The following is a 56777-nucleotide window of genomic DNA, read 5'->3' as shown; positions in this document are numbered from 1 at the left end:
CCTCAGGCGAGGAAACCATCCAACAATCCAGCGATTAACCCACCAACCTCAGCGGGGCAGTCAACTTAGTGACCCTCAGGCCCCTCGTCAACACCCCACACCAGCGGCGTGAGGGGGCTTCTATGGCCCTTCGCATACGTGGTCAACCCCCCTTCCGCCAGGAAAGGTACCATTCCGCGAAGCGCGGCACGCCGCGCTCGATCGACGTATGCGGCTCATAGCCGCAGACCGCCCGAATGGCTTCGATATCCGCGAAAGTCTCCAGCACATCGGTGGCCGGCCGTGGGGTATCCACGACCACGGCCCGGCGCCCCAGCGCTTCTTCCAGCACGGCCACGAAGCGCCGCACCTCCTCGCTGCGATGGTTGCCGATGTTCAGAAGGCGCGGTGTGGAACCGGCCGCCGGATGGTCCAGGCACCCCACCACGCCCGCCACGATGTCATCGACGAAGGTGAAATCGCGCTTCAGCCGCCCCCCATCATACAGCGTGATCGGCCGCCCCTGCAGGATCGCCTCCGCGAACATCCACGGCGCCATGTCCGGCCGCCCCCAGGGCCCATAGACCGTGAAGAACCGCAGTCCCGTCTGCGGCAGGCCGAACAGATGGGCATAGGATTCGCTGATCAACTCGCCCGACCGCTTGGTCGCCGCATAAAGCGACACCGGATGGTCCACCCGGTCCGTCTCGGCGAAGGGCAGGTCGCGATTCCCCCCATAGACCGAGGAAGAGGACGCGTAGACCAGATGCTCCAGCCGCTTCAGGCGCCGGGCCAGTTCCAGTACGACCAGATGCCCCATCACATTAGCCTGAACATAGGCATAGGGGTCCACCAGCGAATGCCGCACCCCCGGCTGGGCAGCGAGGTGGATGATGCGCGTCACATCGACCTGGCTCTCGGCCAGCCCCAGCATGGCATCCCTATCGGCGACGTTGGCGCTCACGAACCGAAAGCCCGGCCGCGATTCGAGCCGCGCGAGCCGTGCCCGTTTCAGCCCGACATCGTAATAGGGATTGAGGTCGTCAACGCCGACCACCTGGTCTCCGCGAGACAGCAGCGCCTCGGCAACATGCATCCCGATGAAGCCGGCCGCGCCGGTCAGCAGTACGGTCATGCGCGCACCAGCCGGTCCTCAAGCAATTCCAGCACCGCATGCCCCAGCGCGATATGGGCCTCCTGAATCCGAGCCGTCACATCGCTCGGGACGATCAGCGGATGATCGCACAACGCCCTCGCCGGCCCACCATCGCCCCCCAGCAGGCCAACCGTCACGATTCCCATGCCGCGCGCCGTCTCCAGCGCCCGCCGCACATTGGGCGACCGGCCGCTGGTCGTGATGCCGAACAGCACGTCCCCCGCTCGGCCCAACCCCGACAAAGGTCGGGCGAAGACCTCATCGAACCCATAGTCGTTGCCGCCTGCGGTCAAGGCCGTCGGGTCCAGCGTCAGCGCGATCGCCGGCCAGGATGGCCGCTCAACCCTGGATCGCAGCCGCACCAACCATTCCGTCGCCAGATGCTGCGCATCCGCCGCGCTACCGCCATTGCCGCAGAAGAACAGCTTGCCCCCGCCCCGCATCGATGCCTCGCAGGCATCGACCACGCCGATCACCGCCGTCGTCATCTCCCCGGCCAAGCGATGGCGCAGGGCAGCGCCTTCTTCCATCAGCGAGACGAAGCGGGCGGCTTCCTCCATGTCAACTATCCGCCGTGATGTGGTTCGCGCGGATCACACGGCCCCACTTCTCGATCTCGGCGGCCAGGAAGCGCCCACAAACCTCACGAGAGGATGCCTGAACGTCGCATCCCTGCTCCTCGATCTTGGCCTTCACATCCGGGTCGGTCACCGCGCGCGCCAGCGCCGCCTGCATCTTGGCCAGGATCGGCTCCGGCGTGCCGGCGCGGCCGAGGAAGGCCCACCAGGTCGGTGCCTCGAAATCCCCGTAGCCCTGCTGGGCGAAGGATCGTACGCCGGGCACGTGCCGCGTCTCCCCAGGCGTCGTCACGCCGAGCGGCCGCAGGATGCCGTTGCGGATGTGCTGGCTGATGATCACGACATTCGACATGAACAACGGCACGTTGCCCGCCACCACGTCCTGAACCGCGGGTCCGCCGCCGCGATAGGGCACATGGGTCAACTGGATGCCGGCCTGGCTGGTCAGCAGCGTCGTCGACACATGCGCAAGGCCGCCGGCGCCCGAGGTGGCATAGCCGATCGAATCCGGCGCGCGCTTCGCCGCATCGACCACATCCTGGAAGGTCCGGTACGGCGTGTCCTTGTGCGTCACCAGCGCAAGCGGCCCGGTCGCCACCAGGCTGACCGGCGCGAAGGCCTCCATGGCGCGATAGGGCAGGCGCATCACGGTCTGGTTGGTCGCCTCATTGTCGTAGGCGAGCATCCACGTGTAGCCGTCGGGCTGGGCGCGCGACATCTCGATGCCGCCGATCGAACCCGAGGCGCCGCCGCGGTTTTCGATGACGACCGGCTTGCCGAGCCCCTCCGACAATTTGGCCTGGAACAGCCGGGCAATGGTGTCGACCGACCCGCCCGGTGGAAAGGGAACGATGATCCGGACCGGCCGTTCCGGCCAGGCGCCCTGCGCGCTCGCGACTCGCGGGGCTGTCAGCCCTGCCGCCGCCAGAGCGATCACTGCGCGACGATCCATATGACAGCCTCCCGGAACCATTCTTGCCCCGATCAGGGCCTCATACGGCAGATGACATGCCGGCCTGCCGCACTCAAGCCTGGGTGACCGCGGCTTCGGCGAAGCCCGCGCGGATCGCCTCGGCAAGCGTATCCACCACCGGACCACCGATATCGCCGGTCACCAGCACGATCGAAAAATCCGGCAAGGGCGGCATACCCTCCTCGGGGCCAAGGAAGCGCAACCCTGGCGGCAGCGGCCCCGGCAGGCCGATGGTCACCGCGAGCCCGGCCAGCGTCGGCGCCAGCGTCCCCATCTGCGATGTGCTGGTATAGGCAACGCGCCAGGGGATGCCGGCCTCATCCAGCGCACGCACGGCGGCGCTGTGCCAAACGCAGCCAGGTTGCGCCGTCGCGAGCGGCATCGGCGCGCGCCGATGCGTGGCGTGCCCGGCCGAACCGATCCAGCGCAGCCCGGCCCGCCACAGCGGCTGGCCCATCATCCCCGGCCGCTCATTGCCGCCCGACAGCAGGGTCAGGTCGATCTCGTCCCGCACCAGGCGGTCGACCAACTCGTTCGACGGCGCGCAGGTGACCTCCACCTCGACGGCCGGATGGACCTGCGCGAAGCGCGCGAGGATCCCCGGCAGCCAGCGCAGCGCGTAGTCGTCGGGGGTGCCGAGCCGGACCGTCCCGGCCACCGCCGGGGTGCGAAAGGTGGTGACGATCTCGTCATGCATGGCGAGCAGCCGCCGCGCGCGTTCCAGCAGCCAGATGCCGTGCGGCGTCGTCTCGACCCCACGTGGCCCACGCAGCAGCAAGGGCTGCCCGAGCGTCTCCTCCAACCGGCGGATCTGCATGGACACGGCCGATTGGGTGCGCCCGACGGCGCTCGCCGCCCGGGTGAAGGATCCGCCCTCGGCGATCAGCACGAAGGAGCGGAGCAGGTCGGGATCGATGCCCGGGGGAATGGCCAGCATGGTGGTGCCCTCCGGGGGTATCCATCAGTGATCTTGATGTTAATCGTCAAGCGATTTCATTTTCCTGATGCGTTCCCCGACGCCATCTTCCTGGTCAGGCGCATTCAGGAGGATGGCCACATGACGACCCGCAGCCTTCCCATTTCCCTCACCGACCGGGCAACCGCCCCGCGCAGCACCGCCTGGATCGACTGGCTGCGCCGCGTCGTCCATGCCGTCGAAAGCCGCCATCATCTGGCCGAGATGGACCGCCGCATGCTGTCCGATATCGGCCTCAGCCGGTCCGAGGCCTTGGAAGAAGCCCGCCGCGCACCGTGGAATCTGACGCCGCCGCGGCGCTGACCGCAGCCTGCGGTAACGCAAGACCCGGGCGGCGGGGGTGGTGCAGGATGGCTCGGCTCTGTCCGGATGCCGCTCATGCCACCCCCGATCCGCTCCGACTACTGGGCCGCCTCACCCGATGACCTGCTCGCCAGCCTTGCCACATCCCGCGACGGGCTGACGACGACGGCCGCGCAGCAACGCCTCGACCTGCATGGCCGCAACAGCACGGCTCCGCCCGCCGGGAGGCGACTTGTCCGCCACATCCTGGCACGGCTCACCGAACCGCTCGTCGCCATCCTGCTGATGGCCGCCGTCATCTCCGGGGTGACCGGGGATTGGGCGAGCTGCGCCATCATCCTCGGCATCGTCACGGCCTCCGTCGCGCTGGACGTGACCCAGGCGCAGCGTGCCGAGGCGACGGCCGAGGCGCTGCGGCAATCCGTCGCCCTGCGCGCACGCGCGCTGCGGGACGGCCAGCCCGCCGAGATCCTCGCGGAGGAGGTGGTCCCCGGCGACATCATCGACCTCGAGGCCGGCGACCTGGTGCCGGCCGATGGCATCGTGCTCGATGCCCATGCCGCGCAGGTGAATGAGGCATTGCTGACCGGCGAGCCCTATCCGGTCGAGAAACGCCCCGGCCCGGACGCGGTGGAGAATCCCGCCGACGCGGCCTCGGCGATCTTCGGCGGCACGGCGATGGTGTCGGGCAGCGCGCGGATGCTGGTGGTGGCGACGGGGGCGCAGGCGCGCCTCGGCGGCATCGCGGCGTCCTTGCGCGCCGAGCCGCCGCCCTCCGCCTTCCAGCGCGGCCTGCATGATTTCGGCGTGCTGATCCTGCGGCTGACCGGGTTCCTGGTGCTGTTCGTGCTGCTGACGCATCTCGTCTCGGGCAAGCCGGCGCTCGAATCCTTCCTGTTCGCCGTCGCCCTCGCCGTGGGGCTGACGCCGGAGTTGCTGCCCATGGTGATGACCGTCACCCTGTCGCGCGGCGCGATGCGCATGGCGACGCGGCGGGTGGTGGTGAAGCGGCTCGCCGCCATTCATGACCTCGGTTCGATGGATGTGCTGTGCACCGACAAGACCGGCACGCTGACCGAGGGACGCATCACCCTGGTCGGCCATCCTGACCTGGACGGGGCGGATGATGCGCAGGTGCGGGACCTGGCGTCGATCAGCGCCGGGCTCGGGACCGGCCTGCCGAGTGCACTGGATGCGGCCATCCTCCTCGCCGGGGCGCCGCCAGCGGAGTGGCGGCATGTCGGCGACGTGCCCTTCACCTTCGATCGCCGGCGCAGTTCCGTGCTCGCCGGCCAGGATGGGCGGCGCCTGCTGGTGGTGAAGGGCGCGGCGGAGGAGGTGCTGGCGCGCTGCACCGCCGCCGGCACGCCGGGGGGTGCCGTGGTGCCGCTCGATGCCGGGCTGCGCGCGCGCGCCACGGCGCTCGAGGAAGCCAAGGCCGCCGACGGGCTGCGCTGCATCGCCATCGCCTGGCGCGACATGCCGGCCGATTCCGAAGCCGCGACGATCGAGGATGAGCGCGACCTCACCTTCGCCGGCTTCTGCATTTTCGTGGACCCGCCCAAGAAGGGCGCGGCGGAGGCGATCGCGCGTCTCGGGCGGCTCGGCGTGCGGGTGAAGATCGTCTCGGGTGACGGGCCGGCGGTGGTGCGGCACCTGGTGGCGAGCCTTGGCCTCAAGACGCGTGGGATGCTGACCGGGACGGAGATCACGCATCTGTCGGATACGGCGCTGGCGGCGCGGGCGCAGCACACGGACCTGTTCGCCCGCGTCTCGCCGGACCAGAAGACGCGCATCATCCGGGCGCTCAAGGCGCGCGGGCATCGCGTCGGCTTCCTCGGCGACGGCATCAACGACGCGCCGGCGATCCATGCCGCCGATGCCGGACTGTCGGTGGATGGTGCGACGGATGTGGCGCGCGCGGCCGCCGACATGATCCTGCTCGATCACGATCTCGGCGTGCTGGCGGATGGCGTGGAGGAAGGCCGCCGGACGCATGCGAACATCATGAAGTATGTGCGCATGGGGACGTCGTCGAATTTCGGCAACATGCTGTCGATGGCCGCCGCCTCGCTGGTGATCCCGTTCCTGCCACTGACGCCGATCCAGGTACTGCTGAACAACCTGCTCTACGATCTCAGCGAGACCGGCATCCCCTTCGATTCCGTCGATGCCTCGGACATGGCACGACCGCATGGCTGGGACATGCATGAGGTGCTGCGCTTCACCATGGTGCTGGGGCCGCTGTCATCGCTGTTCGACATCGCGACCTTCGCGGTGCTGCTCTGGGGCTTCGGCGCCGGGCCAGACGAGTTCCGCACCGCCTGGTTCGTCGAATCCATGGCGACGCAGATCCTGGTGATCTTCCTGATCCGCAGCGCTGCGCCAGCCTGGCGGTCGCGGCCGCATCCGGCACTGATGGCGACCTCGCTCGGTGCACTGGCGGTGGCGCTGCTGCTGGCGCTGACGCCGATCGGTTCGGCCTTTGGCTTCGCACCGCTGCCGCCATCGTTGATGGCAACGATGGCGGGGCTGGTGCTGCTTTACCTGGTTTCGGCCGAGGCGCTGAAGCGCTTCGCCATGGCGCCCGCCCGCCGGCGGCGCCATGGGATCAGGGCATCGTGACGGGCTGGCGTTCCAGTTCGGCAACACGCGACCGCAGGGCGGCAAGTTCCGTTCGCATGGCGGCGAGCTGCTCGCCGACGGGATCGTCCTCGGGGTCGGTCAGCCCGTAGCCCACCATCGGGTCGCCGCAGGGCGAGCCCGCCGGCGGCCGCGCCGGAATGCCCACCACGGTGCAACGCGCAGGGACATCCTTCGTCACCACGGCATTGGCGCCGACCCGGGCACCATCGCCGACCAGGATTGGGCCGAGCACCTGCGCCCCCGCCCCGATCGCGACGTTGTTGCCGATGGTCGGGTGCCGCTTGCCCGGGCTGCCCGACAGCCCACCCAGCGTGACGCCGTGATAGATCAGCACGTCGTCGCCGATCTCGGCCGTCTCCCCGATCACCACGCCCATGCCGTGGTCGATGAACAGCCGCCGGCCGATCTGCGCGCCGGGATGGATCTCGATGCCGGTCAGGAAGCGGCCGATATGGGAGACGAAGCGCGCGAGGCCGTGCAGCCGCATCCGCCACAGCGCATGCGCCATGCGGTGCCAGACCACGGCATGCAGCCCGGCATAGCAGAGGATCGCCTCCGGCCAGGAAGGCCGGGCCGGGTCGCGGCTGCGGATGGCGCGGGCGAGTTCGATCACTTCCATGGATGCCCCCAGGGAGGAATGCGTCAGGCGAGCCAGGGCGGCACGGGCAGGCCCTTGCCGCGCAGGAATTCCGGATTGAACAGCTTGGACTGGTAGCGCGCGCCGCCATCGCAGAGCAGCGTCACGATGCGGTGACCCGGCCCCATCGCCTTCGCCACCTTGATCGCCGCGGCCACGTTGATGCCGGCGGAACCGCCGACCGACAGCCCTTCATGGATCTGCAGGTCGAAGACCTGTTCCAGGGCCTCGTCATCCGTCACCTGCACGGCGTCATCGATCAGCGCGCGGTCGGGTTCGAGGTTGCCCGGCACGCGGGCGGCCTGGCCGATGCCCTCGGTGATGGAATTGCCCTCGGCCTTTAGCGTACCGGTCTTCACCCAGGAATACAGGGCGCTGCCCATCGGGTCGGCGAGGACGATGCGCACGCCCTGTTTGCGCGCCTTCAGCGCCCGCGCGACGCCGGCGAGCGACCCGCCGGTGCCGCAGGAACAGGTGAAGGCATCCACGCGCCCATCGGTCTGGGTCCAGATCTCGGGGCCGGTCGTCGCCTCATGCGCCGCGCGGTTGGCGGTGTTGTCGAACTGGTTGGCATGGACGGCACCCATCTCCTCCGCCAGCCGGCGGCTGTAGTGGACGTAGTTGCCGGGATCCGAATAGGGCTTGGCCGGGATTAGGCGAAGGTCGGCGCCGATCATGCGCAGAAAGTCGATCTTCTCCTTGCTCTGGGTTTCCGGCACCACGATCACGGCGCGATAGCCGCGCGCATTTGCCACCAGGGTGATGCCGATGCCGGTATTGCCCGCCGTGCCTTCCACGATGGTGCCAGGCTGGCCGGGCGTCAGCAGGCCGCGCTTTTCGGCATCGAGGATGATGCCCAGCCCGGCGCGATCCTTCACCGAGCCGCCCGGATTCATGAACTCGGCCTTGCCGAGGATCTCGCAGCCGGTCGCCTCGCTGGCCCGGCGCAGGCGGATCAGCGGCGTATTGCCGACCGCGCCCTCGAAGCCGTCCACGATGCCGGGGGCGGGGGGCGGGACTGCATCCATGGCGCGACGTTCCTTGCATTCTATGACGTGATGGTCGGGTGCCGAAGCCGGTCGGGCAAGGGGCAGGAAACCGTTTCTCCTGAATGACTTGTTGGCAGAAATCCTTGGCCCGCACGATGCTTTCGGGACCAAACTCTCCACAGTCCTTGACCTTTGGGCGCGCGACACGAGAACATAGAGCGAACATCAGCGGCCCCTTCCCCGGCCATGTCAGCCCCCCCGACCCTCGCCCCGTTCGACCGTCCCGCCCTGATCTCCGCGCTGCGCGCCCGCATCGCGCGGATGGAACGCGCCGGCGCGGCCGGAGCCCTGGCGGCGCGCGGGGAGGATATCGTCGCCCTCGCCCCGGCGATCGATGCCGCGCTGCCCTGGGGCGGCCTGCCGCGCGCCGCACTGCATGAGATCCTGGCCGCCGAGCCCGGTGCCGCCGCCGGTTTCGCCGCCATGCTGCTGGCCCGCGCCGGGGGCACCGTGCTGTGGATCGCCCCGGAACCCGATGCCTGGCCGCCGGGGCTCGCCCGGTTCGGCCTGTCCCCCGCCCAACTCGTACTGGTGCGCGCGCCGCGCGGGCAGGATGCGCTTTGGGCCATGGAGGAAACGCTGCGCTGCCCGGCCGTCGGCGCCGCGCTGTTGGTTGCGGGTGAACTCGACCTGACCGCCGCGCGGCGGTTGCAACTCGCCGCCGAGGCCGGGGGCGTGCTGGGCCTGCTGCTGCGTTCGGACGAGGACGGCGCCGCCCCGACCGCTGCCCTGACCCGCTGGCGGATCGGCGCCGCGCCCACCGACAGTCGGAGCTCTCATGACATCGGCGACCCGACCTGGAGCCTGGATCTGCTGCGCTGCCGGGGTGGGCGGGGCGGCGCCTGGCGTGCCGCCTGGCATGGCGACCAGTTGGTGACCGAGGACACGGCAGCGCGGGGCGCCCCGACGCGGAGGCGGGCATGAGGCAGCGCTTTTGCCGCTCACCCCGCCTGGCGCTGCCTTCTCTCCTGGATCCGGAATCCGCAGGGTCGGGGAAGGCCGTGGCTGCCACGACACTCGGCCAGGGGGCGGCACCTCCCGGCCGCCGTTTCCTCGCCCTCATCCTCCCGCGCTTTCGTGTCGAGCGCCTACGCGGCCGCGGTCCGGCAGCCATCTGGGGCCAGCGCGGATCACGACGACTGATCCTTGCCGTCAGCGCCGAGGCCGAGGCTGCCGGATTGCAGCCGGATCAGGCTCTGGCAGATGCCCAGGCAATCCTGCCCGACCTGATCCCGACGCAGGAAGATCCGGCCGGCGATGCGGCAGCACTGGGGAGGCTCGCGCTCTGGGCCCTGCGCTTCACACCGCTGGTCGGGCATGCGGACGATGACGCACTGCTGTTGGACATCACCGGCGCGGCACATCTGTTCGGCGGCGAGGCCGCCTTGAGGCAGGCCGTACTGGATCAGTTGGAACGGCTGGGCTTTTCAGCCATCGGCGCCACGGCCGGCAGTGCCGGCGCAGCGTTGGCGCTGGTCCGTGCCGGCTGGAGTGGCCTGGTGCCGTCCGGCAAGGAAGCGCAGACGGTCGCGCAATTGTCCCTGGCTGCACTGGATCTGGAAGCGCCGCTGATCAGCGCCTTGCAGAGCGTCGGATTGCGGGATGTCGGCAGCGTCGCGGCGCAGCCTCGGCCAGCGCTGGTGCGGCGGTATGGCGCCGGGCTGGCGCTGGCGCTCGATCAGGCATTGGGGCGCGTTGCGCGTCCGATCACGCCCATCCGCCCTCCACCAGCGATGGCCGTAGCGCAGGATTTCGCGGATCCAGTGGTAACGCGGGAAGGGATCGAGGCGGCTCTCGATGAACTGCTGGCGGATCTTTGCCGGGCGCTGCGGGAAGCCGGTCGCGGAGCGCGGCGGATGCAGCTGCGGGCGCATCGCATGGATGGCGATGTGCAGGAGATAGCGATTGGCACTGGCCTGGCCTCGCGGGACCCGAAGCATCTCGCCCGACTGTTCCATGGGAAGCTCGAGCGCCTGCAACCGGATTGCGGCTTCGACCGGATCACGCTGGAGGCACCGACGACGGACCCGCTGTCGGGAGAGCAAGGCGGGCTGGGCACGACAGGGCGCGTGGAACGGCGCGCGGAGTTGGCGCAACTGCTCGACCGGCTGTCGCAACGCCTGTCGGTCTGGCGCTTGGCACCACGAGCCAGCCAGTGGCCGGAAAGAGCCATGGCGCGCGTAAACGCGTTCGAGACGATTGAGGTACCGCAAGGCTGGACGCCACGACCACGGCCGGTGCGGCTGCTGCGGCGGCCGCCTATCTTGCAGGTGATGGCGCAGGTGCCGGATGGCCCGCCTTTCCGCCTTCGGCTCGGCCGCACCTGGCATCGCGTGCTGCGCGCCGAGGAGGCCGAGCCGATCGAACCGGAGTGGTGGCGAGACCGGCCGGATCGCCTGCCGCGCGATTATTACCCGGTGGAGTTGGACTCGGGTGCGCGGCTCTGGGTCTGCCGTGCCGGGCCGATGGGACCTGAAGCGCGCTGGGTGCTGCACGGGTATCTGCCATGACCATCTTCGCGGAACTGGGTGCGCTGACGAATTTCACCTTTCTGGAAGGAGCCTCGCATCCAAACGAACTGGTCGCGACCGCGAAGGCGCTCGGACATGCGGCGATCGGTGTGGCGGACCGCAATTCCTTCGCCGGGGTGGTACGGGCGCATGTCGCAGCCAAGGAGCACGAATTACGCTTCGTGCCTGGCGTGCGGCTCTGCCTGACGGATGGCTGCGAATACCTGGCCTGGCCGACCGACCGCAGTGCCTGGGGTCGGCTGACGCGACTACTCTCCGAAGGGCGCATGGCTGCCCCAAAGGGCGAATGCCGCATCGACCGCGAGGCGCTGATCGCGCACGCGCAAGGCAGCGTCATGGCGAGGATCGCACCGCAGGACATAGGCATGGATTTCGCCGCCCGGCTGCGGGCCGATGCGGCGGCATTGCAACCGCATCTCGCCCTGCCGCTGTTCTGCGCAGTGCCACGCCAGTATCGCGGCGATGATCGCAAGCGACGAGACAGGCTGGCGCCGCTCGGCATTCCGCTGTTGGCAGCCGGCGGCGTGCGCTTCCATGCGGCGTCACGGCGGCGGCTCGCCGACGTGCTGACGGCAATCCGCCTGCGGACCACGGTCGATGCGATCGGCTTCGCAGCAGAGCCGAATGCCGAAGCACGCCTGAAGCCTCCGGCGGAAATGCTGCGGCTGTTCCAGGGACATGAGGAGGCGGTGACGAGCACGCAACGCGTGATCGATGCCTGCCATTTCAAGCTCGATCAACTCCGCTACGAGTATCCGAAGGAAGTACTCGACGCCGGCCGCACGGCGCAGGAAACCCTGGAAGCGCGCATCGAGGAAGCACTGGCCAGACGTTGGCCGGAAGGTCCTTCGAAGAAGCTGCGCGGCCTGCTCGACGAAGAACTCGCGCTGATCGCAACACTCGAATACGCGTCCTACTTCCTGACGGTGCACGAGATCATCCGCTTTGCGGAGAAAGAGGAGATTCTTTTCCAAGGCCGCGGATCGGCCGCGAATTCGGCGGTCTGCTACGTGCTGGGCATCACTTCGGCGGATGTGGATGCCCATGATCTGCTCTTTGCCCGCTTCCTCTCGACCGCGCGCAACGAGCCGCCCGACATCGATGTGGATTTCGAGCACGAACGCCGCGAGGAAGTGATCCAGCACATCTATGAACGCTATGGTCGCAAGCGTGCCGCGCTCTGCGCCTCCCTCGCCCGCTACCGGCCACGCAGCGCGATCCGGGAGGTCGGCAGGGCGCTTGGCCTGACCGAGGATATCACCGCCGGGCTCGCCAAATCCGTCTGGGCGCCGCACGGGGATCGCGGCATGGCGGACGTCGCAGCCGAGCAAGGGCTTGACCCTACGGGCGATCCGCGGCTCGCCATGGCGCTGGAACTCGCGCAGGAGATCCAGGACTTCCCGCGCCACCTCTCCACCCATGTCGGCGGCTTCGTCATCACCGAGGGTCCGCTTGTCGAACTCGCCGTCGTGTCCAATGCAGCGATGGAAGACCGCACCACCCTCGAATGGGACAAGGATGACGTCGAAGCGCTCGGCATCCTGAAGGTGGATGTGCTCGGCCTTGGCATGCTGACTTGTCTAAGGCGTGGCTTCGACCTGATCGAGCAGCATCACGGCAAGCGCATCGCGCTGCGTGACCTGAAGCCGACCGATCCGCGCGTCTACGACATGCTGTGCAAGGCCGATGCGATCGGTGTCTTCCAGGTGGAAAGCCGGGCGCAGATGAACATGCTGCCGCGTCTGAAACCTCGGAAGTTCTATGATCTGGTGGTCGAGGTGGCGATCGTTCGGCCAGGGCCGATCCAGGGCGACATGGTGCATCCCTATCTGCGGCGGCGGGATGGGCTGGAGCCCGTGGAAATCCCATCACCGGCACCGGAGCATGGCGCCCATGATGAGCTCCACAGCGTGCTCAAAGCCACCTTCGGCGTGCCGCTGTTCCAGGAACAGGCGATGCGTATCGCCATCGTCGCGGCCGGCTTCGCGCCCGACGAAGCCGATGCGCTGCGACGATCCATGGCGACCTTCCGCAATGAAGGAAAAGTGGCGGCGTTCCAGGACAAGTTCATCGCCGGCATGCAGCGCCGCGGATATCCGCGAGATTTCGCCGAGCGCTGCTTCCAGCAGATCGAAGGCTTCGGCAGCTACGGCTTCCCCGAAAGCCACGCCATGTCCTTCGCCCTGCTCGTCTACGCCAGCGCCTGGGTGAAATGCTACCACCCCGCGATCTTCACCTGCGCCCTGCTGAACAGCCAACCCATGGGCTTCTATGCCCCGGCGCAACTCGTGCGGGACGCCCGGAACCATGGCGTGCAGGTCAGGCCAGTCGACGCCAACCACAGCGACTGGGACTGCACGTTGGAAGCCGCGCCGGACAGCGCGGAAGGGCTGGCGCTGCGGCTCGGCCTGCGCATGGTCGCGGGGCTGTCGCGGGATGCAGCGACAGACATCGCCGAGGATCGCGCGGCGGCCGGCCCCTTCGCCTCGATCGCTGATCTGGCGCGCCGCGTATCGCTTGACCGCGCCGCACTCGAAGCCTTGGCCCAGGCCGACGCTTTCCGCGGTCTCGGCCGCGATCGCCGCGGCGCGTTGTGGGATGCGGCGGCACTGTCGACCCCTGCCCCGCCGCTCGCCGCGCATGAGGGCATCGAGGCCGCACCGCGCCTGCCCCGCGCGACCGCCGGCGAGCAGACGGTGCTCGACTACGCCGGAACGGGGCTGACGCTGCGCGCGCATCCGATGAAGCTGCTGCGGCCACAACTGGATGCGATGGGCCTCGCGGATACGCGCGCGCTGGCCAAGGCGACGCAAGGGCGAAGGCTACGCCTGCCCGGCCTGGTGCTGGTGCGCCAGCGCCCCGGCAGCGCCAAGGGCGTCGTGTTCTTCACCATCGAGGACGAGCACGGCATCGCCAACCTGATCCTGTATCCCGACATCGCGGAACGTTTCCGCGCCACGGTCGTCGCCGCAAAGCTGATCCTCGCGGAGGGAACGGTGGAGCGGCTCGATATCCCCGAGGCCCCGATCATCCACCTGCTGGTCCGCAGCGTCAGCGACCGGACGGACCTCCTGACAACCTTGCATCACCTGGACGATGGGCGCTGGGAAAGTGCCATGGCGCGGGCGGACGAGGTGCGGCACCCGGATTACCGCCGCGACACACCGCCGAAGGTCCGGCTGCCACCAAGCCGGGACTTTCACTGAGCAGGGCGTTATTGCGAATCATTCTCATTTGCTGTAATCCTGCCGAACGCAGCGAGAGGATTCTGCATGGCGATCAGCGGACTCCCGGACTGGCCCTGGGCCGGCACGGTGGCGGACGACCTGCCGTCACAGGAAAAGCTGTTGCTGGACGCGATCCGCGCCTGGCATGGCGCGGCGCGTGCCGGCCGTCCTCCACTGCCGGCCGCCGCAATGATCCTTGCGACCGAGGACGCCGGAGCGGCGGCGCCGCCTCTCGATGCGCTGCTGCGTGCAGCACCTATCGCGGCAGGCTGCGCCTTCTGCCAACAGGTCGCACCGCAGGAAGCGGCACTGCTGCTCGCCTGTGCCCTGGCACAGCGTGGTGCACGCAGCGAGGCGCTCGCCGCCCTGCTCCGGCTGCTGCCGCTGCAGGCCGCCTATGCGGCCATGCCGGCGGCGATCCATCTCGGCTGCGCCTTCCGACGCGCCGGTCTGCTGCTGCGCCACCCGATCAGGGAGGCGATGCGTCCTCGTCCGGCGGCGCGAGGGTGACGATCTCCGTCCCTTCCTCGACGCTGTCGCCCGCCGCGCAGCCGATATGGGCGACGATGCCGTCGGCTGGTGCGGCGATGCGCAGTTCGGTCTTCATCGCCTCGAGAATCGCGACGACCTGACCGCGCGCGACGCGGTCGCCGGCCTGCACCAGCACCTGCACGACGCGACCCGGTATCGGCGCCGAGAGCCGGCCCTCCGCGGCTGCCTCGCCACCTCGGGGGGCGTAGGGGTCGATCAGGTGGAGGCGGAACGCCTCGCCGCCGAAGGTCAGGTCGACAACATCGTCATCGAGCGTGAAAGGCACCGGATGCCACACGCCATCGACACAGGCGCGCGCCCCGAGCGACAGGTCGGCCTCGATGCTGATCGGTGGGCCGTCATCGATGATCGCCGCCGCATTGCCACGGTGATCACGCATCAGGATGCGCCGCTGGTGCACCGCGTCGCGCAGCAGCAGGACGTCCTCAGCCGCGCCGAACAGGCGGAAGCCGCGGCACTGGCTCCAAGGCGATGCGCCCGCCAGGTCCAGCCGCAAACGCGCGAGGTAGACCGCGGCAAAACCGGCGAGCACCGCGGCCGGCGCCTCCCGCGGTGGCGGCATGAGCTCCGCCGCATGCCGCGCTATGAATCCCGTATCCAGTTCCGCAGCCCGCATCGCCGGATGCGCGACCAGCCGGCGCAGGAAGGCGAGATTGGTCGTCAGCCCCCCAACTTGGGTATCCGCCAGCGCAACGGACAATCCTTCAAGCGCGGCTGCGCGATCACCGCCGGTCGCGATCACCTTGGCGATCATCGGGTCGTAATGCGGCGTGATCGCATCACCGGCACGCACGCCGGTGTCGATCCGGATCTGCGTCGTCTGCGATGGGCCGAAGAAGCGCTTCAACGTGCCGATAGAGGGGCGGAACTCCTGGTCCGGATCCTCGGCATAGAGCCGCACCTCGACCGCATGGCCGCTGGCCTCGGGCGGCCAATGCTCCGGCAAGGGTTCGCCTGCGGCGACACGCAACTGCCATTCCACCAGGTCCAAGCCGGTAATCATCTCGGTGACGGGATGTTCGACCTGCAGGCGCGTGTTCATCTCCATGAAGAAGGCGTCATCGCCCTCGACGATGAACTCGACGGTGCCGGCATTGACGTAGCCGACGGCGCGCGCGGCCGCGACCGCCGCATCGTGCAGCCGACCGCGCAGCGCATCCGACAAGGCCGGCGCCGGGGCTTCCTCCAGCACCTTCTGATGGCGGCGCTGCACGGAGCAGTCGCGCGTGTGCAGATGCACCGTCCGGCCCCGGGCATCGGCGAAGACCTGCACCTCCACATGGCGCGGCTTCTGCAGATAGCGTTCGAGCAGCACACGGTCATCGCCGAAGGCAGCCGTGGCTTCGCGACGTGCGCCCGCCAATTCGCCCGGGAAATCCGCGGCCGTGAAAACAGGACGCATGCCCTTGCCGCCGCCGCCCGCACTCGCCTTGATCAGCACGGGAAAGCCGATGCGCGCGGCTTCGGCGGCCAGATGGTCCGCGGACTGGTCCTCACCATGGTATCCGGGCACGACCGGCACGCCGGCCGCGACCATCAGCGCCTTCGATTCCGCCTTGCTGCCCATGGCGCGGATCGCGGCGCCGGGCGGGCCGACGAAGGCGATGCCCGCTGCCGCGCAGGCCTCGGCGAAGTCGGCATTTTCCGACAGGAAGCCGTAGCCGGGATGGATCGCCTCTGCACCCGACGCATGCGCGACCGCGATGATGCGGTCGGCACGCAGATAGGAGTCGCGCGCCGCCGCGGGGCCGATAGGATGCGCCTCATCAGCGAGCGCGACATGCAAGGCATGTGCATCCGCCTCGCTGAAGACGGCGATGCAGCGAATGCCCATGCGCTGCGCGGTGCGGATGATGCGGCAGGCAATCTCGCCGCGATTGGCGATGAGCAGGCTGCGGAACATCACATGCGGAACACGCCGAAGCGTGTCTCCTCGATCGGTGCGTTCAGCGACGCGGCCATGGCGAGACCCAGCACGTCACGCGTATCGGCCGGGTCGATGATGCCGTCATCCCATAGTCGCGCCGTGGCGTAGTACGGATCACCTTCGCGTTCGTACTTGTCGCGGATAGGGGATTTGAAGGCGTCCTCCGCCTCGTTGCTCCAGCTTTCGCCGCGCGCCTCGATATTGTCGCGGCGCAGGGTGGCAAGCACGCTCGCCGCCTGTTCCCCGCCCATCACCGAGATGCGCGAATTGGGCCAGGTGAACAGGAAGCGCGGCGAATACGCGCGTCCGCACATACCGTAATTGCCGGCGCCGAAGGACCCGCCGGTGATCACGGTGAACTTCGGCACATTGGCGCAGGCGACGGCAGTGACGAGCTTCGCGCCATCCTTGGCAATGCCGCCGGCTTCGTATTTCCGCCCGACCATGAAGCCGGCGATGTTCTGCAGGAACAGCAGCGGAATGCCGCGCTGGCAGCAGAGCTCGACGAAATGCGCGCCTTTCTGCGCGGATTCCGAAAACAGGATGCCGTTATTCGCGAGGATCCCGACCGGCATGCCCCAGATGCGCGCGAAGCCGCAGACCAGGGTGGTGCCGTAGCGGTGCTTGAACTCGTCGAGTTCGGACCCGTCGACGATGCGGGCGATGATCTCACGCGCGTCGACTGGCGTGCGCAGGTCACGCGGGACAATGCCATGCAGTTCCGACGGATCGTAGCGGGGCGGCGCCGGTGTCCGGATATCGAGTGCCGTGCGCGATGCGGCGCCGAGATTGCCTACGATGCGCCGCACCATGCCGAGCGCATGCATGTCATCCGCAGCGAAATGGTCCGCCACACCCGAAAGGCGTGTATGCACATCCGCGCCGCCGAGATCCTCGGCGCTGACGATCTCCCCCGTCGCCGCCTTCACCAATGGCGGGCCGGCGAGGAAGATCGTGCCCTGCTCGCGGACGATCACCGCCTCGTCACACATCGCGGGGACATAGGCACCGCCCGCGGTGCAGGACCCCATGACCGAGGCGATCTGCGGAATCCCCGCCGCCGACAGCCGCGCCTGGTTGAAGAAGATGCGGCCGAAATGGTCGCGATCGGGGAAGATCTCGTCCTGGTTCGGCAGGTTCGCGCCGCCGGAATCGACCAGGTAGATGCAGGGCAGCCGGTTCTGCGCCGCGATCTCCTGCGCGCGCAGATGCTTCTTGACCGTGATGGGGTAGTAGGTGCCGCCCTTCACCGTCGCGTCATTGGCGACGATGACGCATTCGCGCCCGGAGACGCGGCCGATGCCGGTGATCATCCCCGCCCCCGGCACTTCGCCGCCATACATGCCGTGTGCGGCGAGCGGCGAGAGTTCGAGGAAGGGTGCGCCACGATCGAGCAGACGCTCCACGCGTTCGCGCGGCAGCAGCTTGCCACGGGCGATATGCTTTTCGCGCGATGCCGTTGGGCCACCCGCGGCTGCTTCGGCCGCGCGCGCCCCGAGCGTATCCAGCAGGGCGCGCATCGTCGCCGCATTCGCGCGAAAGGCCTCCGCGCGGGTGTCGATTGCGGAAGTCAGGACGTGGCTCACGCCGTCTCCTTGAACAGTTCGCGGCCGATCAGCATGCGGCGGATCTCGCTGGTGCCGGCGCCGATCTCATACAGCTTGGCATCGCGCAGCAGCCGGCCCGTCGCATTGTCGTTGATGTAGCCATTGCCGCCGAGGATCTGGATGGCGTCGAGCGACGCCTTGGTCGCGGCTTCCGCCGCGAACAGGATCGCCCCCGCGGCATCCTTGCGCGACGTCCTGCCCTGGTCGCAGGCGCGCGCCACGGCGTAGACATAGGCGCGACAGGCACTGAGTTGCGTGTACATGTCGGCGAGCTTCGCCTGGATCAGCTGGAACTCGCCGATCGCCTGGCCGAACTGCTTGCGTTCATGGACATAGGGCACGACCAGGTCGAGGCAGGCCTGCATGATGCCGAGCGGCCCCGCTGCCAGCACCGATCGTTCATAGTCGAGCCCCGACATCAGTACGCGCACGCCACCGCCGACCTGGCCGAGCACATTCTCCGCGGGCACCTCGCAGTCCTCGAAGACCAGTTCGCTGGTCGGCGACCCGCGCATGCCGAGCTTGTCGAGCTTCTGCGCCGGGCGGAATCCCTTGAAGCCACGCTCGACGATGAAGGCGGTGATACCTTTCGGGCCAGCGGCGGGATCGGTCTTGGCGTAGACGACCATCGTCTCCGCGTAATGCGCATTGGTAATCCACATCTTGGTGCCGTTCAGCACGTAGCGGTCGCCGCGCTTGTCGGCACGAAGTTTCATGCTGACCACGTCGCTGCCCGCACCAGGTTCGCTCATGGCGAGCGCGCCGAGATGCTCGCCCGAGATCAGCTTGGGCAGATAGCGCAGCTTCTGTTCCTCGGTCCCGTTCCGGCGGATCTGGTTCACGCAGAGATTGGAGTGCGCCCCGTAGGACAGGCCAACCGAGGCGGAGGCGCGGCTGACTTCCTCCATCGCCACGCAATGGGCGACATAGCCCATGTTGGCACCGCCATACTCCTCCTCGACCGTGATGCCGTGCAGGCCGAGCGCACCCATCTCCGGCCAGAGATGGCGCGGGAACTCGTCCGTCCGGTCGATCTCCGCCGCGATTGGCGCGATACGTTCATCGGCGAAGGATCGGACGCTGTCGCGCAGCATGTCCACTTCGTCGCCGAGGTTGAAGTCGAGGGTCGGAATCTGGTTCGTCGGCATCGGTCACCTCGCCATCAAGGATCGCTCCGCTCCGCGCCGCTGCCAAGCGTCTGCCGCAGCGTGCCGCGCATCACCTTGCCGGTGGCGGTCAGCGGCAGGGTCTCGGCAAAGACGACGCGGCGCGGATAGAGATGCGCGGCGAGACGCTCACGCACGAATGCTTGGATCTGGTCGGCCAGGATGCCGGTCGCCTCGACGCCGTCAGCCGGCACGATTACCGCCGTGACCGATTCGGTGCGCAACGCGTCCGGCATGCCGATCACCGCCGCCATCGCCACGGCGGGGTGGCGGAGCAGGCAATCCTCCACCTCGCCCGGTCCGATCCTGTAGCCCGCGGAGGTGATGACGTCATCCGCCCGGCCAATGAAACAGAAACTGCCATCGTCATCCTGCACGCCGGTATCGCCGGTCAGCAGCCAGTCACCTTTGAACTTCGCAGCCGTTGCCTCGGGGTTGTTCCAATAGCCAAGGAACATCACCGGATCGGGTCGTCGGACGGCGATGACACCGGATTCGCCATGCTGCAGCGGCAGGCCCTCGGCGTCGAGGATCGCCACCTCATGCCCCGGAACCGCACGCCCCATGGACCCTGGCCGGACCGGCATCAGCCCCGCGCAATTGGCGATGACCAGGTTGCATTCGGTCTGGCCGTAGAATTCATTGATGGTGAGGCCGAACGCGCTGCGTCCCCAGTCGAGCGTCTCGGCCCCGAGTGTCTCGCCGCCGCTGCCAATGCTGCGCAACCGGTGACCGAAGCGCGTGGGGTCGCTGACCTGGCGCATCATGCGCAAGGCGGTCGGCGGCAGGAAGGCGTTGCGGACCTCATGCTTTGCCAGCAGGTGGAAGGCGTGCTCGGGGTCGAACTTCGCCATCCGATGCGCAAGCACCGGCACGCCATGGTACAGGGAGGGCAGCAGCACATCGAGCAGGCCGCCGACCCAAGCCCAGTCCGCCGGTGTCCAGAACAGGTCACCAGGACGTGGAAACATCTCCTGCGGCATCTCCACTCCGGGCAGATGGCCAAGCAGGACGCGGTGGGCCAGCAACGCGCCCTTCGGGGCGCCCGTCGTGCCGGAGGTGTAGACAATCAGTGCCGGATCATCGGGAGCGGTCTTAGCAGGCAGCAGGTCGTCGCGCGCGCGCTCGGCCTCCTCCCACAAGGAAAGCACGCCGGGACGCGCGCCATCGGCATTCAGGATGACCCGCAGATCGGCCAGTCGGTCGCGGATGCCGGCGAGTTTCGCGAGACCGACATCGTCCGTGATCACCGCGCAGGCGCCGCAATCCCGCAGCCGGAATTCCAGCGCGTCCGGTCCGAAGAGTTGGAACAGCGGAACCGCGATCGCCCCCAGGCGATAGATGGCCAGATGCGCGATCGCCGCCTCCGGCCCCTGGGCCAGCAGCACCGCCACGCGATGGCCCTGCCCGACACCCTGCGCCTTCAGGACGTTGGCGAAGCGTGCGGAGGTGCTGCGCAGCGCGTCGAAGGTAATCCCCTCCTGCACCCCGTCCGGAGCAACATGGATGAGCGCGACGCGCCCGCTGCCATCCGCCCAACGGTCGCAACACACCTCGGCGATGTTGAAACTGTCCGGGATGCGCCACTGGAAGCGGGCGATCAGTTCCTCATAGGTCGGCGCGACAGGCAGCAGGGCAGTCGTGTTCACAGCCAGCGCTTCCGACGCTTATAGGATTTGAGGTTGCGGAAGGATTTCCGTTCCGCGCCGTGCCCGCCGAGATAGAACTCCTTCACATCCTCATTCTCGGCCAGGGCGGCAGCCTCCCCATCGAGAACCACCTTCCCCTGCTCCATGATGTAGCCGTAGGACGCGACGGACAGTGCCATCCGCGCATTCTGCTCCACCAGCAGGATAGTGATGCCGAGGTCGCGGTTGAGGCGGCGGATGATGCTGAAGACCTCCTTCACCAGCAGCGGTGAGAGACCCATGGAGGGCTCGTCCATCAGGATCAGCCGTGGCCGCGCCATCAGCGCTCGGCCGATCGCCAGCATCTGCTGTTCTCCGCCGGAAAGGTAGCCGGCGAGGCCCGTTCGTTCGCGCAGGCGCGGAAAGTATTCGAACACCATGTCGATGTCGCGCTTCACGTTCGGATCGCTGCGCGTGAAGGCGCCGAGGCGAAGATTCTCCACGCAGGTCATGTCCGAGATGATTCGGCGTCCTTCCATCACCTGGAAGATGCCGCGGCGGACGATGCGGTCAGCCTCGGTGCCGTTGATGCGTTCGCCGTCGAACAGGATGTCGCCGCGCGTCACCTCCCCTTCCTCGGTGCGCAGCAGGCCGGAGATCGCCTTCAGTGTGGTCGACTTCCCTGCGCCGTTGGCACCGAGCAGGGCGACGATCTGCCCCTTCGGCACCGCGAGCGACAAGCCGCGCAGCACGAGGATGACCTCGTTGTAGACCACCTCGATGTTCTTCACCTCGAGGAGAGGTGGCACGGGGGTCTCCCCCCGCGCCCCCGTCGCCGGCGCGGCTTGATCCGCCATCACCAGCCCAGCCAGTCCGCCCGGCGCTGCAGGTCGATGGTGGCGACCGGCTGCAGGGACATCGTGCCGGCGGCGACCAGTTCCTGCACCGAGCCCTGGGCCGTGTTGCCCGTCACCTGCGCACGATAGAGCGCGACGCGCATGGTCCCGCGGTGGTCCGCCGCCGTGAAGGTGGACGGCGTGCAGACGCCCTGGAACCCGTTCGGTACCCAGTTCTGGCGGGCATAGAAGCCATCGCGGATGCGTTCGCCATTCACCTGGCCGCCGTTGGTCGCGGCGGTTTCCATCGCCTCGACCATCAGCATCGCCGCACAGGCCCCGGCAAGGTAGTGCACGGGACGGTAGGCGGTGCCGGTCGGATCGGAGGTACGGCTGATGGCGCGGATCGTGTCCATGCCCGGGCCCGTGCCGCCCCAGACGGTCTCGGTTCGGACCGGGAAGACGACGCCGTTCGCCGCGGTGCCGGCGGCCTTCATCGCATTCTCATCCATGCCCCAGACATTGCCAAGGAACTGGACCTGCACGCCAACCGTCTGGCAGGCGCGCAGCACGGAGATGTTCGACCCCGCCGTATTGCCCAGATAGGCATAGTTCGCGCCCTGGTTCTTCAGCGTCAGACATTGCGCGGTGTAGTCGCCCGGCGTCAGGGCGAACTGGATCGCGGGGAGCACTTCAAATCCCAGTTCGCGAGCCAGCGCCTCACCGGCCTCCTTGGGGCTGTTCGGGTAGGGGTGGTTGGCGCCCATATGGACGTAGCGGGGGCGGCCCTGCTGGCCGCGCGTGCGCCAATCCTCGGCGGCCCATTGCAACATGCCGCGCAGCGCATCCGAGTAGGACGGCCCGTAGAAGAAATTGAACGGCGCCGGTTCCACACCCTGCCGGCCGGACCGCCCGCCCGCATCGGTGAGCGCTGCGGAGTAGGAGCCGGAGATATAGGGAATGCGGTCGCGGGTGACGAAGCGGACCAGTGCCTCGGTATCCGCCGTGCCCCAGCCCTGGATGGCAACGACGCGTTCCCGCTGCGCCCAGGACTGGTATTGGCTGACCGCGCGCGGCGCCTGGTAGCCATAGTCGAAGCCCGAGACGGCGAGCCGCCGGCCCGCTACGCCATTGCGCGTCTGGTTCACCCAGTTGAGCGTATCCGCCACGCCCTGCCCGTAGGGCACGCCGACATCCGATGTCGCACCCGAATTGTCCATCAGGTGCCCGACCGGAATCGGCGCCTGGGCGAGTGCGGGTCCTGCGGCGAACAGCACGCCGGCGAGCAGCGGAAGCGTATACTTCATCAGGTCATTCCTCCTTGGATCGAACGGGCCGTTGGCCGGCCTCAATGCGAGAACGGGTAGAGTTTCCAATATGCCCTGATCATGTGCCAGCGATGCGCGATGCCGTCGGGCTCGAAGATCAGGAACAGGATGATCGCCGCGCCGATCGCCATTTCCCGCAGGAAGGAGATCGAGGCGCCGAGGCGTAGTGCCCGGTCGATCGCGCCGCCGGCGAGCAGATCCGCCCCGGCCTGCACGATCTCCGGCAGCAGCACCATGAAGGCCGCCCCCATCAGGCTTCCCATGATCGACCCGAGCCCACCGATGATGATCATCGCGAGGAACTGGATCGAGTAGAGGATGTTGAAGGCCTCGACGCTGACGAACAGCAGGTAGTGGGCGTAGAGCGCGCCGCCGATGCCGGCATAGAAGGACGCGATGCCGAACGACAGCGTGCGGTAGTAGGCGAGGTTGATGCCCATCATCTCGGCGGAGAGATAATGGTCCCGCACCGCGATCAGCGCTCGCCCGTCCCGCGTGCGCATCAGGTTCGCGGCGGCGACGAACATCACCACGAGATGGACGAGGACGATATAGAAATACGTCTCCTCCCTGTCGAAGCGCATGCCGAACAGCGCGTAAGGGTCGGTCACGCGCCCGGCCACGCCGCCGGAGAACCAGCGCGCCCGGGCGAAGAAATCCTCGAGGATGAATTGGGCCGCGAGCGTCGCGATGGCGAGGTACAGCCCCTTCAACCGCGCCGCCGGCGCGCCGAACACCAGGCCCACCACGGCGGTCATCAGCCCGGCACCCCAGATCGCCAGAGGCACCGGCACGCCATGTTCGGCCAGCAGCGCCGAGGCGAAGGCGCCGAAGCCGAAGAAGGCGGCGTGGCCGATCGAGATCTGCCCGGTGAAACCGACCAGGATGTTCAGCCCCAGCGCCGCGATGGCGCTGAAGCCGATGGTGATCAGCAGGCCAAGTTCGTAGCGCCCCAGCACCAGTGGCGCGGCACACAGCGCCAGCAGCCCCACCAGCATCGCGATGCGCGCATTGCGCGTGGGGAAGATCGTCGTGTCGGCACGGTAGCTGCTGCGGAAATCCCCGGCCGGCGTCATCGATGCCATGATGCGGTCAGACCCGCTCGATATTGCGGGTGCCGAACAGGCCATAGGGCTTGATCAGCAGGATCAGGATCAGCGCGTAAAAGGGGGCGATCTGGTACATGTTTCCCCAATTCAGCCACTGCGCATCGACATATTGCGCGACGTTCTCCAGCACGCCGACGATCAGGCCGCCCAGCACGGCGCCGACGATGGAATCGAGCCCACCGAGGATGACCGCCGGGAACACCTTGATCCCATAGAAGGACAGCGCCGAGGACACGCCGTTCACCACCCCCACCACCACGCCGGCGACGGCGGAGACGACCGCAGAGATCGCCCAGGACATGGCGAAGACCTTTGGCACCGACACGCCCAGCGACTGCGCCACCTGCTGGTCGAAGGCCGTCGCACGCATCGCCAGGCCATACTTCGAATAGGTGAAGAACCACCAGAAGCCGAGCATGATCAGCGCCGAGACACCGAGGCTGGCGAGATAGACCGACTGCACCTCCAGCCCCAGCACACGGACGCGTTCGACGGTGAAGATCGGCGGGAAGGGCTGGGCGAAGACGCCGAAGATCCACTTCATCAGCGCCTGGAAGAAGATCGACAGGCCGACGGTGGCCATGATGACGCTGATCACCGGCTCGCCGATCAGCGGCCGCAGCACGATAACCTGCAGCAGCATGCCAAAGGCCGTCATGAAGGCGAGGGTGAACAGAAACCCCGCCCAGATCGGCAATTGCCAGTAGGTCAGCATCCACCAGCAGACCCAGGCGCCGACCAGCAGAAACTCGCCCTGGGCGAAGTTCACCACCTGCGACGCCTTGTAGATCAGCACGAAGGACATCGCGACCACGCCATACAGCGCGCCGACGATCAGCCCGTTCAATACAAGCTGGAACAGCAGCGTCGCGTCCATTCAGGCGTCCTCCGTCTCGCGCGCCGCAGCCATGCGTGCCACCTGCAGCACCGTGCGGATGCGCTGCTTCGTACCGTCCTGGAAGGCGATGGTGGTATCGACGGGGATCGCATCGTCACCGGCATAGATCGCGCCGATGATGCCGCCGTATTTCTGGTTGATCACGCCGCGGCGCACCTTGCGCGTGCGGGTCAGTTCCTCGTCATCCGCATCCAACTCCTTGTAGAGCAGGATGAAATCACGGATGCGCTGGGCCGGCGGAAGGGAGGCATTCACTTTCGCCACTTCCTCGCGGATCTTCTCCAGCACCTCGGGCCGCGCCGAAAGGTCAGTATAGGTTGTGAACGCGATGCGATTGCGCTCGGCCCATTTGCTGACAATGGGAAAGCGGATGCATATCATCGCGGCAAGGTGGGGCCGCTGGTCGCCGAGAATGACCGCCTCCGCGACGAAGGGGCTGAACTTCAGCTTGTTCTCGATGAATTGCGGCGAGAAGCGGTCTCCGCCGCTGGTCGTCGCGATGTCCTTGATGCGGTCGATGACGACAAGCTGCCCTTGAGCATTGAAATAGCCGGCATCGCCCGTGTGCAGCCAGCCCTCGCGCATGTCGGGCACATCCTCGATGCCGAGATAGCCCGAGAACATGTTCGGATGCCGCGTGACGATCTCGCCGACACCATTCGCATCGGGTTCGTGGATATGCAGTTCGACATCGGGACCGAAGGGCACGCCGACCGTGTCGAAATCGACTGCATCGGGCCGATGCAGCGTGTAGGCGCCCAGCAGTTCGGTCTGGCCGTAGAGCTGGCGCAGCGGCACGCCCAATGCCTGGAAGAAGCGGAAGGTCTCCGGGCCCAGCGCCGCGCCGCCGGTCGCGGCGGAACGCAACCGCGTGAAGCCGAGCCGGTCGCGCAGGGCGCGGAACAGCAACGCGTCGGCCAGCATGGACTTGCCGCCGGCCTCGAGCGCCTCCAACCCCAGGCGCATTCCTGCATCGAAGGCGCGCTGCTTCAACCGCGACGCATCCATCACCCGCGCCCGCACATCGGCCGCGAGACCTTCCCAGACACGCGGCGCGAACAGCACGAAGGTCGGCGCGATCTCGCGGAAATCGGCCATCATCGTCTCGGGTTCCTCGACGAAATTGACCTTCATCCGGGCAATCAGCCCCCAGCCGAGGACATAGATCTGCTCCATGATCCAGGGCAGTGGCAGCACCGAGACATACTCATCCTCCGGCCCCTTCGGATCGGCCGCGAGGTAGGCCTCGCAATGGCGGATCAGCGCCCGGCCGGTGAGCTGCGCGAGCTTCGGCCGCGCCGTGGTGCCGGAGGTGGTGCAGAGGATTGCGACATCCTCGCCCTGCGTCGCATCGACCAGCGCATCCCAGGCCGCCGGATCCGCCGCGGCCATCTCCGCGCCACGCCGCCGGAGGTCTTCCATCGACAGCAGCCGCGGATCCGCGTGCTTGCGCATGCCGCGCGGATCGCAATACACGATGTGCCGCAGCCCCGGCACCTGCTCCGAGACGTTGAGCAGCTTGTCGACCTGCTCCTCATCCTCGGCGATCACCGCGACGGCGCCGCTGAAGGCGAGCAGATAGGCGACCTCGTCGTCCAGCGCGTCGCGATAGATGCCGAGCGAGCGGGCGCGGATCGCATGCGTCGCGATCTCCCCCATCACCCAGTCGGGGCGGTTGTCGCCGATCAGTCCAATCACCTCGCCCGGCGCCACGCCGATCGCGCGCAGGCCAAGGGCGATGTCGCGGGTTCGCGCCGCGACCTCGGACCAGCGGAGGGCACGCCAGATGCCGAACTCCTTCTCGCGCATCGCGATGTCCCCGCCATGCGCAAGGGCATTGCGGCGAAGCAGGCGCGGCAGCGTGTCCTCGGTACCTGTCATGCCGCGGCGGGCTCGCCTGCCTCATGGACGACCTCATCCGCCTCGCCGAGATAGGCGCGCCTGACATGCTCGTCCGCGAGCACGGCCTCGGGGACGCCCTCGGCGATCTTGCGGCCGAAATCGAGCACCATGATGCGATGGCTGATGTCCATCACCACGCCCATGTCATGCTCGATCATCAGCACGGTCATGCCCCATTCCTCGTTCAGGTCGACGATGAAGCGGGCCATGTCCTCCTTCTCCTCGAGGTTCATCCCGGCCATCGGTTCGTCGAGCAGGATGAGGCGCGGCTTCAACGCGACGGCGCGCGCGAGTTCGACCCGCTTGCGCAACCCGTAGGAGAGCGTGCCGGCGGTCGCCTTGCGGACATGCTGGATCTCAAGGAAGTCGATGATCTCCTCGACCTCCCGCCGATGCGACAATTCTTCCCGCTGCGCTCCACCGATCCAATAGGCCATGCCGCGCAGGAAGCCGGCGCCGAGCAGGTGGTGCCGGCCGACCATGATGTTGTCGAGCACGCTCATGTGCCCGAACAGCGCCAGGTTTTGGAAGGTTCGGCCGATGCCGAGTGCCGCGCGCCGGTTCGGCCGCAGATGCGTGACATCGCGCCCCTCGAACAGGATGCGGCCCTCGGTGGGCCGGTAGCGTCCGGAGATGCAGTTGACCATCGAGGTCTTGCCCGCACCATTCGGCCCGATGATGGAGAAGATCTCGCCGCGCTGCACGGCGAAGGAGACATCGGTCAGCGCCCTGACGCCGCCGAAGCGCAGGCTGACCCTGTCCGCCTCCAGGACAGCCGGATTGCCAGCCACCGTGTCGCGTCCTCCCCTCATTTTTCTGGGGACAGGTTAGGTGCGCGCACGCCGTGCTGGCAACAAGGACGCGCAGCCGAAACGGTCGCTACCCTCGCAGCGCAATGGCGAGCGGTGGGTCATCCGTTGCCAGGAGGTCGACGCCGAGACCCAGCATGCGGCGGATCGAGACCTCGTGGTTCGCCCCCCATACCGAAATCCCGATGCCGGCGGATCGCAGCGCCGCGCTCGCCTCCGCATCGAGCATTGCCTCGTGCACGCCTATTTCGGGAAAGCCGTAGGCCTTCGCGACCGCGATCGTTCCGGGCAGGCCGAGGGAGCGCCAGGTTTCGCGTTCGAGCAACCAGGACACGCCCGCCAGGCCGCCGGCGGCGGCCACCTGGGCCATGGTCGGGGCATCGAAGCCGATGACCCAGCTGCGTCGCCGCAAGCCGGCCCGGTCAAGGTCGGCCAGGACGCGGGCAGCCAGGCCCGAGTAGGGCCGACCATCGGTGCCCTCCTTGATCTCGATGCGAGGGACAACGGGCGAATTCCGGAAGATCGCGAGCATCTCCGCCAGTCGCGGCACCGTCTCCCCGGCGCCGCCCTTCAGCCGCAGTCGGGTCAACTCGGCCATGGGGCGCGCCACCACCGGCCCCGATCCATCGGTGGTCCGGTCGAGCGTGGCGTCATGGATCACGATCGCCTCGCCGTCGGCCGAGGCATGGACATCGCATTCGGCCTGCTCGACCGCGAGGCCCGCGGTGGCTCGAAAGGCCGTCAGCCCATTCTCGGGCCACAGGAAGGCACCGCCACGATGGCTGGCAATGGCACTGCGATGTGGTTTCATGGCGACCCTGCCGGATTGTTTCGGCCCGGTGGGCCGGCAACGCGATGATGTGTGTTTCTTTAATGGTGACTGTGACACTCTTCGCCTAAGAGTGGCAAATACCCGCCACCCCTGCACGCCCAGGAGGCAGACTTGCTGCGGACAGCGCTTAAGAAGTGTCTTTCGCTGGTGCTCCTGCTCATCATCGCGGCGCAGACCGTTGGGATGGCCTCCGCTCAGACGGCGCGGCAGGAGCCATTGCGACTGAAGATCGTCGGCGGGCTCGCTGATGTCAGCCAGTATGTCCGCTATGAGGAACCATTCTGGCGCCGCCATATCGAGGAAGCCTCTGGCGGCAGCATCCAGGCGGAGATCTCCCCGTTCGACCGCAGCGGCATCCGCGCGCAGGAGATGCTGGCGCTGATGCGCCTGGGCGTGGTGCCCTTCGGTACGGTCCTCCTCGCGGTCGTGAGCAACGAGGAACCGGAGTTCAACGCGGTCGACCTGCCGACCGTCAATCCGGACATGGCGGCACTGCGGCGGACGGTGGCGCTGTATCGACCGCATCTCGAGGAATTGCTCGCCGACCGCTTCGACGTCGAACTCCTGGCCATCTACACCTACCCTGCCCAGGTGATTTTCTGCCGCGACCGCTTCACCGGCTTGTCGGACCTGGCGGGCCGGCGCATCCGCACCTCCTCGGTCGGGCAATCGGAGATGTTCGCGGCACTCGGTGCAACACCGGTGGTGATCCCCTTTGGCGAGACCCTGGCGGCGGTCCGCTCGGGGGTCGTCGAATGCGCGGTGACCGGGACGTTGTCGGCGAATGCCATCGGCCTGCATGAGGTCACCACCTACATGCACAGCATGGCGATTACCTGGGGCCTGTCCGTGTTCGGCGCCAACCGCGCCGCCTGGGCGGCGCTGCCGGACTCGGCGCGCACCTTGATCCGCCGGGAACTCGGCACGCTGGAACGCCAGATCTGGGATGCGGCGGAGATCGAAACGGTCGAGGGCTTCGCCTGCAATGCGGGCCTGCCGACCTGCACCAACGGGCGCCGCGGACAGGCGACCATCGTGCCCGTCACCGAGGCCGACCAGGAACGCCGCATTCGCCTGCTGACCGAAACGGTCCTTCCGGGCTGGGTCCGCCGCTGCGGCGAGCCCTGCGTCGACGCCTGGAATGCACGGCTTGCCCCCGCACTGGGCGTGACTGCGCGCCTCGACTGACGATGCAGAACACGCTGTTCCTCCGGCGGGCCATCTTCGTCGGTGCCATTATTCTGCTGCTCGCGCAGACCGCGGCGACGCTGATGATCATCGGCCGCGCACGGGAGGCACAGATCCGCGCCGCCGAGGATTCGGTCGAGCGCATCAGCTTGGCGACCGAGACCTCGATCAACCGCGCCTTCATCCAGGTGGATGCGACGCTGGCCGGACTTCCGGCAATCCTCGCCCATTTTGCGCAGAACGGGCAGATGGACATCGCCGTGCTGAACCGCGTGCTGCGCCAGCTGAACAACCAGACCTTCACCTACCGGGACATCCTGCTGCTCGGCCCGAGCGGCCTTCCGGTGGCGACCGCGCTGCCGGTGTCGCGCCGGCGCCGGCTGCCGCTGCCTGTCGAGACCGGCTTCTCCGAGCTTGTCGAGCGCGGTGGCGGCGTATCGATCGGCGGCCCGGTGCAGAATCCTTCGACTGGCGAATGGACACTGTTCTTTGCGCGCAACGTCACCATCGTCGGCCTCGGCCCCGTGCTGGCCGTGGCCGAAGTGCCGGTGCCCTCGGTGCGCTCCCTCCTGACCGCGGCAGGCGAAAGCCCCGGGATGCGGACGACGCTGGAACGCGACGACGGCATCCTGCTGACCTCGGTCCCGCATGACGAGACGCGGATCGGCCAGCGCCTGGAACCCAACGCGCGAGCCATGGGAATCGGCGCGGATGCGGTCATGACCGCGAGCCGCTTCTCAGGCACAGCTGTCTTCACCTCGGTTCGACCGACCCTCTATCCCACGCTGCTGATCACGACCTCGGTCGAAGTCGATGCCGCGATGGCCGGTTGGTACCGCGACCGGGTCAGGGCCTTCGCCGTGTCCAGCGTGCTGGGCATGGTCATCATCTCGGTCGCGTTGACGCTGATGGTCATGCTGCGGCAGCGCGACAAGGCCGAGGCGGAGCGCGCGCGCGCGCGCCTGACCCTGGACAACGCCTTGGAATCCATGTCCGACGGCTTCGTGATGTTCGATGCGGAAGACCGGTTGATTGCCTGCAACAGCCGCTACAAGGACTTCTACCGCATCAGCGCCCCCTTCATCCAACCCGGCACCAGCTTCGACGAAATCATGCGGGAAGGCGCGAAGCGCGGTCAGTATCCGCAGGCGGGAGCCGACATCGAAGCCTTCGTCACCGAAAGCAAGGCCTTCCACCTGGGCGACCAGCCGTCCATGGAACGGCTGTTGCCCGATGGCCGCTGGGTGCTGATTACCGAACGGCGCACGCCCGATGGCGGAACCGTAGGCATCCGCACCGACATCACCGCCCTGAAGCGCGCCATCCAGGACCTGGCCACCGCGCGCGATGCCGCGGCGGCCGCCGGTGAAGCGAAAAGCCGCTTCCTTGCGCGCGTGTCGCATGAACTGCGCACGCCGCTGAACGGCGTGCTCGGCTTCGCGCAGGTGCTGCTGCAGGACCCACGGCTGGAACCCGAGCAGCGCGAGCAGGTGAAGACGCTGCATGAGGCCGGGCGCCACCTGCTCGACCTCGTCAACGGCCTGCTCGACCTGTCCAAGATCGAGGCCGGGCGGCTGGACCTGGCACCGCGTCCGGTAGCGCTGCGTCCACTGCTCGATGGCTGCGCCACCCTGCTTGCGCCGGAAATTGCGCGCAAGGCGCTGTCCTTCCATCTCGACTTCGACCCGACCCTGCCCGAGGCTGCGGACCTCGACCCGACGCGGCTGCGCCAGTTGCTGCTGAACCTGTTGTCCAATGCGGTGAAGTTCACGCCCACCGGTGGGCGTGTCGACCTGCGCGTCCACTGCGTGCCGGAGGAACGGCTGCGGATCGAGGTGCAGGACACCGGCCCCGGTGTCCCCGCCGACAAGCGCCACCTGTTGTTCGAGGATTTCGTCCAGCTTGCCCCGCAGGGCATCGCCGACGGCCAGGGAACCGGGCTCGGACTCGCCATCTCCGCGCGGTTGGTGGCGCTGATGGATGGCGAGATCGGCTGCGCCGAACCGCCTGGCGGGGGCGCCCTGTTCTGGTTTGAGATTCCGCTGCGCCGCACGGGCATGCCCGTTGCACAGAGCGAGGACCGGATCGACGACGCCGCCGAGGCGACAGACCCGCCGCTCAGGATCCTCGTGGTCGACGATGTCAGCGCGAACCGGCAAATCGCCCAGGCCATGCTGCGCAGCGCCGGCCATGTGGTGGAGGTGGCCGAAGACGGCGTCAGCGCCCTGCTCGCGCTGACGAAGGACAGCTTCGATGCCGTGCTGATGGACCTGCAGATGCCGGACATGGATGGGTTCGAGGCAACGCGGCGGGTTCGCGCGCTGCCACTGCCGGCCTGCACCGTGCCGGTGGTCGCACTGACCGCGTCCGCCCTGCCCGACCAGATCGAGGCGACGCGCCGCGCAGGGATGGATGGCCATCTGGCCAAGCCGATCGATCGGCAGGCCTTGTTGCAGTTGCTGAAGAAGCTGCCGACACGCAGCGCCGAGGCACCAACCGCCAAGGAGGCCCCCGTGTCGGCTGCACCCTATATCGATGCGACGACGCTCGACCTGCTGGAGCGTGAGCTCGGTCATGCGGCCCACGGCATCCTTGCCGAATTCGTCGGCGAGGTGCGGCGCGCCCTTTCGCTGCTGACCAATGCATCGCCGGCCGAGAAGGCCGATGCCGGCCACGTCCAGCATGCGGCGCACCGGCTGGTCGGTGCGGCCCGGACGCTTGGCGCCACCCGCCTGGCGGAGGAGGCCGAGACACTTCAGCGGGCAGCCCGCGGCGGCGATCCCTCTCCCGACCTGCAAGCCTCGATGATCGCGATCGCCCGCGCCACCCTGCCCGAACTCGAACAGCGCCTCGGGATCGAGGGGGTCCTCGCCGGTCTTCCGGTCCGGGCCATGCCGGCGGCCTGACCGCCCCGGCTGGACCGATCCGCCGCCTGGCCTAGGATGCGTCGGACCGGCGGGGGGACTGGATCGGCATGCATTTCGGGGATTGGGTCGCGAACACCGCACGGGATGAACCGCATCCCGAATTGCGTGCCGTGGCATCCGCCGCGCGTCGGACGGAGACGCCCTGCGCCGACGGCGCCCTGGTTTGGCGCGCCTGGGGCCAGGGCCGCCCCCTGGTCCTGCTGCATGGCGGTTCGGGATCCTGGCGCCATTGGCTGCGCAACATCCCTGTCCTCGCCAGAGACCGCTTGGTCATCTGCCCCGACCTGCCCGGCCTCGGGGACAGCGCCATGCCGCCGATGCCGGCCGCACCCGAGACGATCGCCCCGATCCTGGCCGAGGGGCTCCGGCTGGTCCTGCCGGATGCGCCGGGATACGACCTGGCCGGATTTTCGTTCGGCGCCCTCTGCTCAGGACATCTCGCGGCGCTGGACCAGGACCGCTGCCTGTCCCTGACGGTCATCGGCGCCGGCGCGCTCGGCTTCGAGCGCAGCCCGACGACGCTGGTCAAGGTGCGCCATCTGGAAGGCACGGGACGCGACGAGGCGAACCGGCACAACCTGGCGGAACTGATGTTCGCCGATGCGGCGCGCATCGACGAGGTCGCCCTTGCCATGCAGGACCTCCATACCCGTCGCGCCCGGTTCAGGAGCCGCGGCTGGGCGAATACCGACTCGCTGAAGCAGGCCATCGCGCGCAGTCGCGCGCCGCTCGCCGCGATCTATGGCGAACTCGACGCGATTGCCCGCCCGAATGTAGCGCTGCGGCTCGATCTGATCCGTTCCATGCGACCCGGCGCGACTGCCGAGAGCATCCCCGGGGCCGGCCACTGGGTGTCCTATGAGGCCCCGGAAGCCTTCAACGCCGCCCTGCTTCGCGTCCTGGTGCGAGTGGCGGCATCGGCGTGAACGACATCCCCGCGCGCCCGACGCGCGCGGCGACCCTGCGTGGCATGGCATGGATGGCGGCGGCGGGCTTTCTGTTCTGCCTGCTCAACACCGTTGCCCGCCGCCTGGCGCAGGAACTCGACCCCTTCCAGACGCAGTTCCTGCGCTACCTCGCCGGCCTCATCGTGTTGCTGCCCTTCATGATGCGTACCGGGCTGGCGGCATGGCGACCGCATGACCTGCGCGGCCAGGGTTGGCGCGGCCTGATCCACACTTCCGGGCTGCTCATGTGGTTCTGGGCCCTGCCGCATGTGCCGATGGCGGACATGACGGCGATCGGCTTCACCGGCCCGATCTTCATCATGGCCGGGGCGGTGCTGTTCCTCGGAGAACCGCTGGTGCGCGCGCGCTGGATCGCAGCGGGCATCGGCTTCCTTGGCGTGCTCGTGGTGGTGGCGCCGCAATTCGCCGCCACGGGCCGCGGCTTCTGGTCGCTGGTGATGTTGTCTTCCGCGCCGCTTTTCGCCGCCTCCTTCCTGATCACCAAGGCGTTGACGCGGCGCGACCGACCGGAAGTGATCGTTGCCTGGCAGGCGATCACCGTGGCGACCTTCAGCCTGCCCTTCGCGCTCGCCGGCTGGATCTGGCCCAGCGCCGAACAATGGGGCTGGTTCCTGATGACCGGATTGCTCGGCAGCGCCGGCCACTGGTGCCTGACCGAGGCTTTCCGCATCGCCGACATGTCCGCGACGCAGCCGGTGAAGTTCATCGATATGGTGTGGGCCTCGCTTCTCGGATGGCTGGTCTTTGCGGAGGTACCGGCGGCAACCACCTTCGCCGGCGCTGCGGTCATCTTCGCCGCCACGACCTGGATTGCCCGGCGGGAAGCCGCTCGACGCCCGGGCTGACTTGCGCCTCCGCCACGTCCGTCGGATCGTTCCCGCAAGTCACCGCCGGGACGGCGGCAGGAGGAACGCATGAACGACACCACATGGCGACGACGCGCCCTGCCGGCCTTGGCGATGGGCCTCGCCGCCGCACCGGCCCTGGCACAGGATGCATGGCCATCGCGCCCCATCCGGCTGATCATTCCCTTCGCTCCCGGTGGGCCGATCGACACGGTCGGCCGGCTGGTCGGCGAAAGGCTGCGGGAACGGCTCGGCCAGCCCTTCATCATCGACAACCGCGCCGGCGCAGGCGGATCGATCGGGCTTCGCGCCGTCGTCCAGGCGCCGCCCGATGGGTACACCTTCGTCCTGACCTCCTCGTCGCTCGCCATCCTGCCTGCGATCTACGCCAATCTCGGCTTCGACCCGCGGACCGACCTCACGCCGGTCAGCCTGGTGGCGGAGATCGCCACGACGATTGTCGTGCGCGCCGATCACCGCTTCACGAACCTTCAGGCGCTGCTGGCCGAGGCGCGCGCGAAGCCGGGCACGATTACCTATGGCACCTCGGGGATCGGGTCCTCGAACCATCTGTCGGGCGCGATGCTGGCCTCGGTGGCGCAGATCGACCTGACCCATGTGCCCTATCGCGGCGCGGCGCAGGCGACCAATGCGCTCTATGCCGGCGATATCGACGTGGTCTTCGCCAGCACGGTCGAGACGCTGGCCCATGCACGGGAAGGCCGCGCGCGCATCCTGGCCATCACGACGGCGGCACGCATTCCGGCCCTGCCGGACGTGCCCGCGGCGGTCGAGATCATCCCCGGCTACATCGCGCCGAACTGGTTCGCCATCGCAGCACCCAAGGGGTTGCCGGAGCCGATCCTCACCCGCCTGTCGGCCGAACTCGGCGCATTGCGCAATGATGCCGATTTCCGCGCTCGCTTCGCCACGCTTGGCGCGGAACCTCTGATGAGCGCGCCCGACATCCTCGCCGCCCGCCTCGCCGAGGACGTGCCGACCTGGCGCCGCGTGGCCGCCGAGGCCGGCATCCGCGCCGAATGATCCCCTGACAGAGCTGGACACGACATGCGCAAGCTGACCATCGGTGACGTCACCATAACCAGCATCATCGAACGCGACGGCCCATGGCGCGCGCCCGAGGCGATGTTCCCCAAGGCCGCGGCCGCGCCGAGCCTGCTCGCCGAGCGGCTGAAGGAGGTCGAGCCCGAGACCTATGACGCCGCCTCGGGAAAGATGGTCATCACCTACCAGACCTATGTGCTGCGCACGCCGCACCACACCATCCTGGTCGATACCTGCACCGGGGAGGACAAGGGATACCCCGCGCCGATGGATTTCCCGAAGCAGCCCTGGCTGGACGGGCTGAAGGCCGAGGGGTTGGCCTTCGAGGATATCGACTACGTCTTCTGTACCCATCTGCACATCGACCATTCCGGCTGGAACACGGTGCAGCGGGATGGCCGCTGGGTGCCGACCTTCCCGAATGCGAAATACGTCTTCCATAAGCGCGAATACGCCGCCTGGGACGCCAGCACCAAGGCCGCGGAGGAACGCCCCGGCGGCGGCGGCAACGTCCACCGCTTCAACTGCGAGCCGATCGTCGCGGCCGGCCAGGCGCTGCTGGTGGATGACGACTTCCAGTTGGATGACCGCATCACCATCCAGCCGACGCCGGGCCATTCGCCCTGCCATTGCTGCGTCCATATCCGCAGCCGCGGCCAGCATGCGGTCGTGACCGGCGACCTGATGCACCACGCCCTGCAGGTTCATCAGCCGGACTGGTCCACGGTATTCTGCTGGGACCCGGCCGAGGCGAAAATCAGCCGCCGCCGCTTCTTCACCCAGGTCGCCGATACGGATGCGAAGATCCTGCCGATTCATTTTCCCGACCCATCGGTCGGGCGGGTCGAGGCGCAGGGTGACCGTTTCCGCTGGCGATACCTGCGCTGACCCCTTCTGCGGCTTGACGAAGCGCGCCCCCGGTGGTCCGTTCCGGACCATCGGAGGACGCCGCACCATGGATCACAACCAGCCCAACGCCGCCAGCGAAGAGACCAGGATGCTGCGCGACCTGGTCACGAAATTCGTGGAACGCGACCTGATGCCGCTGGAGCCGGCGGTGCTGAAGCGGGAGGCCGAAGGCGGCGGCTTCAAGCTCTCGGCCGCGGAGGAGGACGGGCTGCTTGCCCGCTGCCGCGAGCTCGGCCTGTGGGGCCTCGACGTGCCGGAGGAATTCGGCGGCGCCAATCTGCCGCTGATCTCGCTCGCCGCCGCCGAGGAGGAGATGGCCCGCGCCTGCGTCCCCTTCACCATCCCGCCCGACAGCCCGAACCTGCACATGATGCTCTCGGTCGCGAGCCCGGTGCAGCGCGAGAAGTACCTGAAGCCCTATGCGACCGGCGAGGCGCGCTCGGCCATGGCGATCAGCGAGCCGGGCGCGGGCGGCGACCCGGCCGGCATGACCACCCGCGCCGTGCGCGACGGCGACGACTGGGTGATCAACGGCCGCAAGATCTGGGTCTCCAACGTCCCGCGCGCCGACTTCATCATCCTGATGGCGCGCACCGGCGACGGGAAGCGCCAGGAAGGCATCACCGCCTTCATCGTCGAAAAGGGCACGCCCGGCTTCATCATCGAACGCGCCATTCCGATGATCGGCGGCCGCACCACCTACGAACTGGTATTCGAGGATTGCCGCGTCCCGCATGAGAATGTGCTCGGCGAACTCGGCCGCGGCTATGCACCGATGCAGCTGCGGCTGAACGTGCGGCGCATGCAGATGGGCGCACGCTGCATCGGCATGGCGCGCCGGGGCCTCGAGATGATGGCCGAATACGCGCAGAACCGCGTGACCTGGGGCGTGCGCCTCGCCGACCGCCAGGCGATCCAGTGGTTCGCCGCCGAGGCCGTCATGGAGATGCATGCCTGCCGGCTGATGGTGAACGACCTCGCCGCCAAGCTGGATGCCGGGGCCGATGTGCGGATGGAGGCGTCGATCCTGAAGGTGCGGGCGACGGAGATGGCGCAATCCGTCCTCGACAACGCCATGCAGACCTTCGGCGCGATGGGCATGACGAAGGAATTGCCGCTGCAACTGCTGTACCAGCAGGTGCGCGTCATGCGCGTCTATGAAGGTCCGTCCGAGGTGCATCGCAGCGCCATCGGCCGCCGCACCCTCGGTTCGAAGGTCTGACCGTGGAGGAGGTGCAACGGCCTCTCGAAGGGCTGCTGGTCCTTGATCTCGGACATATCTACCAGGCCCCCTATTGCGGGTTCCTGATGGCGATGGCGGGCGCAACCGTCATCAAGATCGAGCCGCCCACTGGCGAGCCGCTGCGCCGCCGCGCGATGGTGGCCGGCGGGTCGGTGCCGCAGGCGATGCTGAATTCGAACAAGCTCGGCCTGTCGCTCGATCTCAAGAACCCGCAGGGGCAGGAGGTGTTCCTCCAACTGGTCGATCGCGCCGATGTGGTGATCGAGAATTTCTCACCCGGCGCGATGGACCGGCTTGGCCTCGGGCATGAGGCACTGCGCAAGCGCAACCCCCGGCTGGTCTATGCCTGCGGGTCCGGCTACGGCCAGACGGGGCCGGACCGCAACCGCCTCGCAATGGACCTGACGGTGCAGGCGGCGGTCGGCATCATGCACACCACGGGCTTCCCGGACGGTCCGCCGACCAAGGCCGGCCCGACGGTCTGCGACTTCCTCGGTGGCACGCATCTGTACGGCGCGGTGATGACGGCGCTGTTCGCCCGCGAGCGCACCGGCAAGGGTGGCTATGTGGAAGTGGCGATGCAGGATGCGGCGTATTCCACGCTCGCCTCGGCCATCGGCATGCATTTCGGAGGCAAGGCCGATGGGTTGCCGCCGCGCACAGGCAACAGCCATGCCGGCCTCGCCATGGCGCCCTACAATGTCTATCCGGCCTCCGATGGCTGGATCGCCATCATCGTCGTCACCGAGGAGCATTGGGACCGGCTGCTGCGCGCCATGAGCCAGGATGCGCTGATCGGTGATGCGCGCTTCCGCAGCAACCCCGACCGCGTGAAGCACATGGCCGATGTCGACGGCATGGTGACAACCTGGACGTCAGCCCATACGCGGGCGGAGCTCGAGGCGCTGACCCGCAAGCATGGCGTGCCCGCCGCCCCCGTGCGTACGCTGGAGGAAGTGCTGGAAGACCAAGGCATGCATGAACGTGGCATGCTGCGTTGGGTGGATCATCCCGAGGTCGGCCGCGTAGTGCTGCCCTCCACGCCGCTGCGTATCGAAGGCGCGCCGCCGCCGGATTTCGCGCCGAGCCCCTTCCTCAATCAGCATGAGGGCGAAGTGCTCGGTGACATGCTCGGCCTTGCCGAAGCCGAGCGCGACGCATTGCGCCAAGCCGGCGCACTCGGACCGCGCTTCACGCCGCGCTGAATAGGCGCAGCGTGGAACACGCGAGTCCGTGAGCAAGCGCGCCTTCAGCGCGACGCTGGATCAGCGCGCCTTCAGCGCGACGGCGTCCGGGCGCGTTGCTGCGCCCAGTGCTCATCCGTCCAGTCCAGCATCTCCTGCGCGCCGGCCCGCGCACCTCCGAGCAGCCGGCGCCCGCCATCGGCGACGACGCATTCGCCGGTGATGTAGCCCGCGTGATCCGAAACGAGGAACGCAGCGAGGTCCGTCAATTCCTCATGCTTGCCGGCACGGCGCAGCGGCACGCCGGCATGTTCGACCCCACCCGGGCGCAGCCGTGCGACGGCCGCCTCGGTCGGAAAGGTACCCGGCGCAATCGCCACCAACCGGATGCCATGCGGACCCCATTCGACCGCGAGGCTCTGCGTCATCGCCAGCAACCCGGCCTTGGCCATCGCGGATGGCGCCGTGAAGGCGCCGCCCTGCAAGGCTGACAGCGTCAGGATCGACAGCACCACGCCTGGCTGCCCGGCGTCGATCCAGCGACGCCCGCAGCCGATGGTGCAATAGGCCGCGCCGTGCAGCGTCGTCCCCAGCACGGCATCCAGCGCTCGCGCCGACAGGCGATGCGTCTGCGCCAGGAAATTCGCCGCCGCGTTGTTCACCAGGATATCCGGCGCAGCATGGCGCCACACATCGTCGAGCATCGCCTCGACCGCTGCCGGATCGCGGATGTCGCACACATGCGTCGTGACGTCGGCGCCGGGAATCTCGGCACGAAAGGCCTGTGCGGTCGCCTCCAGCACCGCACCACGCCGCCCGCAGATCGCCAGCGACGCGCCGAGGTCCAGGAAGCGCTGCCCGATGCTGCGCCCCAGCCCGGTGCCACCGCCGGTGACCAGCGCCCGCCGGCCGGCGAGCAGCCCCGGCGCGAAGGCCATCTCAGCTGCCCGTGTAGCTCGGCTTGCGCTTCTCCCGCATCGCCGCCAGCGCTTCCTTGTGGTCGGCGGTGGTGTGCGCGACGGCCTGCATGGCAGAGGACATCTCCAGCACGGTGTCGAGCCGGTTGTTCCACGCCTCGCGCAGCAAGCGCCGCGTCATGCGCACCGCCTGGGGCGGATTGGCCGCGATGCGCGCGGCAAGTGCCTTCGCCGTCGGGATGAGCTCCGCATCCGGCACGACACGGGACACGAGGCCCGCCGCCAGCGCGTCCTGTGCCGTCAACGCGTCGCCGGTCAGCGCCATCTCCGACGCCTTGGCGAAGCCGACCACGCGCGGCAGCAGCCAGGCGCCGCCATCGCCGGGAATGATGCCGAGCTTCACGAAGCTCTCGGCGAAGCGCGCGCTTTCGGAGGCAATGCGCAGGTCGCACATGCAGGCCAGGTCGCAGCCTGCGCCCATCGCCGGCCCGTTCACCGCCGCGATGATCGGCAGTTCCAGCGTCTCAAGCAGGCGCGGAATGCGCTGGATGCCCCAACGGTAGTACCCGCGCGCCTGGGCCGGGGTGCGCTCCTTCGGGCCGCTCGCGGCCTCGCCCATGCGGCGCACATTGCCACCAGCGCAGAAGGCGGTGCCCGCTCCGGTCAGGATCGCGACCCGCACTTCCTGCCCCGCATCCAGCGCGGACAGCGTGTCGAGCAGCGCGTCCTGCATCTCGGGGTCGAGCGGATTGCGCGTATCGGCGCGGTTCATGGTGAGGAGGGCGATGCCGTCCTCGATCTCGACCTTCAGCGGCGCATCCATCGGCGCTTCCCCCACATTCATCGGGGCGGAGGATGGAGCGTGAGCGACGGCACGGCAAGCAGGCGTCAGCTCGCCTCGATCCCCAGGCGGCGGATCAAGGCGCCCCACTTTTCCGCATCCGCATGCAGGCGTCGGGAAAACGCCTCGGTCGATTCCGGCGCCCAGTCCACGCCCATGCCGCCGAGGCGCTCCTTGATCGCAGGGATGGCCATGATGCGGTTCAGTTCCACGTTCAGCCGCTGCTGCAGTGCCGGGTCCATGCCCTTCGGGCCGAAGGCGCCATACCAGACGCCCATCTCGTAGCCAGGAACACTCTCGCCGACGGTGGGCGTGTTCGGCTGACGCGACCAGCGTGCGCCCTCGGTCACCGCCAGCAGCCGCAGCCGCCCGCCTTCCACATGCGGCATGGTCTGGGTGGCGGCGCTGAAGAACAGCTGCGTCTGCCCCCCCACCGTGTCCGTCACCGCCGGCTGCCCTCCGCGGTAGGAGACGTGGACCATGCGGATGCCGGTCATGTTTTCGAGAAGCGCCGCGCAGAGATGGTTGGTCGAGCCCGGCCCGGAGGAGGCATAGGCGATCTTCTCCGGATTGGCCCGGGCATAGGCGATGAATTCCGGCACCGTCTGCGCCGGCACCGATGGATGGATCACCATGGTGTTGATCGCGAAGCCGAGCATCGCCAGCGGCGTGAAATCCGCCACGCCGTCGAAGGGCATGCTGCGCATCAGCGCGTGGTTCATCGCATGGGTGGACATCGACCCGAACAGCAGCGTCTGCCCATCAGGCGCCGCCTTGGCCACGACGTCGGAGCCGATATTGCCGCTCGCCCCCGTGCGGTTTTCCACCAGCACGGGCTGGCCCAGCGCCTGGCTGAGCGGCTCGGCGACGATACGGCCAAGAATGTCCGTCGTGCCGCCGGGCGCCCAGGGAATGATCAACCGGATCGGCCGGGTGAGCGGCGCCTGCGCAAGCGCCGGCGCCGCCAGGACGCCAGCAGGGGCGGACATCAGCAGAAGGCGGCGGGACAGGTCGGCCATGGGATGCTCCTTCAATCGACAGCCAGCAGCGCCGGCACGGCCAGCGCCGCGAACAGGGCGCCGGTCACCGCATCGGCCTCGGTGAAATGCCCCGCACCGTGCAGAAGGTTGACCGTGCCGAGCGGCCGCCCATTCCAGCGCACCGGCAGGTTCATCGCACTCGCAAGACCCATGCCGGCGATCTTTTCATGATCCGGATAGGCCCAGACGATGTCGGCGGCGTCGCGGCCGACCCAGGCCTTTCCCTCGACCAGCACACGGCGCGTCCAGGGATGATCCCGGTTCACCGGCTTGAAGCCGGAAACCGGATAGGCGGCCGGATCGCTGGAATAGGCCCGGCGATTGAGGCCTGCCGCCGGGTCGTGCCGCATGATGGTGAACAGGCGGTGGCCAACGGCCTCCGCTAGCGCCTGCTGGAGCGCGACGAAGAAGGCTTCGGGCTGACCGGCGGTGGCGAGCGCCGCGGCGGCATTGCGGAGCGACGGCAGGGGATCGGGACGTGTCATGGCCCTGGCATAGCGCAGCCGGGCCCGCGGTTCACCCCGCAGGTTTCCGGCGCATGATGACAACCGGCACCAGTGCGGCCATGCAACCCATCGCGACCAGCAGGAATGTATCGCGGAAGGCGAGCATGCTCGCCTGCGACAGCAGCATCTGGGCAAGGTAGTCCTGCGCCGCGGCCTGTCGCGTCACCTCCGCGATGCCGTCCTGGGCCAGCAGGCCTTCCACCTGGCGCAAGACCTCCCGCGTTGCCGGCCGGCCTTCCTGCGTCGCGGTCAGGGCCTGGGCGTAGAACTGCGTCTGGCGCTCCAGGTTGATCGACAGCAAATTGACCCCGAGCGCACCGCCGAACTGCCGCGCGAAGTTCACCGCTCCGGACCCCTGCCCCACCCAGCGCGGCGGCAGGGCGCGCAAGGCCCCGGCATTCATGCTCGGCATGGCCAGGCCGAAGCCGACGCGCCCGACCAGGATCCACAGCGCAAAGGTCCAGAACGGGGTGTCGGTGCCCACGCCGGTCATCAGCCAGGTGGAGGTGCCGAACAGCAGCAGCCCGACGCCGATGGGAGCATAGGGCGGCAGTCGGTCCGCCAGCCGCCCGGCGATGGGGAAGACGATCACCATGGCAAGCCCGGCCGGCATCAGCAGAAGCCCGGCGCGGGTCGGCGTGTAGCCCTGGATGGTCTGCACAAACAGCGGCACGAGATAGGTCGATCCGAACAGCGACGCGCCGTAGACGAACCCCACCGCCGCCGAGCAGGCGAAGCCGCGCACCGCGAACAGGCGCGGATTCAGCATCGGCGCGTCGGTGCGCAATTCCCACAGCACGAAACCGATGGCCGCCGCCGCCGCGATGCACAGTTCCAGCGTGACGCGGTTCGACCCCCAACCCTCCCGCTGGCCGCTGGCAAGCCCAGTCAGCAAGGCCAGCAGCGCCGTCACCAGCAAGGCGAAGCCCGGCCCGTCGAAGCGCCGCCGCGGGCCCGCCCCCGGCGTCGGCCCCGGCAGGAACACCAGCCCCAGCATCAACCCCAGCAGCGCGAAGGGCACGCCCATGAAGAACATCGCACGCCAGCCCCAGCTGTCGACGATCACGCCACCGAGGGTCGGACCGAGCGCCGGCGCCAGCACCACGCCCACGGCATAGAGGCCCATCGCCGAGCCGCGCCGTTCCGCCGGAAACACCTGGAAGATGATCTGCATGCCGAGCGGCTGGACCATCCCCGCGGCCGCGCCCTGCAAGACACGGCCGACGATCAACACGCTCTCATTCGGCGACGACCCGGCAACGATGGAGCCGATCACGAACATCACGATCGCCCCCGCATAGGTCAGCCGACATCCGAAGCTGTCCACAAGCCAGCCATTGAGCAGCATGGTCCCCGTCACCGAGGCGAGGAAGGCGGTGGAGATCAGCTGCGCATGGTCCTGCCCGATGCCGAAGGCGCCCATCACCTGCGGCAGCGCGACATTGACGATGGTGGCGGACAGGATGGTGGCGATGGTCCCGATCATCGCCGCGAAGGTCACCAGCAGGCGATAGGATGGCCCCCATCGCGCCTGCAGCTCCGCGATGCCGGGCCCGGCCCAGCTGCTGCGATTGCCTGGACCAAGCGTGGCTTCACTCACGCGCCTGCGCCTCCACCTCCACCATCATGCCAGGCCGGAGCAGGCCATCCGCCGTACCCGGGCGCAGCGCGATGCGCATGGGCAGGCGCTGGGTGATCTTGGTGAAGTTGCCGGAGGGATTCGGGCTTGGCAGCAGCGCGAATTCGCTGGTCGCGGCGCCGCCGACGCGTTCGACCACGCCTTCGAAGCTGCGGCCCGGATAGGCATCGACATGCAGCCGCACCGGCGAACCCGGGCGGAAGAATCGGATCTCGGTTTCCTTGACGTTGGCCTCGACGCGCACGCGGGCGGGATCGTGCACCAGCATCAAGCGCTGGCCCGGCGTGACGTACTCACCGGGATCGACGAAGACGCGATCGACCGTCCCGTTGAACGGCATCACGATGGTGCGGTCCTGGATCTCAAGCCGGATGCGGTCGCGCTGCGCCGCCAGTTCGCGCTGCAGTGGGTCGATAGATTCGAGCTGGCGACGCAGCACCGTCAGCTCCTCCCGCCCTGCGCCGGCATTGGCGAGCTGCGCCTCGACATTGCGGATCTCGGCGGCGACGGCGAGGACGCGCTGCGTCGCCGTCTCCAGCTGCGCGCGGGTCTGTTCATGCCGCTGGCGCGTGCCGCTGCCGGTGCCCATCAGCTGCACGGCGCGGGTGAATTCGCCCTCGGCGTACAGGCGTTCCGCCTGCGCGGCAGGCAATTGCGATCGCGCCGCCTCGAGTCTGGCGCGCTGAGCATCCTCCTGGCTGCCGGTCTGGCGGTCCACCATGGCCAGCCGCGCTTCGAGCTCGGCGCCCCTTGCGGCCAGGCCGGCAAGGCGCGCCTCGATCTCAAGCAGCGTCAGCTCCGCTTCCCGGCTGTCGATGCGCAGCAGCACCTCGCCCGCGCGGCTGGCATCGCCGGCGATGACGCGGATCTCGGTCACCCATCCCGGCAGGCGGCTGGCCAGCGTGACCATGTCGGCGGCGATACGGGCATCATCAATGAAGACCGTGGTGACCTGGCGATGGATCCATCCGCCGGCGGCCGCCACAACAGCAAGCAATGCGGTCAGCGCCGCCGCGATCCGCAGCCGCCGCCGCGCCGTGGCGCGGGCGGTGGCACCGGACAGCGATGCGGATGTCTGCTGACTACCCGGGCCTATGTCCATCAACGGGCTCCTCCTCGGCCCCTTCCAGCCCGGCGGCCACGCGCTTCAGCACCGCGAGGCACAAGGCGAGTTCCTCTTCCGGGATTCCCGCCAGGATTTCGGCACGCACCGTGGCCGCCTCGGCCTCGATCCGCAGCACCACCGGCCGGGCGGTGTCGGTCAGGTGGATGGTCTTGGCACGTCGGTCATGGGCAATGGCGCGGCGTTCGACGAAGCCCTGCTGTTCCAGCCAATCGAGCGTGCGGACCAGGGTCGGCGCCTCGATCCGCAGTCGGGCGGCCAGGGCCCTCTGCGGAATGCCGTCGCCGCGGCGCGCAAGGTTGAGCAGGACGAGCCAGCGCGCCTCGGTCAGGCCGAAGGGGGCAATGCGCTGATCGAGCCGGGCCCGCCACCGTCGCGCGATCTGAGCGATCGCGACGCCGAGTTCCCATCGCACCTGGGCGAGGTTCGACCCGTCTGGCATGGGGAGATGCTAGACCCGGACGATAGCTGGCGAATAGATAGATTGCTAAGGAACATGCGCGTCGCCGCGACACGCCCCGGCGCGCGGCGGTTCCCGTGGGTTCGGCTGCCATGGCGCGCCGGGACCGCGTGCCGTGGCTGCCGCCGGGCGGTCACAGCAGGCGGGGCCTGACGACCACCTCGGTGACCTGGGAGTCCGGGGACATGTCCACCACGAGCCGAACCGCGGCGGCATGGGATTCGGGGTCGCTGTAGCGGCCTTCCTCCCGTGCCGCGGAGCCTGTCCGGGCGGTCCGCGTGGCGCGATTCATCGGTGTTTCGGTCGGCCCCGGGGCCACCGTGGCGACACGGATGCCCGCCCCCACTTCCTCGATGCGCAACGCATCGGCAACGCCACGCAGGGCGAATTTCGATGCCGAGTAGACGATATGGCCCGGGACCGCCTTCACCGCCGCGCCCGAACTGATGAATACCACCTGCCCCTTCGCGGTGCGCAGCGCCGGCAACAGTAGGCGCGTCAACTCGGCCGGAGCGTAGACATTGGTCTCGAAGGTCTCGCGCCAGGCAGGCAGCGAACTCGTTTCAAGGCTGCTCCAGGCGGATATCGCCGCGCAATGGACCAGCACGTCCAGCCGGGCCAGCGGGGCGGTCAATCGCGCCAGCGCCACGCCGTCGCAAAGGTCGACCGCGACAGGGTGGATGTGGGGCCTGCCGACAAGGGCCCGAAGTTTGGCTTCGCTGCGGCCGAGCGCGATCACCTCCCGATCCCGTGCAAGGTCCTCGACGATGGCCAGTCCGATGCCGCTCCCGCCACCCGTGACGAGCGCGAGCGGGCGGCCCGTATCGAGCGTCGAGCAATCGATGGTGGATCCGATGTCTGCCATGGGACGTCCTTCACATGCATGCGAAGCCGGGCCGTGCAGATGTCATGCCGCCGAATTCTTCGGCCGCGTCTCATCGCCGAACACGGGATCGGCGCATCGGTAGGGAGCGTCGCGAGGCGCCACCGCGCGGCAGGTCCAATGGACGCAGCCCGTCCGGAACGGGTCCGCGGCAATCTTGAAAACTGTGGATAACTTGGCCTGGAGATGGTGGGCGCCGTAGGATTCGAACCTACGACCCGCTGATTAAGAGGAGTCGGAGTCACCTGCATACTACTAGTACTTGACTTATTTTTGGCCAATTCAACCGGTCGCTAGGACCACTGACCGGAAACAGTTTGACCCACCTAGCGTTGAGAAGAATCTAACAAAAATCCTTTAGAATCAACGCGGGCATGGCGGAAAATGGGGAACTTTCGGGGCCGCTGCAGTGCCGTGTCGGCACAATCACCTTTTGAGGCGGCCGCAAGTCACGGAGGATGCCCGATTATCGAACTTTCAGCGAATTTTGAGGATGGGAATGGGCCGTGAAGGACTCGAACCTTCGGCCATTCGATTAAGAGTCGAACGCTCTACCAACTGAGCTAACGGCCCGCATTTCCCACTTAAGTCCTACTTAAAACGCTTACTCGCCCTTTAGTTATCGTTTCGAAGGCAGATACAACTATTAAGAGTCAGCTGCTCTACCAACTGAGCTAGGCGCCCGCCGGGAGCCGCCACATGGGTCGGCTCCAAGGAGGCGCTTCATAGCCTGCGCGACGGCTTTGTCCAGCCCCTTTGCGCGGGCCGCGAGTTCATTCGCGCATGGGTCCCATCTCGGCATCGCGATGCACATAGGCCGACAGCAGCAGCCCGAACCCCAGCATCACCGTGATCATCGCTGAGCCGCCATGGCTAATCAGCGGCAGCGGCACGCCGCCCACCGGGATCGACCCCGTCACCATCGCCACGTTCACGAAGACATAGAGGAAGAAGTTGGTGCCGAGCCCGATCGCCAGCAGCCGCCCGAACTGGTGCTTGCTGCGGAAGGCGACCAGGTAGCAGAAGGCCACCACCAGCAGCAGCATCGACAGCGTGGTCAGCGCGCCGACCAGGCCGAATTCCTCCGCGATCATGGTGAAGATGAAGTCGGTCTGCTTTTCCGGCAGGAAGTTCAGGTGGCCCTGCGTACCCTGCAGGAAGCCCTTGCCCCACATCCCGCCGGACCCGAGGGCAATCTTCGACTGGATGATGTTGTAGCCAGCCCCGAGAGGATCGCTCTCGGGATCGAGGAAGGTGGTGATGCGCGCACGCTGGTAGTCGTGCAGTCGCTCATAGGCGATCGGCGCGGCGACGCCGATGGCCGCGAAGCCGATGGCGAATTTCCACCAGCGCATCCCCGCCGCCCAGAACACCGCCGCACCCACCATGCCGGTGATCAGCGCGGTGCCCAGATTGGGCTGCTTCAGGATCAGCCCGACCGGCAACAGCACCGCCAGCGCCGGTGGAATGAGGAACAGCGGATTGCCTACCTTCTCCCACGATGCCCGGTGGAACCAGGACGCCAGGGCCAGCACCAGCATGATCTTCATCAGTTCGGAAGGCTGCAGCTGAACCGGGCCGATATCGATCCAGCGCTGCGCGCCCTTGCCGACATTGCCATGCAGCAACACCAGCACCAGCAGCCCGACCGCGCCCAGATACCCCACCCAGGCGAAGCGTGCGATCACCCGGATGTCGATCATCGCCAGGCCCAGCATCACCACGAGGCCGAAGCCGAAGCGGATGGCATGCTTCTGCGCATAGGTGTCGGGATTGCCGCTGCCGGCCGACAGCAGCGCGACATAGCCGACCGCCGCCACCGCACACAGCAGCAGCACGAAGGACCAGGGGATCTGCCAGAACTTCTCGAGAATGCCCGCCCCGCGGTCTCGGGTCAGCAGCCGGCGTTCGAAGATCATCGCGCAGCCTCCGCCACGCGCTGCCCGCGCTGGGGTCCGAGCCGCTGGAAGGTCTCGATCATGATGTCGCGCGCGATCGGCGCTGCCGCCCCCGAACCACTGGTGCCGTGTTCCACCACCACCGACAGCGCATATTGCGGATTGTCGTGCGGTGCATAGGCGACGAACAACGCGTGCGGCCGCCACTCACGCGGCACGGCATTGACGTTGAAGCCGCGCTCGCGCTGCTCACGCGTCACGCGACGGACCTGGGTGGTGCCGGTCTTGCCGGCCATCTGGCCGTATTGCGACGGCAGCCGCGCAACGCCGGCGGTGCCGCCGCCATTGATCACTCCCCACATCGCATCGCGGATCAGGCGCATATCGGCGTCGGGGATGCCGAGGCTGGGCCAATCCTCCGGGCGGCCGCCGCGGACCGGCCTGCCGCCGATGCTGCGCGTCAGGTGCGGCTGCAGGGCCCGCCCCGATGCCAGCCGGGCCGCCATCACAGCCAGCGACAGCGGCGTGAGCTGATAGAAGCCTTGGCCGATGCCATGGACGATGGTGTCGCCGATCGACCAGGGCTTGCCCTGCGCCTGCCGCCAGCCGCGCGTCGGCACCAGGCCGCGCCGCGTCCCCGGCAACTCGATCTCCAGGTCGACACCGAGGCCGAACTTGTTGGCCATGGCCGCGATGCGGTCCATGCCGGTGCGGCGGGCCATTTCGTAGAAATACACGTCGCAGGACGCCATGATGGCGCTGCGCATGTTCATCCCGCCATGCCCGCTGCGCAGATGGCAGTGGAAGCGCGTGTCGCCGAAATCGAGATGCCCCGGGCAGCTGACGATGTCGCCCGGCCGCGCGACCTTCGCATCCAGCGCCGCCAGCGCCACCATCATCTTGAAGGTCGACCCCGGCGCATACAGGCCGTTGGTCGCCTTGTTGATCAGCGGCGTCGTGCGTGCCGCCGTCCATTGCCGCCACTGCGCTGCGGACACGCCGGAATTGAAGATGTTCGGATCGAAGGACGGCTTGGTCGCCATCGCCAGCACTTCGCCGTTGCGGGCATCGAGCACCACGGCGGTCGTGCCTTCCTCGATCTTGCCGCGGATCGCCTTCTGCAACTCGGAATCGACGCTGATCTGCACATCCTGGCCGGGGATGCCCTCCCGACGGTCCAGTTCGCGGATGACGCGGCCGACGGCATTGACCTCGACCTGCACGGCGCCGGCCCGGCCGCGCAGGATGCGGTCGTGGTGGCGCTCGACGCCGGCGCGGCCGACCCGGATGCCCGGCAGCTGCAACAGCGGGTCGTCGCCCACATCGCTCTCGGCCGGGGCGGCCACATAGCCCACGACATGGGCCAGGTGCTCCGTCTCCGGATAGATGCGCGTGGTGCCCATATCGACGGTGATGCCGGGCAGGTCGGGCGCATTGACCTCGATCCGCGCCATTTCCTCCCAGGCGAGGAATTCGCGCAGGATGACCGGGACGAAGCGGCGGTTGCGGCGGATCTCGCGCTCGATCCGCGCCTTTTCATGATCGCCCAGCGGAACGATCTTCGAGAAGGTCTCGAGCGTCGCGGCGACATCGGCGGATTGCTCCGCCACCAGCAAGGCGCGCCAGTTCAGCCGGTTGCCCGCCACCACCTTGCCGTTGCGGTCCAGCACGCGCCCACGCGGCGGGGCGAACAGCCGCGCGCTGACGCGGTTCTCCTCAGCGAGGGTGGCGTAGCGCGCGCCCTCCTCGACCTGCAGACGATAGAGACGGGAGCCTAGAAAGCCGAAGGCGCCAAGCTGGATGGCGCCAAGCACCGCCGCGCGGCGGGTGAAGATGCCGCGGCGGCGCTCCTCCTCCTTGCGGACGGTCCTCTCACGGCCGAGCAGGCCGGATTTGCCCCAGGGGCGCCAGGCTGGGCGCCAGGTCATGGCGCGACCTCGGCGTGGCGCATCGCCTCATGGACCCGGGTCAGGACGAGGGCGATCGCCGGATAGAGCCCGCACGCCAGCAAGGCCGCATGCAGCGCCGGTGCGATCGGTGGCAATTGCAGCGCGAGCACGGATTGGAGCCCCCAATAGACGCCGGCGGCACCGAAGGCCGCCACGCAGAAGCCAAGCCATACCGCCAGGAAGGATTGCCGCGCCAGCACATGACGGAACCGCACCGCGGCCGCATGCAGCGCGAGCAGGACCAACACGCCGGAACCCAGCGGCGCAAAGGTCAGCAGATCCATCAGCAGGCCCAGCAGGAACACGATCGGGGGCATCATCGCCGCCGGCCGGAACACCGACCAGAAGGCAACGCAGGGCAAGGTCACGGCCAAGACCGGCGATGGCAGATTGATCGGCGCCGCCGCCAGGACCATTAGGAAAGCGGTCGAAAAACCCGGAAACGCGACCCGCGCAAAGGCATCGATGCGCCGCAACAGGCCGGGCGCGGGGGCCGGCCTCCCCTGTGGGCGGCGGGCGGGGGGCATCGCCATGGCATCCCCCTCAGCGACGGCCGGGCCGCGGTTCCGGACGTGCCACGGCTTCGGGCGGAATGATGCCGCGCAGGCCGTAGTCGAACAGCCGGACCGCATCCAGGCGGTCGAGCCTGGCAAACAATTCGACCTCCGGCACGCCCTGCGAGGACAGCCGCACGATGCCGACCGGCAGGCCGGATGGGAAGGCGCCCGCCTCGGCGCTGGTGACGATCCGTTCGCCCTCGACCGGGATGACCCCTTCCGGCCAATGCGCGAGGCGCGGCCGCATCGCGTTGTTGCCGGCCATGATGGCGCGTGCCCGGCTCGATTCGAGGGTGACCGGGATGCGGCTGTTCATGTCGGTAGCGAGAAGAACACGCGCGGACCGGCTGCCCACCTCGGTCACCCGGCCGACGAAGCCGCGCTCATCCAGCGCCACCTGGCCCTTGCGGATGGAATGCTGCGGACCCGTCGCCAGCAACACGGCGCGGGCATAGGTGCCGCCGCCATCGGCAACGACGCGGGCAGTGACGAAGGCCGGTGCGGCTTCCGGCAGGAAATTCAACTGCCGCCGGAGCATCTCGTTCTCGGTCTCCAGCGCGAGGGCGGAGGCATGCCAGCGCCGCAGGCGCTCATTCTCCTCGCGAAGCTGGGCATTCTCCTCGCGCAGGGTGGCGAGGTTCTGGACCTCCTCCACCGCCGAGCGCACCGCGGCCATGGGTTCGGCAAGCGCGGCGTAGATCGGGGACAGGGCGTCGGACAGATGCGTGCGCAACCGCTCGGCCAGCAGGGTGTCGGCCTTGCCGAGCAGCATGATGCCGAAGGCAGCCGCGATCATCAGCGGCAGCGAAAGCCGCGCCAAGGCCTGACGGAGCGGAATGCTCAGCCGGATCACGCGCCCCCCATCCCCCTGTCAGGATTGCGAAGCCGATGACCCCGCCGGGACGGCGGGGCCGAGGCCGACATCAATACATCGAACTCAGGACGTGGCGAAGCCGCTTGATGTCCTCGAGTGCACGACCGGTACCGAGAGCGACGCAGGACAAGGCATCCTCCGCCACCACGACAGGCAGACCGGTCGCAGCCCGCAGCACCTGATCGAGCCGGTTCAGCAACGCTCCACCACCGGTCAGGACGATACCCTTGTCCACGATGTCCGCGGCCAGCTCGGGCGGCGTATTTTCCAGCGCAACCTTCACCGCCTCGACGATCTGGGTGACCGGTTCGGCCAGCGACTCGGCGATCTGGCGCTGGCTGACGATCACCTCGCGCGGGACGCCGTTCATCAGGTCGCGGCCCTTCACCTCGGCGAGCGGGCCCTCCTCGCCATCCTCCGGTGGGGCGGCGGCGCCGATCTCGAGCTTGATGCGCTCGGCCGTGCTCTCGCCGATCAGCAGGTTAAACTGACGGCGGATGTAGGAGATGATCGCCTCGTCCAGCTTGTCGCCGCCGACGCGCACCGATCGCGCATAGACGATGCCGCCCAGCGAGATCACGGCCACCTCGGTCGTGCCGCCGCCGATATCGACGATCATCGACCCCGAAGGCTCGGTCACCGGCAGGCCGGCGCCGATCGCGGCGGCCATCGGTTCCTCGATCAGCAGCACTTTGCGGGCCCCGGCCGATTCGGCGCTTTCCTGGATGGCGCGCCGTTCCACCGCCGTGCTGCCCGAGGGCACGCAGACGATGATCATCGGCGAGGCGAAGGACCGCCGATTGTGCACCTTGCGGATGAAATGCTTGATCATTTCCTCCGCCACCTCAAAATCGGCGATGACGCCGTCGCGCAGCGGACGAATGGCGGCGATGTTGCCCGGGGTGCGGCCCAGCATCAGCTTGGCCTCTTCACCCACGGCAAGCACCTGCTTGCGGCCGCGCAGGTCGGAAATCGCGACCACGCTCGGCTCATTCAGCACGATCCCGCGCCCCTTCACGTAGACAAGCGTGTTGGCGGTGCCGAGATCGATGGCCATGTCGGCGGACAGGAAGCCGAACAGGCGAGAAAACATGCGTACCGGACCTTCCGACGGTGCCGCACAGCCAGCGTTGCGGGCCAGTGCCGCCGTCGCGACTGGGGGCTGGAGAGAGGACGGGGGGCTTTACCCCCCCCTGGCCGGACTCTCAAGCCGGATTCCCCGTCACCTCGATACGGCGGCGCAACTCGGCTCGCCCGCCAGCGTTATCCAATCAGCCCAAGATCAGGAGATGAACACATGAGGACCACCGGTTTGGCCATTCTGGCCGTTGCAGGCCTGACCCTTGGTGCCTGCGGCGAAACGCCAGGCGAACGCGCGCTGACCGGCGGCCTGATCGGCGCCGGTGGCGGCGCTGCGATCGGGTCCTTGTCCGGCAATGCCGGCGTGGGCGCGCTGATCGGCGGCGCGGCGGGGGCCATCGGTGGCGCCGCCACGGCCCCGGCCCAGCCACGGTCGGACTACTATTACCGCTGACCGCGCGGCCACCCGGCCCGCGGTATGTCGCGGCCGGCCTGTTTAGGCCGGCCCGTCATCAGTGACCAATGCGCCGCGCCGCCGGACCGAGCGGCCGGGGACCGATCAGGCCCGCAGCACGATCGGCGGTTCCGTCCGCTGCCGCTTGACCAGCAGCTTGTTCAGCGCGTGCACATAGGCCCGCGCCGAGGCGACGATGGTGTCGGTATCCGCCCCCTGCCCGTCCACCAGCTTGCCGTCTTCCTCCAGCCGCACGGTCACGCGCGCCTGGGCGTCGGTGCCGCTGGTCACCGCCTGCACGGCATAGAGCTTGAGCGTCACCTCATGCGGGAAGGCCTGGCGCAACGCGGCGAAGGTCGCATCCACCCCGCCATCGCCGGTGGCCATGCCGTCGGCGCGCTCGCCATCGACCTCGATGGCCACGGTCGCCATCGGCTTGGTGCCCATGCCGGTCGAGACATTCATGCCGACAAGGCGAATACGTTCATTGGCGCGGCCCACCTCGTCGTCAACCAGGGCGGCGATGTCCTCGTCGTAAACCACCTTCTTGCGGTCGGCGACGTCCTTGAACCGCTTGAAGGCGTCGTTGAGCTGGTTGTCGCCGACCTCATAGCCCAGCGTCTTCAGCCGGTCGCGGAAGGCGGCGCGGCCGGAATGCTTGCCGAGCACGATGGAGTTGGTGGTCCAGCCGACACTCTCCGGCGTCATGATCTCGTAGGTCGAGGCATCCTTCAGCACGCCATCCTGATGGATGCCCGATTCATGCGCGAAGGCATTGCGGCCGACGATCGCCTTGTTCGGTTGCACGTCGAAGCCGGTGATCGTCGCCAGCAGCTTGGACGTCCGCAGGATACGCTGGGAGGCAACCCCGGTGGTCGCGTGCAGCGCGTCGTGGCGCGTGCGCAGCGCCATCGCCACTTCCTCGAGGCTCGCATTGCCGGCGCGTTCGCCGATGCCGTTGATGGTGCATTCCACCTGGCGCGCGCCGGCCTGGATCGCCGCCAGCGTGTTCGCCACCGCGAGGCCCAAATCGTTGTGGTTGTGGGTCGAGAAGATGACCTTCTCCGCCCCCGGCACCTTGTTCATCAGCGTCGAGAAGATCAGCCCCATATCTGCCGGCAGCGAATAGCCGACGGTGTCGGGGATGTTGATGGTGGTCGCCCCGGCCTTGATCGCGGCTTCCACGCAGCGGCACAGGAAGTCGAGATCCGAGCGCGATCCGTCCTCGGCCGACCATTCCACGTCGGCGGCGTGGTTACGCGCCAGGGTCACCGTCTCGGTGATGCGTTCCAGCACATCCTCCCGCGACATGCGCAGCTTCACGCGCATATGCAGGTCCGAGGTCGCCAGCACGATGTGGATGCGCGGCCGCGCGGCGAGCTTCGTCGCCTCGGCCGAGGCCATGATGTCGGCGGTATTGGCGCGGCTGAGGCTGGCCACCACCGGCCCGTCCTTCGAGAAGCGCTTGGCAATTGACTGCACGGAATCGAAATCGCCGGGGCTGGCGATGGCGAAGCCGGCTTCCAGCACATCGGCGCCGAGTTCGTGCAGCGCCTCCGCCATGCGCAGCTTCTCCTCGAGATTCATGGAGAAGCCCGGCGACTGCTCGCCGTCGCGCAGGGTGGTGTCGAAGATGATGATGCGGCCGTCGGCCAGTTCGCCGAAGGAGGGATGGTTGATGGCCATGTCAGGCGTTTCCTGTTTGGCGATGATGTGGATGCGCGCGTTCGGTCCCAGGTTCCCCTGAGCGATGTCCGGCCGCGGTCAGCCGGGCGTCACGCCCAGGGGCGGGTAAGTCGAAGAAGAAGGAGGCCGAGCGGGGCGCGCGCGGCGGCCGGGGCAGGAAGCCCCAGGATCAGGCCGGCCGGGATGGCGCGCAGGTTCATCGCGGCCCGAGACTACGGGCCTGGGGGCCGGACGGCAAGCGGCGATATTGCCCGCCATCACCGCCGCGGGCAGTCTGGCGGCAATGATAATCGGAGGGAATCCCATGCTGCGCCGGATCGTGCTTGCCCTGATCGCGGGCCTCTTCGCCGTGCCCGCCACCGCCCAGGACTGGGTGCCCGACCGCCCCGTACGCATCATCGTCCCCTTCCCGCCGGGCGGCGCGAGCGATCTTGTCGCACGGATCTTCGCCGATCGCGCCAGCCGCATCACCCCGCAGCCCTGGGTGGTCGAGAACCGGTCCGGCGCCAACGGCAACATCGGCATGGAGGCGGTGGCGCGGAGCGCGCCGGATGGCTACACGCTCGGCCAATGCACGATCGGCAACTGCGCCATCAACGCCGCCATCTACACGCGCATGCCCTACGATATCGCACGCGACCTGGTCCCTGTTTTCTGGAGCGGCAGCGTGATGAACGCGCTCGCCATTCATCCCTCTATTCCCGTGACCAACCTGCAGGAATTCATCGTCTGGGCACGCGCCAATCAGGGGCGGGTGAACTATGGTTCCTCGGGCTTCGGGTCCTCCAACCACCTGACGCCCGAATTCCTCAATGGCCGGCTCGGCCTTGGTTTGGTGCACGTGCCCTTCCGCGGCGGGGCGCCGGCGCTGCAGGCGTTGCTCGCCAACCAGGTGCAGGTGATGATCGAGAACATCCCGACCAAGATCCAGGCGATCCGCGCCGGCCAGATCCGCGCGATCGCGGTGACGGGGCGAGAGCGCGATCCCGCGCTGCCCGACGTACCGACATTCGCCGAGGCGGGGGTGCCAGACATCATCGTCGAGCCATGGTTCGGCTTCATGGCGCCGCGCGGCACGCCGGCCAACATCGTCAACGGGCTGAACCGTGTGCTGAACCAGGCGAATGCCGATCCCGAGGTGCAGCGCCGCTTGCGCGACCTCGGCGTGCGGCCGGAGGCGGGCTCCGCCGAACGCTTCGCCGATCACGTACGCGCCGAAGTCGCACGCTGGCGCGAGGTCGTCGAACAGAACCGGATCGAGAAGATCGAGTAGCGGCGGCCGGCCCTTCGCCCGACTGACCTCGAACGCCACCGTCAGCGGGCGGTTGAGCGCCGAGCCTACCGACGCGGCGGATGCGTCGTCCACCAATGCCGCGCGATGTCGGCGCGGCGGCACACCCAGACGTCCTTCTCCCGCGCCACCCGCGCCAGGAAGCGCTGCAGCGCCGCCGCCCGCCCCGGACGGCCGACCATCCGGCAATGCAGGCCGACGGACATCATCTTCGGACTGCCGCCGCGCCCTTCGGCCAGCAGTACCTCGAAGGCGTCAGTCAGGTGCCGTTCCCATCCGGCCGGATCGCCGAAGCCTGGCGTTACGGCATACTTCATGTCGTTGTTGTCGAGCGTGTAGGGGATGACGAGGTGCGGCTTGCCGGCTGCAGTAACGTAGTGCGGCAGGTCGTCGTCGTAGGAATCGCTGTCGTAGAGAAAGCCGCCATGCTCGGCGACAAGGCGCCGCGTATTCGGGCTGATGCGGCCGGTGTACCAGCCGACCGGGGGGCTGCCGGTCAGTTGCTCAATGACGGCGACGCATCGGGCGATCTCGGCGCGCTCCGTCGCCTCATCTACCGTGTGGTAGTCGATCCAGCGCCAGGCATGAGACGCGACCTCAT

The 56777-nt window shown here is 68.1% G+C and carries 48 protein-coding genes and 1 tRNA gene (1 of these 49 running past the window's edge); 16 read left to right on the top strand and 33 right to left on the bottom strand.

The window, feature by feature from the left end:
* Positions 1 to 142 precede the first annotated feature (142 nt).
* The 4 genes from AAFN86_RS12900 to AAFN86_RS12885 all read right to left on the bottom strand — a co-directional run bounded on the left by AAFN86_RS12900 (position 143) and on the right by AAFN86_RS12885 (position 3623).
* Positions 143 to 1114 (bottom strand): NAD-dependent epimerase/dehydratase family protein, encoded by a 972-nt coding sequence (locus AAFN86_RS12900; protein ID WP_347543735.1) that lies wholly within the window; start codon positions 1112 to 1114, stop codon positions 143 to 145.
* Positions 1111 to 1695: an SIS domain-containing protein gene (locus AAFN86_RS12895; protein WP_347543734.1), complete on the bottom strand. Its 585-nt coding sequence runs from the start codon at positions 1693 to 1695 to the stop codon at positions 1111 to 1113. Before AAFN86_RS12895 ends, AAFN86_RS12900 begins: the two co-directional genes overlap by 4 nt.
* 1 nt (position 1696) lies before the next feature.
* Entirely contained in the window at positions 1697 to 2665 is a 969-nt protein-coding gene (locus AAFN86_RS12890) for a tripartite tricarboxylate transporter substrate-binding protein (protein WP_347543733.1), read from the bottom strand.
* Between the two features lie 73 nt (positions 2666 to 2738).
* A complete protein-coding gene (locus AAFN86_RS12885) occupies positions 2739 to 3623 on the bottom strand; it encodes a LysR substrate-binding domain-containing protein (protein WP_347543732.1) in 885 nt (294 codons plus the stop codon).
* Positions 3624 to 3743: 120 nt separating this feature from the next.
* Here AAFN86_RS12885 and AAFN86_RS12880 point away from each other — a divergent pair, with 120 nt between their 5' ends.
* Positions 3744 to 3965: a DUF1127 domain-containing protein gene (locus AAFN86_RS12880; RefSeq protein WP_347543731.1), complete on the top strand. Its 222-nt coding sequence runs from the start codon at positions 3744 to 3746 to the stop codon at positions 3963 to 3965.
* A 75-nt stretch (positions 3966 to 4040) separates the two neighbouring features.
* Entirely contained in the window at positions 4041 to 6590 is a 2550-nt protein-coding gene (gene mgtA / locus AAFN86_RS12875) for a magnesium-translocating P-type ATPase (protein ID WP_347543730.1), read from the top strand.
* Here the strand turns inward: mgtA and cysE are convergent.
* Together cysE and AAFN86_RS12865 are read right to left on the bottom strand one after the other, a co-directional pair.
* Entirely contained in the window at positions 6577 to 7230 is a 654-nt protein-coding gene (gene cysE / locus AAFN86_RS12870) for a serine O-acetyltransferase (RefSeq protein WP_347543729.1), read from the bottom strand. The genes mgtA and cysE overlap by 14 nt on opposite strands.
* 23 nt (positions 7231 to 7253) lie before the next feature.
* Entirely contained in the window at positions 7254 to 8276 is a 1023-nt protein-coding gene (locus AAFN86_RS12865) for a cysteine synthase A (RefSeq protein ID WP_347543728.1), read from the bottom strand.
* Positions 8277 to 8483: 207 nt separating this feature from the next.
* Between AAFN86_RS12865 and AAFN86_RS12860 the strand changes: the two genes are divergently transcribed.
* The 4 genes from AAFN86_RS12860 (at position 8484) to AAFN86_RS12845 (ending at position 14565) form a co-directional block, all read left to right on the top strand.
* Complete coding sequence (locus tag AAFN86_RS12860; protein ID WP_347543727.1) at positions 8484 to 9221, top strand: hypothetical protein; 738 nt, start codon at positions 8484 to 8486, stop codon at positions 9219 to 9221.
* 77 nt (positions 9222 to 9298) lie between these two features.
* Entirely contained in the window at positions 9299 to 10807 is a 1509-nt protein-coding gene (locus AAFN86_RS12855; protein WP_347543725.1) for a DNA polymerase Y family protein, read from the top strand.
* Complete coding sequence (locus tag AAFN86_RS12850) at positions 10804 to 14034, top strand: error-prone DNA polymerase (protein ID WP_347543724.1); 3231 nt, start codon at positions 10804 to 10806, stop codon at positions 14032 to 14034. Before AAFN86_RS12855 ends, AAFN86_RS12850 begins: the two co-directional genes overlap by 4 nt.
* Before the next feature lie 66 nt (positions 14035 to 14100).
* The gene (locus tag AAFN86_RS12845; RefSeq protein WP_347543723.1) at positions 14101 to 14565 is read left to right on the top strand and encodes a hypothetical protein; all 465 of its coding nucleotides are present in this window, start codon (positions 14101 to 14103) and stop codon (positions 14563 to 14565) included.
* On the opposite strand, the gene AAFN86_RS12840 is transcribed toward AAFN86_RS12845, so the two are convergent.
* From AAFN86_RS12840 to AAFN86_RS12790, 11 genes are all read right to left on the bottom strand, one after another.
* On the bottom strand, positions 14525 to 16510 hold the full coding sequence (locus AAFN86_RS12840; protein ID WP_347543722.1) for a biotin carboxylase N-terminal domain-containing protein: 1986 nt from the start codon (positions 16508 to 16510) through the stop codon (positions 14525 to 14527). The two genes, AAFN86_RS12845 and AAFN86_RS12840, sit on opposite strands and share 41 nt — an antisense overlap.
* Entirely contained in the window at positions 16510 to 18120 is a 1611-nt protein-coding gene (locus tag AAFN86_RS12835; protein ID WP_347543721.1) for a carboxyl transferase domain-containing protein, read from the bottom strand. The genes AAFN86_RS12840 and AAFN86_RS12835 overlap by 1 nt, the downstream gene beginning before the upstream one ends.
* A complete protein-coding gene (locus AAFN86_RS12830; protein ID WP_347543720.1) occupies positions 18117 to 19289 on the bottom strand; it encodes an isovaleryl-CoA dehydrogenase in 1173 nt (390 codons plus the stop codon). Before AAFN86_RS12830 ends, AAFN86_RS12835 begins: the two co-directional genes overlap by 4 nt.
* Positions 19290 to 19303: 14 nt before the next feature.
* On the bottom strand, positions 19304 to 20941 hold the full coding sequence (locus AAFN86_RS12825) for an acyl-CoA synthetase (RefSeq protein ID WP_347543745.1): 1638 nt from the start codon (positions 20939 to 20941) through the stop codon (positions 19304 to 19306).
* Positions 20942 to 20952: 11 nt separating this feature from the next.
* A complete protein-coding gene (locus AAFN86_RS12820; protein ID WP_347543719.1) occupies positions 20953 to 21792 on the bottom strand; it encodes an ABC transporter ATP-binding protein in 840 nt (279 codons plus the stop codon).
* Positions 21792 to 23078 (bottom strand): ABC transporter substrate-binding protein, encoded by a 1287-nt coding sequence (locus AAFN86_RS12815; protein ID WP_347543718.1) that lies wholly within the window; start codon positions 23076 to 23078, stop codon positions 21792 to 21794. The genes AAFN86_RS12820 and AAFN86_RS12815 overlap by 1 nt, the downstream gene beginning before the upstream one ends.
* A 41-nt stretch (positions 23079 to 23119) precedes the next feature.
* Positions 23120 to 24184, bottom strand: coding sequence for a branched-chain amino acid ABC transporter permease (locus tag AAFN86_RS12810; RefSeq protein ID WP_347543717.1), 1065 nt, complete (start codon positions 24182 to 24184; stop codon positions 23120 to 23122).
* 7 nt (positions 24185 to 24191) lie between these two features.
* A complete protein-coding gene (locus tag AAFN86_RS12805; protein WP_347543716.1) occupies positions 24192 to 25085 on the bottom strand; it encodes a branched-chain amino acid ABC transporter permease in 894 nt (297 codons plus the stop codon).
* Positions 25086 to 26987: an AMP-binding protein gene (locus AAFN86_RS12800; RefSeq protein ID WP_347543715.1), complete on the bottom strand. Its 1902-nt coding sequence runs from the start codon at positions 26985 to 26987 to the stop codon at positions 25086 to 25088.
* Positions 26984 to 27820 carry an ABC transporter ATP-binding protein gene (locus AAFN86_RS12795; RefSeq protein WP_347543714.1) on the bottom strand — a complete coding sequence of 279 codons (837 nt, stop codon included), beginning with the start codon at positions 27818 to 27820 and terminating at the stop codon, positions 26984 to 26986. Before AAFN86_RS12795 ends, AAFN86_RS12800 begins: the two co-directional genes overlap by 4 nt.
* A 67-nt stretch (positions 27821 to 27887) precedes the next feature.
* Positions 27888 to 28628 carry a glycerophosphodiester phosphodiesterase family protein gene (locus AAFN86_RS12790; protein WP_347543713.1) on the bottom strand — a complete coding sequence of 247 codons (741 nt, stop codon included), beginning with the start codon at positions 28626 to 28628 and terminating at the stop codon, positions 27888 to 27890.
* Positions 28629 to 28796: 168 nt separating this feature from the next.
* Between AAFN86_RS12790 and AAFN86_RS12785 the strand changes: the two genes are divergently transcribed.
* The 8 genes from AAFN86_RS12785 to AAFN86_RS12750 all read left to right on the top strand — a co-directional run bounded on the left by AAFN86_RS12785 (position 28797) and on the right by AAFN86_RS12750 (position 38999).
* The gene (locus AAFN86_RS12785) at positions 28797 to 29837 is read left to right on the top strand and encodes a TRAP transporter substrate-binding protein (protein ID WP_347543712.1); all 1041 of its coding nucleotides are present in this window, start codon (positions 28797 to 28799) and stop codon (positions 29835 to 29837) included.
* Positions 29838 to 29839: 2 nt separating this feature from the next.
* Positions 29840 to 32743 (top strand): ATP-binding protein, encoded by a 2904-nt coding sequence (locus AAFN86_RS12780; RefSeq protein WP_347543711.1) that lies wholly within the window; start codon positions 29840 to 29842, stop codon positions 32741 to 32743.
* A gap of 68 nt (positions 32744 to 32811) precedes the next feature.
* A complete protein-coding gene (locus tag AAFN86_RS12775; RefSeq protein WP_347543710.1) occupies positions 32812 to 33690 on the top strand; it encodes an alpha/beta fold hydrolase in 879 nt (292 codons plus the stop codon).
* Positions 33687 to 34577: a DMT family transporter gene (locus tag AAFN86_RS12770; protein ID WP_347543709.1), complete on the top strand. Its 891-nt coding sequence runs from the start codon at positions 33687 to 33689 to the stop codon at positions 34575 to 34577. The genes AAFN86_RS12775 and AAFN86_RS12770 overlap by 4 nt, the downstream gene beginning before the upstream one ends.
* Before the next feature lie 69 nt (positions 34578 to 34646).
* Positions 34647 to 35621, top strand: coding sequence for a tripartite tricarboxylate transporter substrate binding protein (locus AAFN86_RS12765; RefSeq protein ID WP_347543708.1), 975 nt, complete (start codon positions 34647 to 34649; stop codon positions 35619 to 35621).
* A gap of 24 nt (positions 35622 to 35645) precedes the next feature.
* Positions 35646 to 36530, top strand: a complete 885-nt coding sequence (locus AAFN86_RS12760; protein WP_347543707.1) for an MBL fold metallo-hydrolase — start codon at positions 35646 to 35648, stop codon at positions 36528 to 36530.
* 67 nt (positions 36531 to 36597) lie between these two features.
* The gene (locus AAFN86_RS12755; RefSeq protein ID WP_347543706.1) at positions 36598 to 37773 is read left to right on the top strand and encodes an acyl-CoA dehydrogenase family protein; all 1176 of its coding nucleotides are present in this window, start codon (positions 36598 to 36600) and stop codon (positions 37771 to 37773) included.
* 11 nt (positions 37774 to 37784) lie between these two features.
* Positions 37785 to 38999, top strand: coding sequence for a CoA transferase (locus AAFN86_RS12750; protein WP_347543705.1), 1215 nt, complete (start codon positions 37785 to 37787; stop codon positions 38997 to 38999).
* 71 nt (positions 39000 to 39070) lie between these two features.
* On the opposite strand, the gene AAFN86_RS12745 is transcribed toward AAFN86_RS12750, so the two are convergent.
* From AAFN86_RS12745 to AAFN86_RS12680, 14 genes are all read right to left on the bottom strand, one after another.
* Positions 39071 to 39916 (bottom strand): SDR family oxidoreductase, encoded by an 846-nt coding sequence (locus AAFN86_RS12745; protein WP_347543704.1) that lies wholly within the window; start codon positions 39914 to 39916, stop codon positions 39071 to 39073.
* A gap of 1 nt (position 39917) precedes the next feature.
* A complete protein-coding gene (locus AAFN86_RS12740) occupies positions 39918 to 40718 on the bottom strand; it encodes a crotonase/enoyl-CoA hydratase family protein (RefSeq protein ID WP_347543703.1) in 801 nt (266 codons plus the stop codon).
* A 65-nt stretch (positions 40719 to 40783) separates the two neighbouring features.
* The gene (locus tag AAFN86_RS12735) at positions 40784 to 41755 is read right to left on the bottom strand and encodes a tripartite tricarboxylate transporter substrate binding protein (protein WP_347543702.1); all 972 of its coding nucleotides are present in this window, start codon (positions 41753 to 41755) and stop codon (positions 40784 to 40786) included.
* Positions 41756 to 41766: 11 nt separating this feature from the next.
* A complete protein-coding gene (locus AAFN86_RS12730; RefSeq protein WP_347543701.1) occupies positions 41767 to 42261 on the bottom strand; it encodes a GAF domain-containing protein in 495 nt (164 codons plus the stop codon).
* 31 nt (positions 42262 to 42292) lie between these two features.
* Complete coding sequence (locus AAFN86_RS12725; protein WP_347543700.1) at positions 42293 to 43882, bottom strand: DHA2 family efflux MFS transporter permease subunit; 1590 nt, start codon at positions 43880 to 43882, stop codon at positions 42293 to 42295.
* Positions 43875 to 45023, bottom strand: a complete 1149-nt coding sequence (locus AAFN86_RS12720) for an HlyD family secretion protein (protein WP_347543699.1) — start codon at positions 45021 to 45023, stop codon at positions 43875 to 43877. Before AAFN86_RS12720 ends, AAFN86_RS12725 begins: the two co-directional genes overlap by 8 nt.
* The gene (locus tag AAFN86_RS12715) at positions 45004 to 45486 is read right to left on the bottom strand and encodes a MarR family transcriptional regulator (protein ID WP_347543698.1); all 483 of its coding nucleotides are present in this window, start codon (positions 45484 to 45486) and stop codon (positions 45004 to 45006) included. Before AAFN86_RS12715 ends, AAFN86_RS12720 begins: the two co-directional genes overlap by 20 nt.
* A gap of 151 nt (positions 45487 to 45637) precedes the next feature.
* Positions 45638 to 46369, bottom strand: a complete 732-nt coding sequence (locus AAFN86_RS12710) for an SDR family oxidoreductase (protein ID WP_347543697.1) — start codon at positions 46367 to 46369, stop codon at positions 45638 to 45640.
* Positions 46370 to 46887: 518 nt separating this feature from the next.
* Positions 46888 to 46960, bottom strand: a tRNA-Lys gene (locus AAFN86_RS12705).
* A 200-nt stretch (positions 46961 to 47160) separates the two neighbouring features.
* Positions 47161 to 48306 (bottom strand): rod shape-determining protein RodA, encoded by a 1146-nt coding sequence (gene rodA, locus AAFN86_RS12700; RefSeq protein WP_347543696.1) that lies wholly within the window; start codon positions 48304 to 48306, stop codon positions 47161 to 47163.
* Entirely contained in the window at positions 48303 to 50213 is a 1911-nt protein-coding gene (gene mrdA, locus AAFN86_RS12695; protein WP_347543695.1) for a penicillin-binding protein 2, read from the bottom strand. The genes rodA and mrdA overlap by 4 nt, the downstream gene beginning before the upstream one ends.
* Complete coding sequence (locus AAFN86_RS12690) at positions 50210 to 50767, bottom strand: rod shape-determining protein MreD (protein WP_347543694.1); 558 nt, start codon at positions 50765 to 50767, stop codon at positions 50210 to 50212. Before AAFN86_RS12690 ends, mrdA begins: the two co-directional genes overlap by 4 nt.
* 10 nt (positions 50768 to 50777) lie before the next feature.
* Positions 50778 to 51644: a rod shape-determining protein MreC gene (gene mreC, locus AAFN86_RS12685; RefSeq protein WP_347543693.1), complete on the bottom strand. Its 867-nt coding sequence runs from the start codon at positions 51642 to 51644 to the stop codon at positions 50778 to 50780.
* A gap of 70 nt (positions 51645 to 51714) precedes the next feature.
* The gene (locus AAFN86_RS12680; protein WP_347543692.1) at positions 51715 to 52758 is read right to left on the bottom strand and encodes a rod shape-determining protein; all 1044 of its coding nucleotides are present in this window, start codon (positions 52756 to 52758) and stop codon (positions 51715 to 51717) included.
* Positions 52759 to 52962: 204 nt separating this feature from the next.
* Here AAFN86_RS12680 and AAFN86_RS12675 point away from each other — a divergent pair, with 204 nt between their 5' ends.
* Complete coding sequence (locus AAFN86_RS12675) at positions 52963 to 53199, top strand: hypothetical protein (protein ID WP_347543691.1); 237 nt, start codon at positions 52963 to 52965, stop codon at positions 53197 to 53199.
* 105 nt (positions 53200 to 53304) lie between these two features.
* On the opposite strand, the gene AAFN86_RS12670 is transcribed toward AAFN86_RS12675, so the two are convergent.
* Positions 53305 to 54885, bottom strand: a complete 1581-nt coding sequence (locus AAFN86_RS12670) for a 2-isopropylmalate synthase (protein WP_347543690.1) — start codon at positions 54883 to 54885, stop codon at positions 53305 to 53307.
* Positions 54886 to 55189: 304 nt separating this feature from the next.
* Between AAFN86_RS12670 and AAFN86_RS12665 the strand changes: the two genes are divergently transcribed.
* Positions 55190 to 56158 (top strand): tripartite tricarboxylate transporter substrate binding protein, encoded by a 969-nt coding sequence (locus AAFN86_RS12665; RefSeq protein WP_347543689.1) that lies wholly within the window; start codon positions 55190 to 55192, stop codon positions 56156 to 56158.
* A gap of 65 nt (positions 56159 to 56223) precedes the next feature.
* Here the strand turns inward: AAFN86_RS12665 and puuE are convergent, their stop codons facing one another.
* Positions 56224 to 56777, bottom strand: the 3' portion of a protein-coding gene (gene puuE, locus AAFN86_RS12660; protein WP_347543688.1) for an allantoinase PuuE. Its footprint extends 388 nt past the window's final position; only the last 554 of its 942 coding nucleotides appear in the window; its start codon lies off the right edge, out of view; its stop codon occupies positions 56224 to 56226.

Source organism: Roseomonas sp. CAU 1739 (genome assembly GCF_039839775.1).
Classification (GTDB): domain Bacteria; phylum Pseudomonadota; class Alphaproteobacteria; order Acetobacterales; family Acetobacteraceae; genus Neoroseomonas.
The sequence above is the reverse complement of the archived record's forward strand: the minus strand, read 5'-3'. Positions and strand labels throughout refer to the sequence as shown.

Bases quoted from the DNA above. Each gene is read 5' to 3' on its own strand.
- AAFN86_RS12900 (WP_347543735.1), bottom strand. From the start codon at position 1,114: ATGACCGTACTGCTGACCGGCGCGGCCGGCTTCATCGGGATGCATGTT.
- AAFN86_RS12895 (WP_347543734.1), bottom strand. From the start codon at position 1,695: ATGGAGGAAGCCGCCCGCTTCGTCTCGCTGATGGAAGAAGGCGCTGCC.
- AAFN86_RS12890 (WP_347543733.1), bottom strand. From the start codon at position 2,665: ATGGATCGTCGCGCAGTGATCGCTCTGGCGGCGGCAGGGCTGACAGCC.
- AAFN86_RS12885 (WP_347543732.1), bottom strand. From the start codon at position 3,623: ATGCTGGCCATTCCCCCGGGCATCGATCCCGACCTGCTCCGCTCCTTC.
- AAFN86_RS12880 (WP_347543731.1), top strand. From the start codon at position 3,744: ATGACGACCCGCAGCCTTCCCATTTCCCTCACCGACCGGGCAACCGCC.
- mgtA (WP_347543730.1), top strand. From the start codon at position 4,041: ATGCCACCCCCGATCCGCTCCGACTACTGGGCCGCCTCACCCGATGAC.
- cysE (WP_347543729.1), bottom strand. From the start codon at position 7,230: ATGGAAGTGATCGAACTCGCCCGCGCCATCCGCAGCCGCGACCCGGCC.
- AAFN86_RS12865 (WP_347543728.1), bottom strand. From the start codon at position 8,276: ATGGATGCAGTCCCGCCCCCCGCCCCCGGCATCGTGGACGGCTTCGAG.
- AAFN86_RS12860 (WP_347543727.1), top strand. From the start codon at position 8,484: ATGTCAGCCCCCCCGACCCTCGCCCCGTTCGACCGTCCCGCCCTGATC.
- AAFN86_RS12850 (WP_347543724.1), top strand. From the start codon at position 10,804: ATGACCATCTTCGCGGAACTGGGTGCGCTGACGAATTTCACCTTTCTG.
- AAFN86_RS12845 (WP_347543723.1), top strand. From the start codon at position 14,101: ATGGCGATCAGCGGACTCCCGGACTGGCCCTGGGCCGGCACGGTGGCG.
- AAFN86_RS12840 (WP_347543722.1), bottom strand. From the start codon at position 16,510: ATGTTCCGCAGCCTGCTCATCGCCAATCGCGGCGAGATTGCCTGCCGC.
- AAFN86_RS12830 (WP_347543720.1), bottom strand. From the start codon at position 19,289: ATGCCGACGAACCAGATTCCGACCCTCGACTTCAACCTCGGCGACGAA.
- AAFN86_RS12820 (WP_347543719.1), bottom strand. From the start codon at position 21,792: ATGGCGGATCAAGCCGCGCCGGCGACGGGGGCGCGGGGGGAGACCCCC.
- AAFN86_RS12815 (WP_347543718.1), bottom strand. From the start codon at position 23,078: ATGAAGTATACGCTTCCGCTGCTCGCCGGCGTGCTGTTCGCCGCAGGA.
- AAFN86_RS12810 (WP_347543717.1), bottom strand. From the start codon at position 24,184: ATGGCATCGATGACGCCGGCCGGGGATTTCCGCAGCAGCTACCGTGCC.
- AAFN86_RS12805 (WP_347543716.1), bottom strand. From the start codon at position 25,085: ATGGACGCGACGCTGCTGTTCCAGCTTGTATTGAACGGGCTGATCGTC.
- AAFN86_RS12800 (WP_347543715.1), bottom strand. From the start codon at position 26,987: ATGACAGGTACCGAGGACACGCTGCCGCGCCTGCTTCGCCGCAATGCC.
- AAFN86_RS12795 (WP_347543714.1), bottom strand. From the start codon at position 27,820: ATGAGGGGAGGACGCGACACGGTGGCTGGCAATCCGGCTGTCCTGGAG.
- AAFN86_RS12790 (WP_347543713.1), bottom strand. From the start codon at position 28,628: ATGAAACCACATCGCAGTGCCATTGCCAGCCATCGTGGCGGTGCCTTC.
- AAFN86_RS12780 (WP_347543711.1), top strand. From the start codon at position 29,840: ATGCAGAACACGCTGTTCCTCCGGCGGGCCATCTTCGTCGGTGCCATT.
- AAFN86_RS12775 (WP_347543710.1), top strand. From the start codon at position 32,812: ATGCATTTCGGGGATTGGGTCGCGAACACCGCACGGGATGAACCGCAT.
- AAFN86_RS12765 (WP_347543708.1), top strand. From the start codon at position 34,647: ATGAACGACACCACATGGCGACGACGCGCCCTGCCGGCCTTGGCGATG.
- AAFN86_RS12760 (WP_347543707.1), top strand. From the start codon at position 35,646: ATGCGCAAGCTGACCATCGGTGACGTCACCATAACCAGCATCATCGAA.
- AAFN86_RS12755 (WP_347543706.1), top strand. From the start codon at position 36,598: ATGGATCACAACCAGCCCAACGCCGCCAGCGAAGAGACCAGGATGCTG.
- AAFN86_RS12745 (WP_347543704.1), bottom strand. From the start codon at position 39,916: ATGGCCTTCGCGCCGGGGCTGCTCGCCGGCCGGCGGGCGCTGGTCACC.
- AAFN86_RS12740 (WP_347543703.1), bottom strand. From the start codon at position 40,718: ATGGATGCGCCGCTGAAGGTCGAGATCGAGGACGGCATCGCCCTCCTC.
- AAFN86_RS12735 (WP_347543702.1), bottom strand. From the start codon at position 41,755: ATGGCCGACCTGTCCCGCCGCCTTCTGCTGATGTCCGCCCCTGCTGGC.
- AAFN86_RS12730 (WP_347543701.1), bottom strand. From the start codon at position 42,261: ATGACACGTCCCGATCCCCTGCCGTCGCTCCGCAATGCCGCCGCGGCG.
- AAFN86_RS12720 (WP_347543699.1), bottom strand. From the start codon at position 45,023: ATGGACATAGGCCCGGGTAGTCAGCAGACATCCGCATCGCTGTCCGGT.
- AAFN86_RS12715 (WP_347543698.1), bottom strand. From the start codon at position 45,486: ATGCCAGACGGGTCGAACCTCGCCCAGGTGCGATGGGAACTCGGCGTC.
- AAFN86_RS12710 (WP_347543697.1), bottom strand. From the start codon at position 46,369: ATGGCAGACATCGGATCCACCATCGATTGCTCGACGCTCGATACGGGC.
- rodA (WP_347543696.1), bottom strand. From the start codon at position 48,306: ATGATCTTCGAACGCCGGCTGCTGACCCGAGACCGCGGGGCGGGCATT.
- mrdA (WP_347543695.1), bottom strand. From the start codon at position 50,213: ATGACCTGGCGCCCAGCCTGGCGCCCCTGGGGCAAATCCGGCCTGCTC.
- AAFN86_RS12690 (WP_347543694.1), bottom strand. From the start codon at position 50,767: ATGGCGATGCCCCCCGCCCGCCGCCCACAGGGGAGGCCGGCCCCCGCG.
- AAFN86_RS12680 (WP_347543692.1), bottom strand. From the start codon at position 52,758: ATGTTTTCTCGCCTGTTCGGCTTCCTGTCCGCCGACATGGCCATCGAT.
- AAFN86_RS12675 (WP_347543691.1), top strand. From the start codon at position 52,963: ATGAGGACCACCGGTTTGGCCATTCTGGCCGTTGCAGGCCTGACCCTT.
- AAFN86_RS12670 (WP_347543690.1), bottom strand. From the start codon at position 54,885: ATGGCCATCAACCATCCCTCCTTCGGCGAACTGGCCGACGGCCGCATC.
- AAFN86_RS12665 (WP_347543689.1), top strand. From the start codon at position 55,190: ATGCTGCGCCGGATCGTGCTTGCCCTGATCGCGGGCCTCTTCGCCGTG.